General features: G+C 54.4%; 51 protein-coding genes and 1 riboswitch (2 of these 52 only partly in view). Of the genes, 21 read left to right on the forward strand and 30 right to left on the reverse strand.

Annotation, left to right across the window (positions count from 1 at the left end):
- The 3 genes from HP555_RS00990 to HP555_RS01000 all read right to left on the reverse strand — a co-directional run.
- On the reverse strand, nt 1-1,042 hold the 5' portion of the coding sequence (locus tag HP555_RS00990) for a nickel-dependent hydrogenase large subunit (protein WP_199263362.1). The gene continues 659 nt to the left of window position 1, outside the view; only the first 1,042 of its 1,701 coding nucleotides appear in the window; the start codon lies at nt 1,040-1,042; its stop codon lies off the left edge, out of view.
- A gap of 69 nt (nt 1,043-1,111) precedes the next feature.
- On the reverse strand, nt 1,112-2,140 hold the full coding sequence (gene hybA, locus HP555_RS00995; protein WP_199263363.1) for a hydrogenase 2 operon protein HybA: 1,029 nt from the start codon (nt 2,138-2,140) through the stop codon (nt 1,112-1,114).
- 4 nt (nt 2,141-2,144) lie between these two features.
- Nucleotides 2,145-3,260, reverse strand: coding sequence for a hydrogenase small subunit (locus tag HP555_RS01000; RefSeq protein ID WP_199263364.1), 1,116 nt, complete (start codon nt 3,258-3,260; stop codon nt 2,145-2,147).
- A gap of 425 nt (nt 3,261-3,685) precedes the next feature.
- Here HP555_RS01000 and pyrC point away from each other — a divergent pair, with 425 nt between their 5' ends.
- Both pyrC and nhaB read left to right on the forward strand, forming a co-directional pair.
- Nucleotides 3,686-4,690, forward strand: coding sequence for a dihydroorotase (gene pyrC, locus HP555_RS01005; protein WP_199263365.1), 1,005 nt, complete (start codon nt 3,686-3,688; stop codon nt 4,688-4,690).
- 359 nt (nt 4,691-5,049) lie between these two features.
- Nucleotides 5,050-6,672, forward strand: a complete 1,623-nt coding sequence (gene nhaB / locus HP555_RS01010) for a sodium/proton antiporter NhaB (RefSeq protein WP_199263366.1) — start codon at nt 5,050-5,052, stop codon at nt 6,670-6,672.
- A gap of 115 nt (nt 6,673-6,787) precedes the next feature.
- Here nhaB and mltB read toward each other — a convergent pair whose 3' ends face one another.
- The 4 genes from mltB to HP555_RS01030 form a co-directional block, all read right to left on the reverse strand.
- The gene (gene mltB / locus HP555_RS01015; protein WP_199263367.1) at nt 6,788-7,954 is read right to left on the reverse strand and encodes a lytic murein transglycosylase B; all 1,167 of its coding nucleotides are present in this window, start codon (nt 7,952-7,954) and stop codon (nt 6,788-6,790) included.
- A 148-nt stretch (nt 7,955-8,102) separates the two neighbouring features.
- Nucleotides 8,103-9,155, reverse strand: a complete 1,053-nt coding sequence (locus HP555_RS01020; RefSeq protein ID WP_199263368.1) for a 2-oxoacid:ferredoxin oxidoreductase subunit beta — start codon at nt 9,153-9,155, stop codon at nt 8,103-8,105.
- A complete protein-coding gene (locus HP555_RS01025; protein WP_199263369.1) occupies nt 9,152-11,005 on the reverse strand; it encodes a 2-oxoacid:acceptor oxidoreductase subunit alpha in 1,854 nt (617 codons plus the stop codon). Before HP555_RS01025 ends, HP555_RS01020 begins: the two co-directional genes overlap by 4 nt.
- A complete protein-coding gene (locus tag HP555_RS01030; RefSeq protein ID WP_199263370.1) occupies nt 11,002-12,783 on the reverse strand; it encodes an FAD-dependent oxidoreductase in 1,782 nt (593 codons plus the stop codon). The genes HP555_RS01025 and HP555_RS01030 overlap by 4 nt, the downstream gene beginning before the upstream one ends.
- Before the next feature lie 306 nt (nt 12,784-13,089).
- On the opposite strand from HP555_RS01030, the gene HP555_RS01035 reads away from it, so the two are divergent.
- Complete coding sequence (locus HP555_RS01035) at nt 13,090-13,770, forward strand: 3'-5' exonuclease (protein WP_199263371.1); 681 nt, start codon at nt 13,090-13,092, stop codon at nt 13,768-13,770.
- Here the strand turns inward: HP555_RS01035 and HP555_RS01040 are convergent.
- The 9 genes from HP555_RS01040 to HP555_RS01080 form a co-directional block, all read right to left on the reverse strand.
- Nucleotides 13,695-14,249, reverse strand: coding sequence for a YgjV family protein (locus HP555_RS01040; protein WP_199263372.1), 555 nt, complete (start codon nt 14,247-14,249; stop codon nt 13,695-13,697). The two genes, HP555_RS01035 and HP555_RS01040, sit on opposite strands and share 76 nt — an antisense overlap.
- 10 nt (nt 14,250-14,259) lie before the next feature.
- Nucleotides 14,260-15,330 (reverse strand): glucokinase, encoded by a 1,071-nt coding sequence (locus HP555_RS01045; protein ID WP_199263373.1) that lies wholly within the window; start codon nt 15,328-15,330, stop codon nt 14,260-14,262.
- Between the two features lie 4 nt (nt 15,331-15,334).
- Nucleotides 15,335-16,111, reverse strand: a complete 777-nt coding sequence (locus tag HP555_RS01050) for a LabA-like NYN domain-containing protein (protein ID WP_199263374.1) — start codon at nt 16,109-16,111, stop codon at nt 15,335-15,337.
- 154 nt (nt 16,112-16,265) lie between these two features.
- Entirely contained in the window at nt 16,266-18,308 is a 2,043-nt protein-coding gene (locus HP555_RS01055) for an acyltransferase family protein (protein ID WP_199263375.1), read from the reverse strand.
- Nucleotides 18,309-18,368: 60 nt separating this feature from the next.
- Nucleotides 18,369-18,620, reverse strand: coding sequence for a hypothetical protein (locus HP555_RS01060; RefSeq protein WP_199263376.1), 252 nt, complete (start codon nt 18,618-18,620; stop codon nt 18,369-18,371).
- A 352-nt stretch (nt 18,621-18,972) separates the two neighbouring features.
- Nucleotides 18,973-19,395, reverse strand: a complete 423-nt coding sequence (locus tag HP555_RS01065) for a hypothetical protein (protein WP_199263377.1) — start codon at nt 19,393-19,395, stop codon at nt 18,973-18,975.
- The gene (locus HP555_RS01070) at nt 19,364-20,137 is read right to left on the reverse strand and encodes a hypothetical protein (protein WP_199263378.1); all 774 of its coding nucleotides are present in this window, start codon (nt 20,135-20,137) and stop codon (nt 19,364-19,366) included. The genes HP555_RS01065 and HP555_RS01070 overlap by 32 nt, the downstream gene beginning before the upstream one ends.
- A gap of 174 nt (nt 20,138-20,311) precedes the next feature.
- Nucleotides 20,312-20,584, reverse strand: coding sequence for a zinc ribbon domain-containing protein (locus HP555_RS01075; RefSeq protein ID WP_199263379.1), 273 nt, complete (start codon nt 20,582-20,584; stop codon nt 20,312-20,314).
- Between the two features lie 423 nt (nt 20,585-21,007).
- Complete coding sequence (locus tag HP555_RS01080; protein ID WP_199263380.1) at nt 21,008-21,676, reverse strand: hypothetical protein; 669 nt, start codon at nt 21,674-21,676, stop codon at nt 21,008-21,010.
- Nucleotides 21,677-21,843: 167 nt separating this feature from the next.
- Between HP555_RS01080 and HP555_RS01085 the strand changes: the two genes are divergently transcribed.
- The gene (locus HP555_RS01085) at nt 21,844-23,199 is read left to right on the forward strand and encodes an IS5 family transposase (RefSeq protein WP_199261827.1); all 1,356 of its coding nucleotides are present in this window, start codon (nt 21,844-21,846) and stop codon (nt 23,197-23,199) included.
- Nucleotides 23,200-23,304: 105 nt separating this feature from the next.
- On the opposite strand, the gene HP555_RS14170 is transcribed toward HP555_RS01085, so the two are convergent.
- Nucleotides 23,305-23,736 (reverse strand): tyrosine-type recombinase/integrase, encoded by a 432-nt coding sequence (locus HP555_RS14170; RefSeq protein WP_199263381.1) that lies wholly within the window; start codon nt 23,734-23,736, stop codon nt 23,305-23,307.
- 343 nt (nt 23,737-24,079) lie between these two features.
- Between HP555_RS14170 and HP555_RS01095 the strand changes: the two genes are divergently transcribed.
- Complete coding sequence (locus tag HP555_RS01095; RefSeq protein ID WP_408639837.1) at nt 24,080-25,897, forward strand: SLC13 family permease; 1,818 nt, start codon at nt 24,080-24,082, stop codon at nt 25,895-25,897.
- A 606-nt stretch (nt 25,898-26,503) separates the two neighbouring features.
- On the opposite strand, the gene HP555_RS01100 is transcribed toward HP555_RS01095, so the two are convergent.
- Together HP555_RS01100 and HP555_RS01105 are read right to left on the reverse strand one after the other, a co-directional pair.
- Nucleotides 26,504-28,045: a P-loop ATPase, Sll1717 family gene (locus tag HP555_RS01100; protein ID WP_199263383.1), complete on the reverse strand. Its 1,542-nt coding sequence runs from the start codon at nt 28,043-28,045 to the stop codon at nt 26,504-26,506.
- 160 nt (nt 28,046-28,205) lie between these two features.
- A complete protein-coding gene (locus HP555_RS01105; RefSeq protein ID WP_199263384.1) occupies nt 28,206-28,511 on the reverse strand; it encodes a tyrosine-type recombinase/integrase in 306 nt (101 codons plus the stop codon).
- Nucleotides 28,512-28,589: 78 nt separating this feature from the next.
- Between HP555_RS01105 and HP555_RS01110 the strand changes: the two genes are divergently transcribed.
- Nucleotides 28,590-29,507 carry an IS630 family transposase gene (locus HP555_RS01110; RefSeq protein WP_332908655.1) on the forward strand — a complete coding sequence of 306 codons (918 nt, stop codon included), beginning with the start codon at nt 28,590-28,592 and terminating at the stop codon, nt 29,505-29,507.
- Nucleotides 29,508-29,663: 156 nt separating this feature from the next.
- Here HP555_RS01110 and HP555_RS01115 read toward each other — a convergent pair whose 3' ends face one another.
- The 5 genes from HP555_RS01115 to guaB all read right to left on the reverse strand — a co-directional run bounded on the left by HP555_RS01115 (nt 29,664) and on the right by guaB (nt 34,051).
- Nucleotides 29,664-30,173, reverse strand: a complete 510-nt coding sequence (locus HP555_RS01115; protein WP_199263386.1) for a hypothetical protein — start codon at nt 30,171-30,173, stop codon at nt 29,664-29,666.
- Nucleotides 30,174-30,333: 160 nt separating this feature from the next.
- A complete protein-coding gene (locus HP555_RS01120; RefSeq protein WP_199263387.1) occupies nt 30,334-30,561 on the reverse strand; it encodes a hypothetical protein in 228 nt (75 codons plus the stop codon).
- 153 nt (nt 30,562-30,714) lie between these two features.
- The gene (locus HP555_RS14330) at nt 30,715-30,948 is read right to left on the reverse strand and encodes a tyrosine-type recombinase/integrase (protein WP_199263388.1); all 234 of its coding nucleotides are present in this window, start codon (nt 30,946-30,948) and stop codon (nt 30,715-30,717) included.
- Nucleotides 30,949-31,008: 60 nt separating this feature from the next.
- On the reverse strand, nt 31,009-32,559 hold the full coding sequence (gene guaA, locus HP555_RS01130) for a glutamine-hydrolyzing GMP synthase (RefSeq protein WP_199263389.1): 1,551 nt from the start codon (nt 32,557-32,559) through the stop codon (nt 31,009-31,011).
- Nucleotides 32,560-32,590: 31 nt separating this feature from the next.
- Complete coding sequence (gene guaB / locus HP555_RS01135; protein WP_199263390.1) at nt 32,591-34,051, reverse strand: IMP dehydrogenase; 1,461 nt, start codon at nt 34,049-34,051, stop codon at nt 32,591-32,593.
- 413 nt (nt 34,052-34,464) lie between these two features.
- Here guaB and HP555_RS01140 point away from each other — a divergent pair, with 413 nt between their 5' ends.
- Nucleotides 34,465-35,082 carry an L-threonylcarbamoyladenylate synthase gene (locus HP555_RS01140; protein ID WP_199263391.1) on the forward strand — a complete coding sequence of 206 codons (618 nt, stop codon included), beginning with the start codon at nt 34,465-34,467 and terminating at the stop codon, nt 35,080-35,082.
- A 78-nt stretch (nt 35,083-35,160) separates the two neighbouring features.
- Here the strand turns inward: HP555_RS01140 and HP555_RS01145 are convergent, their stop codons facing one another.
- From HP555_RS01145 to HP555_RS01160, 4 genes are all read right to left on the reverse strand, one after another.
- Entirely contained in the window at nt 35,161-35,448 is a 288-nt protein-coding gene (locus tag HP555_RS01145) for an HU family DNA-binding protein (RefSeq protein WP_199263392.1), read from the reverse strand.
- Nucleotides 35,449-35,588: 140 nt separating this feature from the next.
- Nucleotides 35,589-37,325, reverse strand: a complete 1,737-nt coding sequence (locus HP555_RS01150) for a 30S ribosomal protein S1 (RefSeq protein WP_199263393.1) — start codon at nt 37,323-37,325, stop codon at nt 35,589-35,591.
- A 256-nt stretch (nt 37,326-37,581) separates the two neighbouring features.
- On the reverse strand, nt 37,582-38,292 hold the full coding sequence (locus HP555_RS01155; protein WP_199263394.1) for a zinc ribbon domain-containing protein: 711 nt from the start codon (nt 38,290-38,292) through the stop codon (nt 37,582-37,584).
- 73 nt (nt 38,293-38,365) lie between these two features.
- Nucleotides 38,366-39,541 carry a type IV pilus twitching motility protein PilT gene (locus tag HP555_RS01160; RefSeq protein ID WP_199263395.1) on the reverse strand — a complete coding sequence of 392 codons (1,176 nt, stop codon included), beginning with the start codon at nt 39,539-39,541 and terminating at the stop codon, nt 38,366-38,368.
- A gap of 102 nt (nt 39,542-39,643) precedes the next feature.
- Between HP555_RS01160 and ilvD the strand changes: the two genes are divergently transcribed.
- Nucleotides 39,644-41,473, forward strand: coding sequence for a dihydroxy-acid dehydratase (gene ilvD, locus HP555_RS01165; protein ID WP_199263396.1), 1,830 nt, complete (start codon nt 39,644-39,646; stop codon nt 41,471-41,473).
- Between the two features lie 153 nt (nt 41,474-41,626).
- Here the strand turns inward: ilvD and HP555_RS01170 are convergent, their stop codons facing one another.
- Together HP555_RS01170 and glyQ are read right to left on the reverse strand one after the other, a co-directional pair.
- Entirely contained in the window at nt 41,627-41,827 is a 201-nt protein-coding gene (locus HP555_RS01170) for a cold-shock protein (protein WP_199263397.1), read from the reverse strand.
- A 560-nt stretch (nt 41,828-42,387) separates the two neighbouring features.
- Nucleotides 42,388-43,263: a glycine--tRNA ligase subunit alpha gene (glyQ, locus tag HP555_RS01175; protein ID WP_233249221.1), complete on the reverse strand. Its 876-nt coding sequence runs from the start codon at nt 43,261-43,263 to the stop codon at nt 42,388-42,390.
- 141 nt (nt 43,264-43,404) lie between these two features.
- Here glyQ and uvrA point away from each other — a divergent pair, with 141 nt between their 5' ends.
- The 13 genes from uvrA to HP555_RS01240 all read left to right on the forward strand — a co-directional run.
- On the forward strand, nt 43,405-46,233 hold the full coding sequence (uvrA, locus tag HP555_RS01180; RefSeq protein WP_199263398.1) for an excinuclease ABC subunit UvrA: 2,829 nt from the start codon (nt 43,405-43,407) through the stop codon (nt 46,231-46,233).
- A gap of 119 nt (nt 46,234-46,352) precedes the next feature.
- Complete coding sequence (secB, locus tag HP555_RS01185) at nt 46,353-46,817, forward strand: protein-export chaperone SecB (RefSeq protein WP_199263399.1); 465 nt, start codon at nt 46,353-46,355, stop codon at nt 46,815-46,817.
- A 247-nt stretch (nt 46,818-47,064) separates the two neighbouring features.
- A complete protein-coding gene (locus HP555_RS01190) occupies nt 47,065-47,604 on the forward strand; it encodes a methylated-DNA--[protein]-cysteine S-methyltransferase (RefSeq protein ID WP_199263400.1) in 540 nt (179 codons plus the stop codon).
- A 5-nt stretch (nt 47,605-47,609) separates the two neighbouring features.
- Nucleotides 47,610-48,281 (forward strand): DNA-3-methyladenine glycosylase family protein, encoded by a 672-nt coding sequence (locus tag HP555_RS01195; RefSeq protein WP_199263401.1) that lies wholly within the window; start codon nt 47,610-47,612, stop codon nt 48,279-48,281.
- 21 nt (nt 48,282-48,302) lie between these two features.
- Complete coding sequence (locus HP555_RS01200) at nt 48,303-48,662, forward strand: antibiotic biosynthesis monooxygenase family protein (RefSeq protein WP_199263402.1); 360 nt, start codon at nt 48,303-48,305, stop codon at nt 48,660-48,662.
- An 88-nt stretch (nt 48,663-48,750) separates the two neighbouring features.
- On the forward strand, nt 48,751-49,941 hold the full coding sequence (locus HP555_RS01205) for a saccharopine dehydrogenase family protein (protein WP_199263403.1): 1,191 nt from the start codon (nt 48,751-48,753) through the stop codon (nt 49,939-49,941).
- A complete protein-coding gene (nspC, locus tag HP555_RS01210; protein WP_199263404.1) occupies nt 49,938-51,131 on the forward strand; it encodes a carboxynorspermidine decarboxylase in 1,194 nt (397 codons plus the stop codon). The genes HP555_RS01205 and nspC overlap by 4 nt, the downstream gene beginning before the upstream one ends.
- Nucleotides 51,132-51,271: 140 nt before the next feature.
- The gene (locus HP555_RS01215) at nt 51,272-52,465 is read left to right on the forward strand and encodes a M24 family metallopeptidase (RefSeq protein WP_199263405.1); all 1,194 of its coding nucleotides are present in this window, start codon (nt 51,272-51,274) and stop codon (nt 52,463-52,465) included.
- A gap of 213 nt (nt 52,466-52,678) precedes the next feature.
- Complete coding sequence (locus HP555_RS01220; protein ID WP_199263406.1) at nt 52,679-53,281, forward strand: DUF4388 domain-containing protein; 603 nt, start codon at nt 52,679-52,681, stop codon at nt 53,279-53,281.
- Nucleotides 53,282-53,579: 298 nt separating this feature from the next.
- Nucleotides 53,580-55,028 carry a pyridoxal phosphate-dependent decarboxylase family protein gene (locus tag HP555_RS01225; RefSeq protein WP_199263407.1) on the forward strand — a complete coding sequence of 483 codons (1,449 nt, stop codon included), beginning with the start codon at nt 53,580-53,582 and terminating at the stop codon, nt 55,026-55,028.
- A complete protein-coding gene (locus HP555_RS01230) occupies nt 55,025-55,801 on the forward strand; it encodes a helix-turn-helix domain-containing protein (protein ID WP_199263408.1) in 777 nt (258 codons plus the stop codon). The genes HP555_RS01225 and HP555_RS01230 overlap by 4 nt, the downstream gene beginning before the upstream one ends.
- 91 nt (nt 55,802-55,892) lie before the next feature.
- Nucleotides 55,893-56,079: riboswitch (cobalamin riboswitch) on the forward strand.
- Nucleotides 56,080-56,236: 157 nt separating this feature from the next.
- Nucleotides 56,237-57,139, forward strand: a complete 903-nt coding sequence (locus HP555_RS01235) for a sirohydrochlorin cobaltochelatase (RefSeq protein ID WP_199263409.1) — start codon at nt 56,237-56,239, stop codon at nt 57,137-57,139.
- Nucleotides 57,139-57,671, forward strand: the 5' portion of a protein-coding gene (locus tag HP555_RS01240) for a FecCD family ABC transporter permease (RefSeq protein ID WP_199263410.1). 508 nt of this gene lie beyond the right edge of the window; the window shows 533 of its 1,041 coding nt (coding positions 1-533); its start codon is at nt 57,139-57,141; its stop codon lies beyond the right edge, outside the window. The genes HP555_RS01235 and HP555_RS01240 overlap by 1 nt, the downstream gene beginning before the upstream one ends.

The raw sequence follows: 57,671 nt of genomic DNA on the forward strand, positions 1-57,671 counted from the left end.
CGCCCTCAAAAGGTGAACGATCCCAGTTGCCGTTGTACCAGGCATGTTTAATCGACTCTTTGACGCCGTCATACAGCGTCTTCTCATGCTGAGTGACCAGTGGGGTAAATCTGGATACATCTCCATCCGGGATATATCCTCCCGGCAGGGTATAGACAGTGCCCTTGGTGTCCATCGGCATATCGGGCACTGCCAGATAATTGGTTACTCCGGCACCATAGGTGGTCCAATCCGCATAAAAGGCACCTATCGCCGCCACATCGGTGAGCATGGCCTGTCTGATAAAATCACCGACCTCATCGATGACGGTCTTGATGTGAAAGAGCTTCTCAATGGTGAGATTGGCCGGACTGTCCGGGTTAAGGGGGTTGGTCACACCACCAACCACCAGGTTCTGAATATGCGGCGTCTTACTGCCGAGAATGGCCACAATCTGATTGACCTTACGCTGGCAGGTCAACGCCTGAAAGTAATGGGTAACAGCCAGCAGATTCACCTCCGGCGACAGTTTCATTGCCGGATGTCCCCAGTAACCGCTGGCAAAGATACCCAGCTGGCCGGAACTGATAAATTTTTTCAGGCGATCCTGTGTTGCCCTGATCTCCTGAACGCTGTTGCCTTTCCAGTCGGACAGCCGCTGCCCTAACGCAGCTGTTGCCTCGACATCAGCCGTGGTGGCTGACACGATATCAACCCAATCCAGAGCACTGAGCTGGTAGAAATGCACCATATGGTCAAAGATGTTGTGGGCACCGATGATCATATTCCTGATATACTGGGCATTGAGCGGGACCTCCATCTTCAGGGCATCCTCAACGGCGCGGACCGAGGCCACGGCGTGCACCGTGGTACAGACACCGCAGATACGCTGGGTGTACGCCCAGGCATCCCGGGGATCACGCCCCTGAAGGATGATCTCAATTCCCCGCCACATCTGACCGGAAGACCAGGCATTAGACACCTTGCCGTTATCGATTTCACAGTCAATCCGTAGATGCCCCTCGATTCTGGTAACCGGATCAATGGTTATTTTTTTGGTCATGTGCGTTCTCCTTTATACGCTCCTTGAGGGAGATTTCATCAAAATCATACCTGCCGTGAACAAGGCTTATCAGGATGCATCATCCCCCTGGTCGGCATCGTTCTTCTTCTTGTCCAACCTCTGGGTCACCAGTCGGGTCACCGTGCCGGCCACCAGCAAAGCGCCGATCAGTGCGGGAACATGAGAAACGTAATCCCACGTGAAATCAGGATACACCTGGTCTGTAATCCTGGGATTGAAGCCCAGCTTGTCAAAGCTGACTCCGGCCAGGAAGAGATACTGGGTGCCACCGGCTTCGTTAAGGCCGTAGATATGATTGACATAGGTATCAACAACCTTTTCGGTACGCTCGTCACCGTCGACCCGCTTCACCGGATACGCATACACGTCGCCGGGTTTCAGCGCCAGACGTCGCTGAGCCTCCGCCTGCAGATCCTTCACTTTGCCGAAAATCGAAGCACCGGTCGGACAGAACTCACAGCAGGCCGAATACCTGCCCTGGGCATAGAGATGGTTGCACAGCTGACACTTGACCACGGAAGGAGACGCCTTTTCCCACTCGTACATCGGTATGCCGAATGGGCAGGCAACCTGACAGTACCGACAACCAAAGCACCGGTTTTTGTTGTAGGTGACAATACCGGTCTCCGGATTCTTCTGCAGTGCCGCCACCGGACACACAGCAACACAGGCCGGTTCAAGACAGTGCAGACAGTGCATCTTGATGAAGCTCTTGCTCTGCTCACCGGGGTTGACCGGTGCAGCCGTCTCTTCGTTGTACAGAGCCTTTATGATGCACAGAGTTTTGGCGGACAGACTCTCGGGCGCATCGTAAATATGGTCTTCTTCAGTGTATTCGAAGGGAATTTTGCCTGCAGTGTTTTTATGGAAGAGCGCACCACCGGGCTCGGAGTTGGCCTTTTTGCAGTTGACCATGCACGACATACAGCCAATGCACAGCGTTGAGTCATAGAGGATACCGACCGCCTCAGGTGGTAGTTCCGGAGTCTTTGCCGCCCGGGCAGACTCGGCCCCGGCCGAGAGCATCAGCCCCGTTCCGGCGGAAAACTTAAGAAAGTCTCGTCTGTTGATCGTCATGCTGTCATCCTCCTGCCTGTGAGGAATCATCACCCTTGCCGCCTCTCTGGGAAAGAGCAACAGCCGCTGCGCCTACAGCCGCTCCGGCAACCCCATAGGCAAAATTCTTGGCACCCGAACCTTTCTCAGGGACTGTCGTAGGCTGCTGAGCAGGCGGGGTGGGAAAAACGACCTTGGCTTTGGTAAATAACGGGACGTGGAAGCCGACTTTCTCCTCAGAGCAGCCAAAACAGGGGGCTCCGGTTGCCACCGGCCAGCAGCCGGGCGTGTCGTTATAGTCCAGACTGGAGCAGTTATTATATGTCTCCGGTCCCTTACAGCCGAGTTTGTAGAGACAGTAGCCCTGACGATGACCGGCATCACCGAACTCCTCGGCAAAACGACCGGCATCAAAATGGGGTCGGCGCTCACAGTTCTCGTGGATAATACGACTGTAGGCAAACATGGGGCGGCCCTTGTCGTCCAGTGCGGGCAACTTGCCAAAGGTCAGAAAATGAATAACTGTTGAGAGAAAGTTGTACGGGTTGGGCGGACAGCCGGGAATGTTGACCACCGGTATGTTCTGCGGTTTGAGAATCTCGTACACCGGAGTCGCCCCTGTCGGGTTGGGATCTGCCGAAGGAACCCCGCCCCAGGCCGCACAGGAACCGATGGCAATAACCGCGGCGGCAAGAGGTGCCATCTCTTTTAAAATATCCACCACCGGCCTGCCGCCGATCATACAGTAGACTCCGCCGTCTTTGACCGGGATGGAGCCGTCCACCACGAGTATGAACTTGCCCTTGTTCTCTTCAATGGCCTTGGCCAGGTGTGCTTCCGCCTGATGCCCGGCTCCGGCATTGAGTGTTTCAGAGTACTCAAGGGAGATCAGATCAAGGATCAGAGTTTCCAACGTCGGGTGGCCGGTGCGGAGCAGGCTCTCCACACAGCCGGTGCACTGCTGGCCGGAAAGCCAGATCACAGAAGGTCTCTTCGGTGAGGTAACCGCTTCGGCAATCTGAGGAACCACCGTCATCGGCAATCCCATTGACGCAGCCACGGCCGTGCAGAATTTCATGAAATCTCTACGGTTCACGCTGTTCAGCAGATGAACGCTACCGTCAACGACCTTTGACTTCATTCGCCACCTCCTTAAAATTCTATTAACTGCCTACGTCTGCATATGGACAAACTTCTGTCGTTCTGTTGCGTAAAAAAACAAGATGTATCTATCCTGTCTATATAGGCAAAAAAATGCCTGTTCAAGATGTTTTTCATCTTGCCCATTTTGCACAACTCGAAGTGAAAATCCTGTATATTCCGCCAAAAACACCTGCCCACACACCTGCCGACCAGACAATAAACGCTCCAAAGGTCCATTTTTATAGCGTAAAACCACAAAACATGGAACCACCAGAGAGCAGTGCCCAGCAAGTCCGGACCGAACAGTCCGGTGTGCAGACCGAGGTCTGAGCATAACTTTGCACAAGCAGCACCCGGACGCACACATCTACATGCACAGGATTGATCATTGCCGGGCAATCTCTTTTTTACAGGAGTCAACTCATGGAAATTACGCTAGAAACCCCTCTTGACATGCATCTTCACCTGCGGGAACAGGAGATGCTGACCCTGGTCGCCCCGTTCAGTGCCGCCCAGTTCGCCGGTGGCGTCATCATGCCGAACCTGGTGGAACCCGTTGACAGCCTGCAGCGGCTGCGAGCGTACCGTTCAGCTATCCTGACAGCCTGCGATGGTGCCGTCTTTCACCCCTACATGACCCTCTTTTTCCGGGACTACTCACAACAGGAACTCATGGCCGCCAGAGATGCAATCATCGGCCTCAAGTTATATCCCGCCGGTATCACGACACAGAGCGAAGCCGGTGTCCGCAATTTCGACCAGATAGAAAAAACCGTCGCCCTTCTGGAAGAGCTGGACATTCCGCTGTTGATCCATGGTGAAAGCAGTGGCTTTGTCATGGACAGGGAACAAGAATTTTTACCTGTCTATGAACGGCTTGCCACAACCTTTCCCCGTCTGCGCATCGTCATGGAGCACATAACCACCGCTGACGCCCTCACATTGCTCGACCGATTTGATAACGTGGCCGCCACCATCACCCTCCATCACCTGCTGATCACCCTGGATGATGTGGCCGGGAACCTGCTGCAGCCCGATCTCTTCTGTAAACCCATAGCCAAAACCCCCCGTGACCGCGAGGCCCTGCGGCGGGCAGTCCTGGATGGGCATCCCCGCCTCATGTTCGGCTCTGATTCCGCCCCTCATCCCAGACACCGCAAGGAATGTCTCGGTTGCGCTGCCGGTATTTTTTCTGCGCCGGTGGCCCTGCCTGCCCTGGTACAGCTGTTTGAAGAGGCCGACTGCCTGGACAGACTCCCCATCTTTGTCAGCACCAATGCGCAACGTTTCTACCGGATCACGCCACCGGCAAAAACCGTGCATCTCGAACGTCTTCCCTGGCAGGTGCCGAAACACTATGAAACAGTTGCACCGTTTCTTGCCGAAAAAACAATAGCATGGCGCTTGAAACCGTCTGGTTCTGATTGAACCAAGCGGCTGAACATGGTATCGAACTGTGTCAGTCAACAGGCAAAAAAATGACGATGACCACCAATCGGCTGATTCAATTTGTTCACTTTCACCAATTGAACGAACTGCTGCACGAACATTGAAGACAGCCGGCGGTGCCATCGACAAGGCTGTTCTTGAAGTTCAGGGCAAGCAGTATGGCCAACGGATCCCCACCCTCACCTGCAGAACGGGTGGGTAACCAAACAACATACCGCTCTTCCCCGCCTTTCGGCCCGTCAACATCTGTACCGGCCGACTGTGATGTAACTTCCAGGTCGATCGTTGCGCCTCAGGCTCTTCGATCCTCATCATTTTTTTAACCGAGGAGAATGTACATGCCCCAGTCTTACCCCCGCGCCTTTACGCGCAACTTCCTTGGCAATTCGCCGCTCTGGTACAAACTGGTCATCCTGGCCTTTCTTATTGCCAACCCGTTCATACTCAAATACTACGGCTCATTCATTGCCGGCTGGGTGCTGATCGGTCAGTTTATCTTCACCCTAGCAATGGCGCTCAAGTGTTATCCTTTACCCGCAGGCGGGCTGCTGGCACTGGAGGCGGTTTTCATCGGCATGACCAATCCGAATACCGTCTACCAGGAGACGCTCAACAACTTTGAAGTCATCCTGCTGTTGATCTTCATGGTAGCCGGCATCTACTTCATGAAAGACTTCCTTCGCTTCACCTTCACCCGTATCCTGGTCCGGGTACAGTCTAAAATCGCCATCTCCCTGCTTTTCTGCTTTACCAGCGCCTTTCTTTCCGCCTTTCTTGATGCACTCACCGTGACCGCCGTTATCATTGCGGTAGCCTACGGATTTTATGACATCTACCACCGATTTGTTTCCGGAAAAGAAGGAACCGTCCCCCATGATCTGGCCAGCGACCTGGCCCTTAAGGAAAAAGAACGGGAAGACCTGCAGCAGTTCCGCCGTTTTCTCCGCAACCTGATGATGCACGGTGCCGTGGGCACAGCACTTGGTGGTGTGTGTACACTGGTGGGCGAGCCGCAGAACCTTCTTATCGGCAGTGAACTGGGCTGGAGCTTTGCGACCTTCTTCATCAATGTAGCACCGGTCTCCCTGCCTGTACTGATCGTTGGTATGGGCACCTGCTACCTGGTGGAGAAAAAAGGGTGGTTCGGTTACGGCCACAAACTGCCGGGTCATATCCGTTCGCACCTGCTGGAAACAGCCATCAAAATGGAAGAAAAACGTGGCACCAGGGGGAAGCTGCAGTTGGCGGTTCAGGCACTTGCCGGCCTCTGGCTCATCATAGCCCTGGCGTTCCATATGGCGGCAGTCGGTTTGATCGGTCTGTCGGTTATTGTTCTGCTCACCAGCTTAAACGGCATCACTGAAGAACATCAGATCGGCCATGCCTTTGAGGAGGCCCTGCCGTTTACCGCTCTCTTAGTGGTGTTCTTTGCCATTGTTGCTGTTATTCACGACCAGCACCTGTTTGCCCCGATAATCACCTATGTGTTAAGCCTTAAAGGACAGGTACAGCTGGTTGCCTACTATATTGCCAACGGCCTGCTCTCTGCTATTTCCGACAACGTGTTCGTGGGCACGGTCTATGTCTCGGAAACGAAGATTCATTTTATTGAGATGCTGGGCGCAATCGCAGATATCGGGATGAGCGGTGAAGAGTTGCTCAACAAGCTCACCGACCCGCACGTTGCCCGCAAAGAGATTCTGGGCAATCTGCCACAGGCTGCAGCAGATCAGGCGGCGGCCCTGATGCATCAGTACGACAAGCTCGCAGTGGCCATCAACACCGGCACCAACATTCCCAGTGTTGCCACCCCCAACGGTCAGGCCGCCTTCCTCTTCCTCCTGACCTCGGCACTTGCTCCGGTTATCCGGCTCTCCTATGGTCGCATGGTGTACCTTGCCCTTCCCTATACCATCACCATGTCGCTGAGCGGTCTGGCGGCTGTCTTTCTGTTTCTGTAACAACCAACTCAAACAAGTACAGGAATCAAACAAGAAGAGGCGTATCGATTGTTCGATACGCCTCTTTGTATTCTATCTGTCTATTATCTATCCAGACTATACGGATCGGTAAACCCTACAACATCTTTTTAAAGGTTACGGCCAGCTCATGCACTGCCATAGCATAGTAGGTACTGTTGTTGTAGCGGGTGATCGTGTAGAAGTTCGGGTGACCGATCAGGTACTGATCAGCCCGCTGATGCCGCAGCAGCAGGAGGCTCAGCGCGTTATCACTGCTGCAGGGACGGACCGGGGTCAGACCGGCCTGCCGCAACTCAGCTAAAGAGTATCTGCTGTCATACCCCGGCTTCAACAGAACCGGCCGGCCATCAGAGTGTAACGGTGTCACCACAGCCTGGCCGGGTTGCCAGCCGTGCTGCACAAAGTAGTTGGCAATACTGCCGATGGCATCTTCCGGATCCCACAGGTCCTTACGACCGTCACCGTTAAAGTCAACCGCCCACTTCAGAAAGCTGGTCGGCATAAACTGGCCAAGCCCCATGGCCCCGGCAAACGAGCCCACCGGCCTGGCCGGGTCCATCCTCTCTTTCCGGGTCATCAGCAGAAAACTCTCCAGCTCGCCGCGAAAGTACTCCCCGCGCCGTCTGTAATCAAAGCCTAAAGTGGTCAGGGCATCCAGTACCCGGTCTTTGCCGACAAAGGCACCAAAATTTGTTTCCACAGCCAGAATACCCAGGATGTACTCCTGCGGTACACCATACATCCTGGCAGCACGCTGCAGGGGTGCCTGGTGACGCCGGGCAAACGCCACTCCGGCATTGATATGACGCTCATGAAGAAATTTAGCCCGGTAACTGGTCCAGCCGCCGACCGTGGGCCCTCTTTTGGTTGCCTGGTCCGATTGAGCGTAATAGTTGAGTGTCCAGTCCTTTCGTCGGGCCTGGGAAAGGAGGCCGAACAGGTACTCACGTTCAAACCCGTGCTTTTGCACCATCAGCTCAACAAACTCTTCCAGATCGGGATAACCGGCAAAATCACCTGACAGCTGTCCGGCATGGTACGAACCGACACAGGCGGGTGGAGCCGGTGTCGGCGTCAAAGGTGGTTGGGCGATTTTCGGGGAGGCAACGTACACCGGCTGGTCAGCACAGGCGCTCAGACCAAAAAACGTCAATGCCAGGCAACAGAGCAGCAACTGTCGACGAAGAGCGGCAAAAGACAACAAGAAACACGGCACCTGCTGCCGGCCGGAAACAGCAAAAAAAGAAAGGGAAAAACGCATACACACCACCAGGAAGTTAAAAGTTGCGCCAACTGTCCACTGTGTACCCGGTTTGGCCGACAGGTGTCAATACAGGGGAATAGCGCCGTGCCGCTGCCGGCGGCACCTGTACCTGCCCGATCACAACAGACAAAAACCGCCCGCCCATCTACCGGTGCGCGGTATTCACAGCCTCCAGGGCCTGAGCTCCCGGACACAGGTCAGCCTCGGTCAGGCTGTTCAGGGGTCGTACACTTGTCTGCAGGATGTCGTGGGTGTCCTGGGAATCCGGGTTCACGTACAGCACACCGGTGAGGATCACGCCCTGCTCCTTATGATCTTCCAGGTTGTCAATGGCCTGCCGGCGATCGGTGATGTCCGGCCCATTGGGATGCTTATGCAGGTGGATCACCGAGCTGTCATGCAGCACCACCTCCTGCACTGTATCGTCGGCATAGTCGGCAGTGATGGTCTGGCGAAACGGGACAAAATCAAAGGTACCGGTCGCTTCACTGTGCTCGCGCACCCAGTGATAGCTCTTGGTTGACTCCGGATTGTTGTTAAAGGTCACACAGGGGGAGATCACATCGATAAACGACAGCCCGTGGTGGGAAAGCCCGGCCTTGATCAGCGGCACCAGCTGCGCCTTGTCACCTGAAAAGCTGCGGGCCACAAAACCGGCACCCAGCTGGATGGCCAGCTCGCACAGATCAATGGACTCAAGCAGGTTGACATTGCCCTGTTTACTTTTGGACCCCTTGTCGGCAGTGGCTGAGAACTGCCCCTTGGTAAGACCGTAACAGCCGTTGTTCATCACGATGTAGGTCATGTTCAGGTTGCGCCGGGCTGCGTGCACAAACTGCCCCATCCCGATGGAGGCGGTATCACCGTCGCCGGACACACCCAGGTAGATCAGATCGCGGTTGGCCATGTTGGCCCCGGTGGCAATGGAGGGCATGCGCCCGTGCACTGAGTTGAAGCCGTGCGATCTGCCGAGAAAGTAGGCCGGTGTTTTTGACGAACAGCCGATACCGGACAGTTTGGCAATGCGGTGTGGAGGCAGGGCCAGTTCAAAGCAGGCGTCGATGATGGCGTTGCAGATCGAATCATGTCCACAGCCGGCACAGAGTGTGGAGAGACCACCCTCGTAGTCACGGCGGTGAAAACCGGCGGCATTGGGCGGCAGGTCGGGATGACGAAAGGCTGGACGGAAAAAAGTCATGATACGCCTCCTGTTTCATTGGACATTGCAGCGACGACAAGACCATGGGCAGCCAGGGTCTCTTCCAGGGTAACGATGAGTTCACGGCCGGCGATCGGCAACCCGTTATAGTGCACCACAGAAAGAAGGGTCTGCGGCGGGACATCACCTTCATTAATAAGGAGTGTGCGCATCTGGCCGTCCCGGTTCTGCTCAATAACAATCACCAGTTCATGGGTACGGATAAAGTCCCACACCTCCTGCTGAAAGGGAAAGGCGCGGATACGCATGCTGTTTATCGGGCAACCGCGCCGGTGGAGCTGATCGATCACCTCGCGGGCAACCGGTGTGGTACTGCCGTAAAAGATCACTCCCACCCGGGCATCTTTCCGGGCAACGGTTATCTCCGGTTTGGGCAACACCTCCTTGGCCGTCTCCCACTTCTTCAAAAGACGCTGCATGTTGCGGGTATAGGCGCCGCTGTCCTCGGTGTAGGCTGAGTACTCATCACGGGAGGTGCCCCGGGTAAAGTAGACCCCCTTGTCGGGGTGGGTGCCGGGGTAGGTCCGAAAACAGATCCCATCGCCGTCAACATCCCGGTACCGCCCCCAGCGCTCGGTCAGGGCATCGAGCTGTTCAGCATCAAGCACCTTGCCCCGGTCATAGCGATGCTGCGGATCCCAGGCAAGCGGTGGACTGAAGTGGTCGTTCATACCCAGGTCAAGGTCGCTTAACACAATCACCGGGGTCTGCAGCCGGTCTGCGTAATCAAAGGCAGCAGCAGTCATCTCAAAGCATTCCCGCGGATCACCGGGAAAGAGCAGCGGGTGCTTTGTATCGCCGTGGGAGGCATAGGCACAGGCCAGAAGATCGGACTGCTGGGTTCGGGTCGGCATGCCTGTGGAGGGCCCGGCCCGCTGCACATCGATCACAACCGCCGGAATCTCGGCAAAATAGGCCAGCCCCAGAAACTCGGTCATCAGGGAGATGCCCGGCCCGGAGGTGGCGGTAAAGGCACGGGCACCGTTCCAGGTGGCGCCGATGACAATACCAATGGCGGCCAGCTCATCCTCTGCCTGCACAATGGCGGCCTTGCAACGCCCGTCCTCTTCCAGACGAAACTTCTGCACGTACCTGCCAAAGGCCTCGATGATCGAGGTTGAGGGGGTGATCGGATACCAGCCCACCACTGTGGCACCGCCATAGATCGCACCCAGTGCCATGGCAGTGTTGCCGTCCATCATGATGGCGTCACCGGTGCGGTCCCGGGGCTGCACCTTCAGCCGACAGGTATCGGGATAGTGCTGACGGACATAGGTGTATCCCAGTTGCAGGGCCTGGATGTTGGGTTCTGCAAGTTGTACATTTTTCCGGTACTGGCTGTTCAAGGCATCGACAAACGGATCAGGCTCCATATCGAGCAGAGCCGCCAGGCCGCCCACATAGACGATATTTCTCAACAGCGGCCGCATCTTGGGTTTGTCGATGGCCTCTGTGACCAGCCGGGTCATGGGAATACCAATGGTAACCACATCGTCTCGCTGAAAATCCTCGGGCAACGGTTTGGAGGAATCGTAGACAAAGTACCCGCCGCTGACAACGCTGTCGTAATCCCGGCGCAGAGTCTGGCCGTTCACCGCAACCATCAGATCAACATCGCCCCGCCGGCCGACGTACCCCTGCTCGCTGACGCGAACCTCGTACCAGGTCGGCAACCCCTGGATATTGGAGGGAAAGATGTTTTTGGGACTGACCGGAACCCCCAGACGAAAGACAACCTTGGCAAAGAGGTTGTTGGCGCTGGCCGATCCGGAACCGTTGATCGTGGCAAAAGAAACAACAAAATCATTTATCCTGTTCAGTGGCTTCATGGCTGCCCCGCTCGTGCTGATTGATAGAAAAACTTCTGCATCTCCCAGGCCGCGGTCGGACACCGTTCGGCACAGATCGAACAGTGCAGACAGACATTCTCGTCCTTGACCATGACCCTGCCGGTATCAAGCGGTGCAGAAACATACAGAGCCTGGCTGCGGTTGGCAGCCGGTGCCTTCAGCCGGGTGCGCAGATCCTCTTCAGTGCCGTTGTCGACAAAGTTAATGCAGCTCACCGGGCAGGCATCGGCACAGGCGTCACACTCGATGCACAGTTCGGCATGAAAGACGGTCTGGATATCGCAGTTGAGACAGCGCAGCGCCTCATCATGGCCCACCTCTGTATCAAAACCGAGCTCAACCTCCACCAGCCGGTCCTTCAGGGTCTTGGCCTTGGCAACCATGGGTACGGCCTGGCGCGCAGTGTCTGTCACCCGGTTATCATAAAGCCAGTCATGGGTCCCCATCTGCTGACCGGCCAGGTTCACCTGCGGTGCCGGCCGTTGATCCAGGGGCCGGTTTTGGCAGAAGAGATCAATGGAGATGGCGGCCTCATGGCCGTGGGCCACCGCAGTGATGATGTTACGCGGTCCAAAGGCGGCATCGCCGCCGAAAAAGACCTGTGGCAGTGACGACTGCAGTGTCAGGGGATCAAGCACCGGCAGCCCCTTCTCATTAAAGACAATGCCGGCATCCGACTCTATCCACGGAAAGGCGTTGAGCTGTCCCACCGCGAGAATAACCTCGTCACAGGGGAGAAACACCGGCTCTTCGCCGGTGGACAGCAGTCGGCGCTGCCCCTGATCGTTGTATACTGCACGCACCCGGTCAAATCGCATACCCGTAAGTTTTCCATCCTCAATCACAAAGGCCAGGGGCACATGATTGTCAATGATGGGAACATCCTCCTCCAGGGCCTCCTCAATCTCCCAGGGCGAGGCCTTCATCTCCTGCCGCGGACTGCGAACAACAACCCGCACATCCTCACCACCCAGACGGCGGGCGGTGCGGCAGCAGTCCATGGCCGTATTGCCGCCGCCCAGCACCAGCACCCGTTGACCAATGGTATTGATATGGCCGAAGATCACCCCGGCCAGCCAGTCAATCCCGATATGAATCCGGGCATCTCCCTCCTCACGGCCGGGCAGATCGGGCAGGTCACGACCACGCGGCGCACCTGTGCCGACAAAGACTGCATCATACCCTTTGCCAAGCATGGCCTGCATGCTCTCAACGCGGTGATTAAAACGGGTGGTTACCCCCATATCCAGGATGTAGTTCACCTCAGTGGCCAGGACTGTTTCCGGCAGACGAAACGAGGGCAGCTGGCTGCGCATAAAGCCGCCGCCCTTTTCCTGATCATCGTACAGATCAACCGTGTAGCCGAGGGGCATCAGATCACGGGCCACGGTCAACGAGGCCGGGCCGGCACCGATCAGCGCCACTTTCTTGCCGTTTTTCCGGTCCGGTATCCGGGGAAACCGCCGGGATACCTGCAGATCACGGTTATCGGCACAGAGTCGTTTTAACCGGCAGATCGCCACCGGCTCCTTTTCCACCCGCCCTCTTCGACAGGCCGGTTCACAGGGGCGATCACACACCCGGCCTAAAACACCGGGGAAAACATTGGACACCCAGTTCAGCATATAGGCATCGGTGTAGCGTTTTTCACTGATCAGGCGAATGTACTCCGGCACCGCAGTATGGGCCGGGCATGCGTACTGACAGTCGATCACACGGTGAAAATATTCAGGATTTTCAATGTCTGTCGGCTTCAAGGCGTTGTCCTCCGGTAACAGGGATAGAATGAAAGACAATAAGAATATCTGTCAAAAATTCAACAGGGAAAAACCTGCCAACAGCTGCCGGTTGTCTGGTCTTCCGCACCGGAATAGACAGTTTTTGTCGGCCTCTTCCTCTTCAGCCCAACCAGGCAACAGGAGCTGATTTTGACAAATCGGCATGACAACAGCGGCCACATGGTGTACACCACATCCAATGTTCGGCAAAAAACGTACTGCTGCATCGGTCACCCAGCATAAAAAACAGCACCCGTGCCTGATGCACACTTATAAAAGCGACCAATGATTTCAAAAGAGTTAACACGACATCCGATACAACGCATCAGCAAAGAGGCAATCAACGAACTTCCCCTGGCCAGATGGGAAGGGCCGATACGGTTGATTACAACACCGGAGGAGGCAAAACAGGTTGCCGCTGCACTGATCGATGCCGGCCCGCTTGGCTTTGATACGGAAACCCGGCCCGCCTTTCATAAGGGGCAGAAGTTTCCGCCCAGCCTGCTGCAGCTGGCCACAGCCGAGGAGGTACTGCTTTTTCAACTCCGCTCCACCGGGCTGCCCGCCCCTCTGCGTGATATTCTCAGCACCGACGGGATCGTGAAGGCCGGGGTGGCTGTTGCCTTTGATCTCCAGACGCTTCAGGCAATTCATCCCTTTGGTGCCGCCGGCTTTGTCGACCTGGCGCAGACAGCCAAACGTCGGGGAATCGGCAACCACGGCCTGCGCGGACTTGCAGCCGTGGTCTGCGGTATCCGCATCTCCAAAACCGCACGCACAACCAACTGGGCCAATCCTGATCTCAGCCCGCAGCAGATTCAGTATGCCGCCACCGATGCCTGGATAAGCCGGGAGATCTACCTGCGCCTCAAAAATCTCCCTGCCCGCGTTCAGTCACCAACCGATGGCGCCCCCTCTCCTGCCAATCCCTTCACCCCCACCTCCGGTTTACCGGCACGACGATAGTAAAAACGGTAGTATCCCAGCAGGTTGCTGCTGATAAACAGGGCTTCCATGAGCACTGCCGTCGGGGTTTGGGCCAGGATATTATGCACCAGCCAGAGACTGGTCCCGATCAACATGATCTGCCGCAACCGTTTATCGTCCTTGCAAAAGGAGCTGATGGTCCCGAAAACCGCACCAAGACAGCTCAGCACACTCAGCATTCCCTGAAAAGTAAACCCGGCAACCAGCAGTGTTGCGCCAATGAAAAAGAACATCACCGGCCTGGCAGTGGTGTAATAACTGGCCAGGAAACGAATCGCGGCAAGGGCGGCAAGCCCGGTGGCGGTCCAGTAACCAAGCAGGGCAAAATGCACGGCAATGAACAGACAGGAGACAATCAGACAGGCGATGATCTGCTGCCGCTGCTTAAACTGGAAGGACAGCAGATCAAAACAGATGGCAACACCAACAAGGATCTGGGAGATGGCAAAAGATGACATAAGGCCCCATTCAGGCAGAGGCGGAAAAGGTATCTTTGTCCGGAAGCCGGCCGGGATGTGCCGGATCGTCTGATGCAGCCTGAATCGCACAGGCTGCGGCTCCGACAAGGGCGGTCTGCGGATTGGTGATGAGGGCAACCGGGATATCCCCGAGCATTGCCTGATACCTGCCGCGGCAAAAGATGCGCATGAACCGTTGCGGCTCAAGAAACGGCTCAACTCTCGCGGCAAAACCGCCGCCGATGTACACCCCTCCCAAGGCCAGGGTTTTGAGGGCAAGGTTGGCCGCCTCATCGGCAAGGATGTCGGTGAGCAGCCGGAGAGTATGCACAGCAATGTCACAGACCGCCTCACCCCGACGGGCTGCCAGGGCCGCCTGCACGATCACCGGTGTCTTGTCGGCAGCTTCGGCCAACTCCTGCTGCAGCCACAGCGGTACCTGCATGCGCTCGGCCAGAAAGGTGAAGAGTTCGGGAACCGCCATGCCGGAGCAGACCATCTCCACGGAAACATGGGCATGGTGCTGCTGTAAAAAACTGAGCAGTTCCATCTGTTCGTCATTCCGGGGTCCGAAACTGGCATGCCCGCCTTCAGAGGCACAGGCAAACACTCGGCCTTCGGGAAAGACAAGAAAGGCTTCGCCCAGTCCGCTGCCCGGGGCCAGTACCGCCACTGCCGAACCTTTTCGGCGCTTGCCCTGGTTGATCACCCGCACATCGGTTGATGCCAGGTGCGGTACGCCCATGGCGGTTGCCACCAGATCATTGACAAGCACCACCCGCTGCCAGCCAAAACGGGTCTGCAGGCCCGGCCCGTCAACAACCCAGTTCAGGTTGGTCATGTGCACGGTGTTTTCGATCACCGGACCGGCCACCCCGAAACAGGCAGAAACCGGTTGCAACCCATTGCTATCTAAAAAACTGCGCAGCAGCTCATCAAAACAAGCCGCCTCTGCATTGCGGTAGGTCTGCTGTCGCAACGGCGGGCCCGGTACAGCGCCGGAGGGTGCAAAAAGGCCCAGGGTGGTTTTCGTGGCCCCGATGTCCCCGGCAAGCAGCACGCCGGCTGTCGAAAGATCCATGGGGTCAGGCCTCCTTCATGAAGCGTATATCCCAGGCTTCGGAGCGGTTGTTATTGGCCGGATTTTCAACCACCCGGAATTCAAAAATCCGGTACGGCTCCTGAAAGTAGTGATCCGAGGTTAAGGTTGACTTGGACAGATGAAAAAACACGGTCTCAGACTGCAGTACATTGTTGTCCAGCCGATAGTAGCGAAAGAAACCAAAACCGCGATCCTGGTTAAAGTTGATCACTGTACCCCGCTGCCACTGATCGGCCTGTTCGCCCTGGGCACCGGCAATGGGCAGCAGGCCCGGAATCAAAAACCCGGAGATGTAGGAGTCGGCCACCTCGCGCAGCTCCTTGTTCACGTTATGAAAGCCGATCACCTCCACCCGGCAGCCGGTATTCTGCAAGGCCACGATCAACCGTAAAAAGTCACCGTCACCGGTGAGCAGAATGATCCGGTCAAGATTGCGCGCCTGGAGCAGCGCATCAATGGCCAGATCCATATCCGCATTGGCCTTGGTGGTTATGTTGCCGTCTTCGTCTTTAAAACGGCGAACATACTTCTTGATGATCTTGAAGCCGCAGTTGCGCAGGATGTTGTGGTAGGCATGCACCTTCTGCCGGTACTCCGGATCAGCTTTAGTACGCTCCAGATCTTCAGCCAGGTAGCAGTTGGCCCGCACCATGACGGAGTGCATGCTGTTGGCTAAATCAACGAGCACATCGTAGCGCATACCGTAGCCGCCACTCATCTTGATATTTTCCGCATCAACGTAGATAGCTGTTTTAAGCATAAAAAATGTCTGTGGTTAAAAATTTCCGGGCAAAGTCTCGCCTGTGTGTTGGAGAAAAATGTACACCCCTGGTGAGTATACAGCAACCACTGCTCAAACGGCCCGACCTGTTGTGCAAAGAGCCGCCCGGACAGGTGCAGCCGGTCTTGCCGTATCAGCGATCGGTTGCCTCACCACGCACCACATCAGCCAGACCGATCAGGTTGTCTTTAAAAAATTGGGCGACCAGGTAGGTTGATCCCTCAGGGGTTAAATGGCCGTAGTCAAAGGCCAGGGGAACAATGGCGTCATTGGCAAGCGAAAGCATACACCCCTGACTGTTGCATAAAAAATCCAGCGGATTGATGAACTGCACCCCTTCCTGTCGGGCAATCCGGGCAATATCCGCATTGACGTCAATGGCTGTCTTTTTGAAATGCCTGTAGGTGCGGGTATTCACCGTGTCGCCCTGAAACCGTTTTCTCAGCATATCGGTCTGATTCACAGTGTAGGTGGGCAGATGACCCACAACGATGATTTTTTCGATACCGATCTCTTTGACAACAGCAAGGGTCTGCGCCAGCATACCCATATCCAACTGATCCCACTTGTCGGTACCGTCGTACAGGGACCAGTACCCGGCCATGATGAGGATATCGGGCCGCACCTCCTGTATCTTTTGCCGGGCATAGGCGTTCAACTCCGTACAGTGTTGGCTGTTCGTCACTGTGCAGTCAAAAATAGGTGGGCAGCCGCTGGCTGTCAACTGAGACAGGTTAAAAGCCAGCCGCTCGGCCTGCACGGCAAGCCCTTTGTATAAAGCGGCGGCATGTGAGTCCCCCCACAGCATGACCACCGGCCGCCCCGGTGTTGAGACCGAGGTACAGACGTCGGCATAGGCATCGCTTGTCTCAAGGGTTGCATCAAGAAAACAGGTGCCCCGACGGTAATCTTTGTTCCAGTTGTACTGCTGCACCTGACCGATTTCCTTGTTCAGGATATTGATCGAACGAAACGGCCAGCCGCTGTTTTGGGCGGTACTGATACCGATACAGCCAAAGAGCACCATCAGCACGACCAGAGCCGGCGTCTTTCCAGCAGCAGGTCGACCAAAGCGCACTCTCTGTTCAACAAACCGGTAGGTCAGCCAGCTCAGCACAACAGCAAGAACAACCATTGTCAGCCGCGTGCTCAGCCTGGGGATTTCGCCCTCAATAACCCTGGCAAAGGAAAGCAACGGCCAGTGCCACAGATACAGAGGAAAACTGATCAACCCCACCCAAACCGCAAGCGGATTGGCCAGGATGGTGCGGTTGACCCATGCCCCGGGCCCGGCTGCAATCAGCAACACCGCACCGGCCACCGGGATAACAGCCAACAGGCCGGGAAAGTTGTCGTCTTTATGTATACTTGTAAATCCATAGACCAGCAGCGCAAAACCAAGCAGCGAGAGCCAGTGGGCAACAACCCGGGAATCAGGCCGCATGGAAACAGCAGCCGAACCGGACACCTCCGTCGGGTACAGCGCTGTCTGCCCACCAGCAGGTGACTGTTTCACAAAAAGGGTGTACCAGGCGAGTACACCACCGGCCAGCAGCTCCCAGAAACGGGTGATCGGCGAGAAGAAGGCAAAGGACATGTCCCGATAAATCCCCAGCATGTTGGCTGTAAACGAGACAGCCACAACAACAGCTGTCAGAGCGACAACACTTTTTTTTCGTTTCCAGAACAACCGGAGCAACAGCGGCCAGATGATGTAAAACTGCTCCTCAATGGCCAGACTCCACAGATGGAGAAGCGGCTTGGTTTCTGCCGAGGTATCAAAGTAACCGGCCTCTTTCCACAGAACAAAGTTGGAAACAAACCCCGCACCGGCAGCCACATGTCTGCCCAACCGTTTGTACTCGTCGGCAAGCAGTACAAACCAGCCGATCAGGCAGCAAAACAGCAGGACAAGCAGCAGTGCTGGAAATATGCGCTTGATACGACGGGCATAAAATTCAGTAAAGCTGAAGGTACCCCTGGTCAAGTTTTCGAACAGGATGGTTGAGATAAGAAAACCGGAGATGACAAAAAATATATCAACGCCGATGAAGCCGCCTCTGAGGCAATCCGGAAAGGCATGAAAGAGAACCACCGGTATCACGGCAACCGCGCGCAACCCGTCGATGTCGGGGCGATATGTCGGGGATGACAGACGAACGGGCGAAGAGGACATGGGGCGCAATAACAGGAGCTGCTACCTGAGGACAGAAAATAGAATGCTCGGCAAAGACGGTCACGTACCGACAAAGGGGTCGATTATAGACGGTCTGCTGCGGATTATCAACACGACAATATTGCTTTTACACACAGCGCAGCAGGGCTGAACGCCAAGACACTCTGCTCTCAAGATGGTGATTTCCGGCGCACTCGTACCTGACAGACGCATCCGAAGTGACAGGCTGTCGTACAGCACAGGCGGGGTACACACAATTGACGGCTGTTCGAGTACCTGTGAGCCGATAGCGCAGGTGGTCAAAATACTCATGCCACCCCGGACATCTTCCTGCTCCGCGCTCAGCTGCAGTTCTGAAAAAGGCTGGTACCTACCCTATTTATGTTTCCTGTTGACCTTGAGCTGTGACTTGTGCTCGTCATACGTGCTGACAATACCGTCTTGTTTGAGACGTTGAAGCAGTGCGCGGTCAGCTGACGTGTTCGGTATCTGCAGTCTTGCACGACCAACTTCGATCAGATCTGGGTAATCACCATCAAGTGTGCGCAAAATCGTGAAAAGCTCATCTGTCCTTATCGATACCAAGTGAGGCTCAAGCAGCTTAACAGGATGTCCTTCAACAACGGGCAAGATCATTATGTAATTATTTTAATAGCAGTTTTCTTCAAAAAGTTGAAGGCTCTAGATCTTGTTCTTTCGTCCACTTTTGAGCTTTTATGATTGTTTTCAGAGCCTCGCATGTACTTCCACTGATGATGATTTTTCTTGCTTTCGAGACTCTGGTTTGACAGGCTTTTAATGAATACCCTTTTTCATCATGGATAATGTTTACTAAATCTGAGTACTCAATATTGTTGTCCTTGAATTTTTCGAAATATTCAACGAAACACATTTTACCAACTGAATTTAATAATCTTTCCATAATCTTTCCTATCAGTTTGGCCTTGTCATCTATGACACCATCATCTTCATTTACATAACGATTTAGCTCAACGGGCGGCGAAGCCGTCCGCTGGAGCGACCTGTTAAGCCGCAGCGTCACCGCACACGTATCTCTATAAGTACTTTTGATAAAATTTCTTAACATCTGGGTTCCTGATTCTCTGTGAGAACTCATCAATGTTTACCCCAAGTTGCTCGTATGACTTGCTAGGAATGAGAACTCGACCGTTGGGTTGAAGTGAAAAGTTCACGATTTCGTTCGGAATGGTGCGCGTACGGGTCATAAAGCAGTCAAACACAATGCCGTTCAAAACAACGGACTGCATGATAAAATGGTCTCCATATCTCCCACGACCCATCGGAAAGAGAATGCCGGGAAGAAATTTTCCGTCCAATGTTCCTTTTGATAGGAGGATTGGAAACTCTGTGCCCGCAGGGACTATATGCTGGTCTAGCAAGTTCCGAAAATCTTCTTCATACGGGCCAAGTTTATACAAGGAAAAAAGATTGTGCTGAGCTATGCTCATTCGCCAAAAGATCGAGAGCATCGCCATCTTCACGCTGCTGTAGTTCACTCCATTTACCACCGTGACGGTACCCACTTGGGTCGTGCTGCAGGTCGTGTAACTATCAGATATAACTTGAGCCACAAACCGACTCAGTTCCCCCTCCCATTTTGAGAGCTTTGTCTCGCAGACGGCGCAAAGTAAATTTTCACGGTATCCCTTTTGTTCAATGGCCAGTCGCTCTTCCTCGTCGAGTGCAATAGCGGTGAATTTGTGAGTTTTTGTGTATACGCGTTTGTAGAAAAATTCAGGGATGATGTGTGATTTAAGCAATATCGATGCGGGTGTTCGACAGAGTGCACACGTACCTACAGTTGTCACTGAATCTCCTTCTTGTGACCTAACGCCCCAGCTCACCGGCTGGCAGTATGCGGCGAATCCGCAGGATGGCGGTCAGGTGCAGCGCCTTGTTAGCCAATGGGTGATTGGAAGCGCTGATTTTTAATTGACATGACGGTTGCGATTTGCCCCATGATTCCTACAGCTAACTTTCAATTAACCCTCAATTGCTACATCTCGACCACAGTAACGGCACACTTTGGCATCGGGCTTAATGAGTTCTGCACAGTGCGGACATTTTTTCATACCTTCGGCGATTTGTTGCTGCTCGATAGCGGCGTTGTCGGCCTTCATGATGAGAGCGTGCGGCAATGCGACTATGAAGAGCGCGGCGCCGTATAGCCACCATAGACCCAAAAACTTGCCTTTGCCCTTCGCAATTGTGGCCGGAATGAGACCAATAAGAACTGCAATAATTAGAACCTCCATACTACCCTCTAAATTAACGATTGTATGTCTTGCCACCAGTGGAAATGCTATAGAGCCACGAACTATACGGAAGCCTGGCCAATATAGTTGCCCTATCAAGAACAGCGCTCATCACCATGCCCCTACACAATAGACTGACACCCCCCCTGTATCCTTTCGCACATCGCATCGGGACTGTCGATGAATTCGGTTTTGTTCAACCGAACGATGAGGACCGTCTTGCCTTCCGGTAACGCGCCAATGGGAGGGATGACAAAAAACGTCAATTGTGTGTAACTGATGATGGCTACTACGACAAAGATGACGAGAGCTACACTTTTCTTGTGTTTCACTTCTTACTTCTCCAAGGTAGCAGACTGATACCGATTAAGGGCTAACGTTTGAGCTCAGGCGCCGCCGAAGGCGGTCGCTTGCAGCGAAGGGTTAGGTTTCATCGCTCTTCTCGGCAGTGACCTTGAGCTTGCCATTTGCTTGCTGTTTGGCTAGCGGCTCAACACGACGATAAACAGACAACAAAATCTTGAGCTTCATCGCTGGGTTACTCTGGGTCTTGAGATCAAGGGCAGCAATTTGCTCGGCGGACAGCTTGAAGATGTTCTGGAGCTTCTCGGACTGAGTCTCGCAAAACGCGAGTTGACACTGCGTCAGTTCCAACTCCTTGTTGGATATGTCGATCTTGGTCAACTTCCTTTCGGCGCAGCCCTTCTGTATGTTTCGATAGGTTTCGTGCGCCATGTTGATTGACGAGCAAACTGCTTTGACGATGGCCGCAATTCCAACTGCGACGACCAGTAGCTCCTGGAGTTCTATGAAACCAGGCGATGCATAGCGAATGCGTTGAATCTCCGGCCGCAGCTTCGTCGGAATCTTGTGGAAGAGTTGATTGAAAAAATTGACCGTGCTATAGCCGCCGCGCCAAGGGAACTTGCCATAGATGTAGTCGACCTCTTCTCGCCGTGCTGCAGGCAGATTCGGAAGCAGCGAATAAATGAAGCCGTACATCTGGATGTAGTCCTTTGTGACATCTGATAGCTCCTCGAGGTGCCAGCGGCCATCAAGGCGAAGCTTGGTTTTTTCTGGTTCAAATGTCATGACGATCCCGAATTAAGCCTAACAAGGTATTAGCTGGGCGGAATCGTCCAGCTAGTCGGCCATGAAAAACTCTCAACGAGTTGGAATATATGGATAAAAATTGAAAAATATAGCACTGTAAATTGCAGGATATTGCACTTTTCCCCTTCAATTTCTGGTGATTTTCGATGCAGCCGAAGAAGCAGATTTCCAGCCCCCAGTTGGACATGTTCCGCAACCGTTTGGAGAGCATTCTCAATCATCGTCATGAGTTGTACCGGCTGAGTGGGCTGATCGACTGGGGAGTGTTTGAAAGCGAGTTTGGCAAGCTGTACTCTGAGGAAGGCCGGCCGGGGCTCCCGATTCGTTTGCTCGTAGGCCTGACCTATCTGAGCCATGCGTTCAACACGTCAGACGAAGAGACGGTACGGCGGTGGGTGGAGAACCCGTACCATCAATATTTCTGCGGGGAAGAGTACTTTTGTCATGAACTGCCGATCGATCCGTCTTCGTTGAGTCGCTGGCGAAAGAGGATAGGTGAGCAGGGATCGGAATTGATCCTGCAGCTCACGATAAAGGCGGGGTTGACAAGCGGAGCGGTTGCGCCGACCAGTTTGGAGCGAGTGATTGTTGATACGACTGTTCAGGAAAAGGCGGTGGCGTTTCCGACCGATTCACGATTGTACAACCGCAGTCGGGAACGACTGGTCAAGTTGGCTGCGGTTTGGGGCATTCGTCTTCGGCAGAGTTACTCCCGTCTTGGACGTCAGGCCTTGTTAAAGGCCGGCCGGTATTTTCACGCCCGCCAAACCCGAAGAGCCCGTCGGGAGGTAAAACGGCTGAAGACCTATCTGGGCAGGGTGTATCGGGACATTGTGCGCAAGATCGAAGGGCAGCAGGCGCTTGGCCCAGTGCTTCTTCCCGAGCTTGCCCTGGCTGAGCGGTTGTTGACGCAGCAGAAACAGGACAAGAACAAGCTCTACAGCCTGCATGCACCGGAAGTCGAATGCATTGCCAAGGGCAAGGCACACAAGAAGTACGAGTTCGGGGTCAAGGTGAGCGTGGCCACCACCAATCGAGACAACTTCGTGGTGGGCATGTTGGCTGAACCTGGCAATCCCTATGATGGCCACACCCTGGGCAGGGCCATTGAGCAGGTGCAGCGGATCACCGGCTGCACCGTTCAACGCAGTTTTGTCGACCGGGGCTACCGTGGTCACAAGATCAAAGAACCCCAGGTGTTGATCTCCGGTCGCAGGCGGGGAATGACACCGCAGATGAAGAAGGAACTCAAGAGACGCAGCGCCGTTGAGCCGGTGATCGGCCATATGAAGGCGGATGGCAAGCTTGGACGCAATTACCTGCTGGGTGAGTTGGGCGATAAAATCAATGCCCTGCTCTGTGGAGCAGGGCACAATATCCGTCTTATCCTCAAGAAGTTGAGGGAAAGGTTGTTTCTTCTTTTTACCGGATTGCTTTTGGTCCTCTGGTGCCGCTTCGATGGGCAAAAAAAGGGTGCCGGAGCGATCGCCCCGGCAATATGAAAAAAGGCTTTTTCAAGGACGACCAGCTAATACACTCAATGGTCTTGTTAACGATAATAGCACAAAAACATGTCAAATTTATTATATTTCAGAATGAAATGATGCTTAAAAATCCAATGGGCTTTTTGCCTCTTTTGCCGTCTTGCCTGGTATGCAGTGGGTATACATCATCGTTGTTCTCACATCGGTGTGTCCCAGCATCGTTTGGATTGTCCGTATATCGTAGTCAGCTTGTAAAAGATGGGTCGCGAAACTGTGGCGAAAAGTGTGCGATTTGACCCGCTTAGTAAGTTTTGCCATCCGGGCGGCTCTTTTCAACGCGCCCTGAACGTGCGATTCATGCAGGTGATATCGTCTCCATTCTTTTGTTCCTGGAATCGGGGTCAGTTCCTTTTTGTGGCAGCAACCATTGCGGATGAAATCTTTTACAACAAACGGATACTTCTTTTCGAATGAACCGACAAGAATTACTCCGGCATAGCCTGTTGCCACATCTTGTTCATGGAGTTCGCTCACCACCGCCAATTGGTTTTTCAACTATCTCCACCCATGTCATCAAAGAGATGCGCAGTTCGGTGGCGAGTCCGCTCGATGTGCCGGGCTGGCAGCGGGTGTTTGGGCGATTCCTGAAGGATGCAGAGATGTGCGGATGAGAGATGAGTGGCGCTCTGCGCGAGCGGGCTTGCGTCATCAGGGAATTATAGGTATGCTCGCACTTTTTTCCTTTCGTTTATTCGGGTGCCCCTCATGCATCTCCCTGCTAAAGATACATGCGGAGGAAATATGGCAGTTCTCTGCAGCACAACGACCGAAATTTTTCAAACACACCAGCCGTCCGCACTCCACAGCGTTGGCCGGCGTACATAGTGACAAGATCAACATGAATACCGAAATGCTCTGGGTCCTCGGCTTGCTGGCCGCCTGCGTCGTCGCCTTCATCGCCAATCGCCCGCGCATGGACGCGGTCGCCCTTCTTGCCCTGCTCGCCCTCGTGTTGAGCGGCACGCTTGATGTCAGTGAAGCGCTGGCCGGTTTCAGCGAGCCGAGCGTGATCCTGATCGCCTCCTTCTTTGTCATTGGCGAAAGCCTGGTGCGCACCGGTATCGCCTTTCGTGTGGGCGATTGGCTGGTCACAAAAGCCGGCAACAGCGAGACGCGGCTGCTGGTGCTGTTGATGCTGGCGGTCGCCGGCCTCGGTTCGGTGATGAGTTCCACCGGCGTGGTGGCCATTTTCATCCCGGTCACTTTGAGTGTCGCGACACGTATCGGAGTCTCCCCCAGCCGACTGATGATGCCGCTTTGCTTTGCCGGTCTGATGAGCGGCATGCTGACCCTGGTCGGGACGCCGCCCAACCTGGTGGTCAATGGCGAGCTCGCCCGTGCCGGATACCCGGGGTTCGCCTTCTTCGACTTCACTCCAACAGGCGTTGTCGTGCTCATGGCCAGCATCGGCTACATGCTACTGACGCGGCGCTGGCTGGCGAACAAACCGGAAAAGAGCGCGCCGTCGGGCAAGCGTCGTCGGCTACGTGATCTGGCGCAGGACTACCAGCTTCTCGGACGCTCCCGCCGCCTGCTGATTTCTCACGATTCGCCGATGGTCGGCCACACCCTGGGCGAGCTGGAACTGCGCACGCGTTACGGCGCGAACATCGTCTCCATTGAACGCCAGCGCCAGTTTCGCCGTGTCATGCTGACGCCTGCGGTCAACCGCGAAATACTCGCCGGCGATATCATCCTCGCCGATTTCGCCGACGGCGAGCCTGACATCGAGCGCTTCGTCGCCGACATGCAGTTGCAGGATTGCGGACTCAGAAACGATCTGTCGCACGAACTCGGTCTTGCCGAACTCCTCGTCCCCCCCGACTCCATCCTGATCGGCAAGTCGATCCTCGAGTCGCGCATACGCTCGCAGCACGGTCTTAACGTCATGGGCCTGCGCCGCAGCGGCCAGCCGCTGAGCGACAACCTGCTGCAAGAAAAATTGAAACCGGGTGATACGCTGCTGGTCGCCGGCACCTGGAAGGCGATCCGCCTGTTGCACACCCAGTCGCACGACTTTCTCGTGCTCAATCTGCCGGCAGAGATCGACGAAGCCGCTCCTGCCGCACAGCAGGCTCCATTCGCCCTGCTCAGTCTGGCGATAACCGTCGGGCTGATGATCAGCGGCATAGTGCCCAACGTCATCGCTGCGCTGGTCGGCTGCATGCTGATGGGTGCCTTCCGCTGCATCGACATGGAGAGCGCCTACCGCTCGATTCACTGGCAGAGCCTGATCCTGATCATCGGCATGCTCCCCTTTGCCCTGGCACTGCAAAAAACCGGCGGCATCGACTTTTTCGTGTCCGCCCTGCTCGGCTTCACCGGCGAGGCTTCGCCGCGAGTGGTGATGGCCTCCCTGTTCGTGCTCACCGCAGTGGTCGGACTTTTTGTCTCCAACACCGCCACCGCGGTGCTGATGGCGCCGATCGGCATCGGTGTGGCGCAGCAGCTTGGTGTATCCCCTTATCCGTTCGCAATGACGATCGCGCTCGCCGCCTCCGCCGCTTTCATGACGCCGATATCGTCACCAGTGAACACCCTGGTACTCGGTCCCGGCAACTACCGCTTCATTGATTTCATCCGCATCGGTGTGCCTTTCACCGTGATTGTACTGCTGATCTGCGTCAGTGTGCTGCCGTTACTGTTCCCGCTGTAAGGCCTATGCATCAGCAGCAACATTTTTTGCTGCCAGGCATTGTTGGATGATGCTACCCGCAAAGCACAAAAAAGCCCATGTACACATGGGCTTTTATACTCCTTGGACTGATGAGAAAAACTAGGGACACTTCCCTGTTTTTGTGCGTGGCCTCCCCGGTTCGGGTAGCCAAGCGGATGGCATTATCAGTTTCTTCATCTTCTTCTCTGACAAAAGCTGCATACGCGCTCCGCTGCTGAGGAGAGAACCACGGCGTTGCATCCGGCAGGGGCTCGTTTATTCCGATAATGTGGGCTTTGGCGCTGGACCAGCAATATGTCTCCGCACTCACCGCCAAACCGGCCTTCAATGGATTACGCTCGATGAGCGAGCCACTGCTAATACCTTCAAATACGTCTGTCGGTCCTCGTCATCGAAAAAGACGGTGACGCGATTATTACCGCGCTGTGTGATATGGATGCGGATAGCCAACCACTATAATGCGTGCAATTCCTGGCATGGTGCGGATAATGCTACAAAGCTGATAGCTCGCTATAGATAATATGGGAAGTGTCCCTGGTTTTCCTGGTTTTCTCCGTGTGGACTGCCGGGTTGGGCCTCACGTGCTTATCGCCTCTTGCGTATCTTGGGTGGTAGTCCAGTGCGAGCAGCATGTTCCTGTTGGAGACTGATTAAAAAGTCCCTGTAAGACGGCCCAATTTCCCATGCCGTAGCCTGCATATCATTCCATCGGGACTTTGAAACGTAGTTTGGGTCCTCCCGAGGATATACATGTCGGTAGCCGTCCCTCTCCCTAGTGTCAGCCACGCGCGCATTCAGGAAGCCAACGTCAAATAGGTACTTCCATAACTGAAAGGCGTCGTCCTCATCTCCTGGTTTTAGCGACCGACCGAACAGTTGAAGACCAAAGTTCGCGCCGTTGCGGAGCAAGTGATCCTTAATAGTCTCTGACTTGGCCTTGAACGAGCCGTGATCGTATTCAAGATCAGAGAAGGTTCGAATGACTTGTTCAATCTGAGGGCAATCAAACTCTGATTCTTGGGCAAGGAGCGATACTCGTTGCTTAGAGAACTCGATCATTTCTTTTGCAAAGAGATCATCAGGAATCTTCCCAAACCCGGCAGTATTCGCAACTTGAGCCAATGCATTCACAAGTTGGACTGCATCGCGTGGACGCTCTCTTGACCGAACTACTATGAGATCTGGCCAACTACTTCGCTGGTCTGTGGTCGGTATTAGAGGATTCTCAGGCTCGAAAAATAGTTTCCACGTCTCTGATGAATTAGGTGCAAGCTCACGAGCTGCCAACTCAATACGCCTTTCAATAATTTTGTGAATGTGGGTGCGTGTGGGACTAAGGAACCTGACGAGCCCGGCAAAGTGGTCTGTTTGATCTCTCTGGCCAGCGCGATCACTCGTAATGCGACGCCAAACCTCTTCGCGAAGCGAAATCACGCAACGAAGCTGCTCGATCTTCTGTGCAAGCTCTCTGGCGGCTAACAAGAATCCCCAAATTCGATTCAAGTGTCCCGGCCTATCGGGTGCGGCAACTTGGTCTGTGTCATCAATGAATAGATAGAAGCCAGATTGTGATTCTTCTAAGTTGCTCTTGATGGCCTTCAATAGCTGATTGCGGTTAGCAACAGATGTGGTCGGTAGGAGCGATGAAATATCGACCTCAGTCAATGGCTTTGCGAGCTTTGGCAGCAAATGGGCGAGCTTGTCCACTGTGTTGCGGTCACGAAGACCAGCAGTAACAGCTTCTTCATAGAGAACCTTATCTTGTTCCGACACTAGACCGGAAACCGACGAGCCGAGGGTTCTGGCAATTGTCCGAGACAACTCCTGGAATGCTATGCGGGTCACCTCACCAACGGAGGCCGTCTCAGGAATAGCGCCGAGTTCAAGATCGAGCGGTTTTAGTTGAACAGCAGGCACACTTGTTAACTTAAAGACCGCCATTGAGAAGTCGATGATTGCGCTCTTTCCACTACCCTTCTTGCCGATCAATACGCGCGGACTGAATGGCGGAGGTGAAATAATGTCAGCGTACTCATCAAGTTGAACGAAGGCTTTTCGCAGAATGTGCCGCTCTCCTTCTGTTGTTCCCGTTGGAAAGTACTTAAGCAACGTCTCTAGTGACTTCATCAGTGACTCCAGAACGGAAGGGGATTTCGATGCAAGGATTATTGAGGCCCAACAAGGTATTAGCTGGACGGGATCGTCCAGCTAATACACTCAATAGTGTTGTTAACGATAATAGCACAAAAACATGCTAAATCTATTATATTTCACGGTGAAATAATGCTTAAAAATCCAATGGGTTTTTTGCCTCTTTTGCCGTCCTGTCCGGTATGCAGTGGGTATACATCATCGTTGTTCTCATATCGGTGTGCCCCAGCATCGTTTGGATTGTCCGTATGTCGCAGTCAGCTTGTAAAAGATGGGTCGCGAAACTGTGGCGAAAAGTGTGCGATTTAACGCGCTTAGTGAGTTTTGCCATCCGTGCGGCTCTTTTCAACGCGCTCTGAACTTGCGATTCATGCAGGTGATATCGTCTACATTCTTTTGTTCCTGGAATTGCCGGTATGTCTTGTAATATTAACAAGTTCATAAATTAGCGGACACATGGTATATTCTGCTCACGAACGAATTCGATGGACGTAAAATAAATCGCAAGGCCCTTGAAGAGATCCGCATACGTGCTGTGAAGCGTGTTGAAGCGGGCGAGAGCCCCGAAGTTGTCATCAAGGCGTTGGGTCTTACTCGACCTCGCATCTACGAATGGATTGCCAAGTATCGAGAAGGAGGAATCGAGGCACTGAGGAGCAGCAAGGCGAGTGGCCGCCCTTCGAAGCTGGCCGGCAAGGATTTGCAGAAAATCTATCGCTTGGTTGTCGGCAAGGATCCTCGACAAGTGAAATTTCCCTTTGCGCTTTGGACAAGGAGTATGGTGCGAGAACTGATCAGCCGGGAGTTCAGTGTTCGATTGAGCGATGTCTCTGTTGGCCGATTGCTGCACAAACTGGGCCTGAGCCCGCAACGTCCGATCCATCGCGCCTATCAACAGGACCAGACGCTTGTCGTCGACTGGATGGCCAAGGATTTTCCTGCGATCAAAAAACTGGCCAAGCAGGAAGGTGCTGCTATCTATTTTGGAGACGAGGCCTCTGTTCGATCTGACTATCATTCCGGAACCACCTGGGCTCCTAAGGGGAAGACACCGGTGGTTGCAACGACCGGTGCCCGTTTCAAGGTGAATGTGCTCTCCGCGATCAGCCCCAAAGGGGAGCTGCGGTTTATGGCTACGGAGAAAACAGTGAACTCCGAAGTGTTTTGTGAATTCCTCGACCGATTGATTGCCAATGCCACGGCACCTGTCTTTTTGATTGTCGACAATCATTCCGTTCATCGCTCGGAGAAAGTTCGAGAGTTTGTCCGAAATACAAAAGGTAAATTGAGACTCTTCCACTTGCCGCCCTATTCCCCCGAGCTGAACCCCGATGAACTTGTATGGAACTATTTGAAAAACCATAACATAGGGCGCATGTCGCATGGCGGCAAAAAAGAATTCCAAGAACGAGTTGCCACCATCATGCAATCGCTTTAAAAGCTCACGGATAAGGTGAAGGGATTCTTTCGCCATCCTATCATCAAATACACCGAAATGTTCGGTGATTTATGTACTGATTAATACCAAAATACTTGATGCGTGACGGAGAGTACCCCAATCCCCGTATCTCTTTTTTTCCGGTGAAATGACTGGTTATGTTCTTTTAAGGTCTCGCTTTGCAACTTCAACAAGTTCTTTTAATGCTTTATCGTGTTCTTGATATTCTTGCTCATAGAATTCAAATCTGGGTTCATTAAAGTAATCAAACTGTTCCCTTCTTCTTAATTCTTGTAGAATATCAATAGCTTCTTGTGATATATAGAAAGCACCTATGTCAGTAGCTTTATTTAATGAAGATGAAGCTCTTATATATTTTTGAAGTAATTCCCGTTCTCGTTCATCAGATAATCCAGTACCTTGCCCATAGTCTTCTTTATGTATTCGGAAGTATTTAATCATGTCATATAGAGCTACAATAATCTCTTCATATGCTTTTTCACGTCTTGTGATTTGAGATTTGAAGCTCTCAAGTTTTATGTCATATTCATGCTTAACAGAAGCTTTTAGCCTTTCTAACAACCAATTACGGCCTAAATACATTATTAAAGCAGCCAAGCTAACACTACTGATCGAACTGAGTAGTGCTAATATGATATTTTCCATATATCTCATGAACATAACGACTTGAGTGAATTTCCGAATCTGGAGCTTGCAGATTCTAACTCTGCCCCATTCTCAAAGTTAGCTCTACCTGCTGATTATGCATAAATCCTTTTTGCTATTATGGACTGCTTTGTATGAAAATAAATTTCAGGATAAAAGCTCATTTCCATTTATTTCTTACAAAATCTTCCGCCTCTGATAGTCTCCTCCATCTTTCTTTGACTTCTCCTTTCCACATCGCTATACCAATCATAGCAAGTACAATGGCTATTAAAGGACGTTGTTTATTTAGGGCTACTATAGCCGAAATAATCCAAAACAAACTTGATGAGAGCCAAGTGAGTTTTTCAATTTTTAGTTTTAGCAATTTTACTGTTTTTTCTTTCATCTTGTTCTTTAAGTACCATTATTAATGCCCATTCTTTTTTTGGCATAACAAGGTATTAGCTGGACGGAATCGTCCAGCTAATACACTCAATAGTGTTGTTAACGATAAAAGCAAAAAACATACCAAATTTATTATTTCACAGTGAAATGATGCTTAAAAATCCAATGGGTTTTTTGCCTCTTTTGCCGTCTTGCTCGGTATGCAGTAGGTATACATCATCGTTGTTCTCACATCGGTATGCCCCAGCATCGTTTGGATTGTCCGTATGTCGCAGTCAGCTCGTAAAAGATGGGTCGCGAAACCTGCCTCGGAAATCTCAAGTTCAATGCTGCCAGGCATTGTTGGATGATGTTGGATGATGCTACCCACAAAAACAAAAAAGCCCATGTCAACATGGGCTTTTCTACTCCTGGGGCTGATGAGAGGTAATGAAGGCTTAGGGCGCAATCACTCCCACTCGATGGTGGCCGGCGGTTTGGACGAGATATCGTACACCACCCGGTTGACGCCGCGTACCTCGTTGATGATGCGGTTTGAGATACGGCCGAGCAGCTCGTAGGGCAGCTGCGACCAGTCTGCGGTCATGGCATCGCGGCTGTCCACCGCCCGAAGCGCAATCACATGCTCGTAGGTCCGGCTGTCGCCCATGACTCCCACGGTCTGAATGGGCAAAAGCACGGCAAAGGACTGCCACACCTTGCGGTACCAGCCGCTGTCCTTCATCTCTTCCAGCACAATGGCATCGGCCCGGCGGAGGATGTCCAGCCGCTGGGCAGTGACCGGCCCCATGATGCGGATACCCAGGCCCGGTCCGGGGAAGGGCTGGCGGTAGATCGCCTCCTCGGGCAGCCCCAGTTCCAGCCCCAGCTCACGCACCTCGTCTTTGAAGAGTTCGCGCAGGGGCTCGATCAGATCAAGCTGCATCCGCTCGGGCAGGCCGCCGACGTTGTGGTGCGATTTGATGGGTGCCTTGCCCCGGAAGGACACCGACTCGATCACATCCGGATAGAGGGTTCCCTGGGCAAGATAGCGCACGTTTGCCAGTTTTCTGGCCTCAGCCTCGAAAATTTCAATAAAGCCGTAGCCGATGCGTTTCCGCTTCTCCTCCGGATCGGCAATACCCTCCAGAGAGGAGAGGAAAAACTCGGTGCCGTTGACATCAATGACCTGCAGGCTCGTTTTTTCCCGGAAGAAGCGAAGCACACTTGCCGATTCGCCGGTGCGCATCAGCCCGGTATCAACATAAATACAGGTAAGCTGATCACCAATGGCACGATGCACCAGGGCCGCCACCACCGAAGAGTCCACACCGCCGGACAGGGCGCAGATCACCTGATCATCACCCACCCGGGCACGAATTTCCGCCACTGTGTCCTCGATAAAGGACTGCATGGTCCACTCCGGCCGACATCCGCAGAGACCGAAGATAAAGTTGCGCAGTACATCAGTGCCGATCAGGGTATGGACAACCTCAGGATGAAACTGGATGGCAACAAAGGGCTTTTCCAGATGCCGCAGGGCGGCACAGGGTGAGTCCGGGCTGGTGGCGGTGACGGCAAAACCCGGGGCAGGTTCCTTAATCCGGTCGCTGTGGCTCATCCATACCTGAAAACGGGCCGGGGCAATCTCCAGGCCGGCAAACAACCCGCCGGTGTACTCCACTGTGAGCCTGGCCTTGCCGAACTCCTGTTTATCAGCACGTTCCACCTGCCCGCCCAGTTGCACGGTCATCAGCTGGGCACCGTAGCAGATGCCGAGAACAGGCACCCCGAGCTCGTAGATACCCGCATCACTGAACGGCGCATCCTCGTCATGCACACTGGCCGGACTGCCGGAGAGGATGATACCGGTGGGCTGCATGGCCCTAAGCTCAGCAAGCGGCAGGGTATAGGGGTGAATTTCACTGTACACCTTCTGTTCGCGGATACGGCGGGCGATCAGCTGCGTGGTCTGCGAACCGAAATCAAGGATAATTATTTTCTGGGCATGAGTGGACATGGCTGTTGCTCAGTCTGTGGTTGACAAGATGTTAGAGACTTTCAGTTCGATAGTTGGGTGCTTCTTTGGTGATGATAACATCGTGCACGTGTGATTCGCGTAGTCCAGCGGTGGAGATCTGGACAAATTGGGCTTTCTGATGCAGCTCCTCAATGGTGGCTGCACCGGTATAGCCCATGCCGGAGCGCAAACCACCGAGCAACTGATAGACCATCTCTGAAATCGGCCCACGGTACGGCACCTTGCCCTCAATACCCTCCGGCACCAGCTTGCTGCTCTGATCCTGGAAATACCGGTCACCGGAACCATCTTTCATGGCACCGATCGAACCCATGCCCCGGTACCCCTTGTACTTACGCCCCTGATACAGAAACGTCTCGCCCGGGGTTTCGTCCGTACCGGCAAAGAGCGAGCCGACCATGACCGAGTGGGCACCTATACCAATGGCCTTGCAGATATCACCGGAAAACTTGATACCACCGTCTGCTATCACCGGAATGCCCTTTTTGGAGGCAGCCTGCACACAGTCGTGCAAGGCACTGAGCTGCGGCACACCGACACCGGCCACGATGCGGGTGGTGCAGATTGATCCCGGCCCGACACCGACCTTGACACCGTTGGCACCGGCCTTGATCAGCGCTTCGGCCGCCTCGCCGGTGGCAATGTTGCCGGCGATCACCGACAGGGAAGGAAAACTCGACTTCAGTTTGCGAAGTGCCTCAAGAATACCGGCAGAATGACCGTGCGCCGAGTCGAGCACAACCACATCCACCTTGGCCCTGACCAGCGCCTCGGCCCGCACGAGCAGATCCGGCCCGATGCCGAGGGCGGCACCGGCCAGCAGACGGCCCATGGTGTCTTTGGCGGCATTGGGATACTGTCTGATCTTTTCAATATCTTTAATGGTGATCAGCCCTTTGAGCCGGCCGTCATCATCAACGATCAGCAGTTTTTCAATACGGTGCTCATGGAGCAGGGCCTTGCTGTGCGGCAGATCTATGCCCACTGGTGCGGTGACCAGTTTTTTACTGGTCATCACATCGCTGACCCTGAGGCCGTCATCTGAAACAAAACGAAGGTCACGGTTGGTGACAATGCCCACCAGTTTGTCACCGTCAATGACCGGCAGGCCGGAAATACGGTAGGTGCGCATGATCTGCTGTACTTCAGCAACGCTTTGGTGAGGAGTAACCGTGATGGGGTCATCGATCATACCGGATTCTGATTTCTTGACCCGTTCAACCTCCCTGGCCTGTTGTTCGATACTCATGTTCTTATGGATAATGCCGATGCCGCCTTCCCTGGCCATGGCAATGGCGGTCTGGTGTTCGGTCACTGTATCCATGGCTGCACTGAGCAGTGGAGCCTGCAAATCAATGGTATCGGTTAAACGGGTTTTGAGCGACACCTCCGATGGTAAAACCTCGGAGGCTCCCGGCACAAGGAGAACATCGTCAAAGGTGAGCGCAAAGGGAATGGAATGTTGCAACATGAGTTTTTACTTTCTCCTGCAGTGGAAACAAATAGTCTGCCCGTTCACCTGCATCAGGCGGCTGGTTGCCATTGTGGTGAACGGGTTTGCTGAGCCGGGTTCCGGCTGACTGACCGGCCCGGGATCTTTACAGTTTAATCTCGTCTTTTGTCTGGAAGAATGACCGGATACGGTATTGCCTGCTAAAGTAATAACGGAACAGATTCCGGTCAAAAAAAAAATCGGCCGGGCGCCAAAAGCCTGTGTTTTTACGGCTCATTTACAGCGGCATCCCGGGTAGATAAAAGAAATCACTGGATTTTAACGGTCTTTCCTGCTTAAATATGCAGTTCATTGAGATCAGCACCGCAACGGTTGCTTTTTTGTGTATCATTTTTTCTGACCGCCTCCACCCTGACCAGACCTTTGTACCTATGGCTAAGATCGTATCAATAAATCCGTCCAACCCTCAGCCGCGCCTCATTGCGCAGGCGGTTGAAATCCTGCAGCAGGGCGGTGTCATCTGCTATCCGACCGATACCATGTACGGCATCGGCTGCGACATCTTTAATCAGAAGGCTGTCAAGCGTGTGTATCAGATAAAAAGACGCCCGAAAAATAAACCCTTTACCTTTATGTGTGCCTCACTGACAAACATCAGCCACTATGGCCATGTGGGGAACACCGCCTATCGGCTGATGCGGAAAAATCTGCCGGGCCCGTACACCTTTGTTCTGTCCGGTACCAAACTCGTGCCAAAGATCATGTTAACCAAGCAGAAGACCGTGGGTATCCGTGTGCCTGACCACCCGGTCTGCCTGGCCATCATCGAGGCCCTGGAAAACCCCTTACTCAACACCAGTGCAACCATTGAGGACGAAGAACAGTCCATCACCAACAGCTACGATGTTGATGAACTCTTCGGCAAACAGGTTGATCTCATCATCGACAGTGGTGAAATTGTTCCACAGCCCTCCACAGTGATCTCTCTGCTGACCGACCAGCCGGAGATCCTGCGTGTCGGCAAGGGTGACACCGAACCCTTCCTCTGATCACCACTGTCCCGACCCCGCAAAACAAAAAAGACCGAACCCCCTGGGATCCGGTCTTCAACTCACCGACAAAAACCATTATTCAGCTTCGTCGATCAACATTTCCTTCAACGACTTACTCATGGTGAAATGCAGCGTCTTGCGCGCTGGAATATCCATCATCTTGCCGGTTTTCGGATTTTTAGTGGTGCGTGGTTTACGAGTGCGCACCGAAAAACTTCCAAACCCTCTGATTTCAACACGCCGTCCCTCTGTCAATGCCTGGGATATTTCCTCAAGTATTATTTCAACCGCCTGTGTAATGTCTTGTTTATAATAGTCGCCGAGTTGCTCGGAAACCTGGTTAATTAATTCACGCTTAAGCATGATTCGTATCCTTATAGTAAACTAACCGCATGCTGATAGGATGAATACATCACCGTCCACGGATAAAAGTAACAGGTTCACACCCGCTCTAGCAGCAGGTATGAACCTTGATGGATGATTCGAACTCTATACAGCCCGATTTATTTATTGGATTCTTCGTTGGCAGCCGCCTTCAGCAAGTCACCAAAAGTTGATGGTGCAGCACTTTGTGACTTCTGCAGGTACTCTTCAGGAACAGCACCCTGATTGTCTTCCTTCTCCTGCAGGGCCTTTACAGAGAGTCCGATCTTGCGGTCGTCTGCAGAGACATTGATGACCATGGCCTTCAATATATCATTGATGTTGAACATGCCCACCGGCGTCTTGACCTTGTCTTTTGAGATCTCAGACACATGCACCAACCCCTCAATGCCCTCTTCCAGCTGCACAAAGACACCGAAGTCGGTTACGTTGGTAATGGTGCCCTCGACAGTTGAGCCGATGGGATAGTTGCTTGCCGCCGCCTGCCATGGATCTGGCTCCAGCTGCTTGATACCAAGAGAGAATCGTTCGTTTTCCTTGTCAATCTTAAGGACCACCGCGTGGATGGTTTCACCCTTGGCGTACTTTTCGGACGGATGCTTGATCCGTTCGGTCCAGGACAGGTCGGACACGTGGATCAGGCCGTCAATACCTTCCTCAATGCCGATGAAAATACCAAAGTCAGTGATATTTTTGATTTTCCCCTCGATAACGGAGCCGACAGGATAGCTCTCCTCAACCACATCCCACGGGTTGGGCTGCAGCTGTTTCATGCCGAGGGAAATACGCTTGGTCTCAGCCTCGACCTTGAGCACCTGCACTTCGATCTCATCGCCGACACCGACGATTTTGGAAGGATGCCGTGGTTTTTTCGACCAGCTCATCTCCGAGATATGCACCAGACCTTCCACACCCTCTTCCAGCTCAACGAACACACCGTAATCCGTGATGGAAACGACCTTACCCATAACCCTTGATCCGGGGGCATACTGTTCGGGAACACGCTCCCAGGGATCGGTTTTCAGTTGCTTGACACCCAGGGAAACCCGGTCGGAATCTTTGTCGTACTTGAGAATTTTAACCTCGATCTCCTCACCGACGTTATACAGCTTGGAGGGATGCGAAACCCGTCCCCAGGAGAGATCGGTGATGTGGCAGAGGCCGTCCATACCGCCAAGGTCAATGAACAGACCGTAGTCCGTGATATTGGTGATGGCGCCGCGAATGATCTGCCCCTCTTCCAGGGTGTTGCGCATCTGCTCGCGCAGGGCGACACGCTGACTTTCAAGAATGGCCCGACGGCTGATCACAACGTTGTTGCGCTTGCGGTTGAACTTGAGGATCTTAAACTCAAAGGTCTCACCAATAAGGGCATCCAGATCCTTAACCGGCCGCAGATCGATCTGCGAATACGGAAGAAAGGCCGGCACACCGATATCAACAGACATACCGCCCTTAACCCGGTTATCGATACGGCCCTCAATTGTCCCGTCTTCTTCCTGAATTTCGGCAATCTGTTCCCAAACTTTGATGGCAATAGCTTTTTCGCGGGAGAGGAGCAGACCGCCCTCATCCTTCCGTTTTTCGATGAAGACTTCAAACTGGTCGCCGATGCTGACCACGCAGTCAGGGTCTTCATGACGAAATTCAGAAAGAGGAATGTAGCTTTCCGCCTTATCGCCGACATCGATCAGCGCGGCATCGCTCGTCAAGCCGACAACGGTACCGATGGCAACCTCACCGACATTGATAACGGTGCTGTTGTCTCCCTGTTCAAACAATTCCGCAAAACTGATTTCCTCATCAAAGTTCGTGTCATCTGCCGCAAAAGCGGGTTGAGTTCCGTTTTTTGTCATGGAGTTTCCTGTGATCGCCAATACTGGTCTTAAAAAGAATAATGGATCGGACGAAAAGACTAGCCTTGTCCCTGTTAGTAAAGATAAATTGTTTACCAGAGATTTTTTCAAAAAACAACTGTTTCCTCTTGAAAGAAGGTATTTCTTTCAATCGGAAAAACAGGATGAACGGACACGTTGTGCCCGGTAGCAGTCCGATAAAACAGTGGTACAGACCGGAAGGCGATCCGGAAAAGGCGGCCGGCAGGCAGCAGATTTACTGTTTGCCGTAGACGCTCAACTCCTCGAGCACAGGGCCGAACAACTCCTCGTACATGGGGATTGCCTTGCGCAAAATAACATCGAAATGACGAAGATCCGCCGTATTGACGGTGAGATTGGCACTGTAGGCCAGGGCCTGCAGGTTGTACAGGGTGTGGAGTGTCTTGCCGATGAGAATATAGTAGATGTAGCGTCGGCGATCCATGGACAGCCGGCACATGTGCCTGTGAAACACCGACTGTTCAAGAGGGCCCTCAAGCTCAATATCAAAGACAACACAGGCAAAGTTGACAAAACGCATCCGCTCAATGGCATCGGCAACCGTTTCCACCATGAACACCTGATACCCCACAGCTTCCAGCGCCTCACCGATCTGCTGCCGCTGCCCATCATGCTGATGCAGCACAAGCGCCATGGGGATATCTTCCACCTTCTCCTCAGTGTCAAAGAGGCCGGCGGCAAGCCAGTCCAGATTTGGTGGTGGCGGCGGCTGCACGCGGCCGACGGCCGATGGTGGCGATGGTGCAGCTCCAGCCGCAGATGGTACAGTTCCGGCCGCATCCAGATTGATGGTACCCCGGCAGTGAGGACATTTCAAAGCCAGCTGTTTCCCGGGTGTCAGTTGAGCCAGGGCCTGCTCCAGACGGGCTACCTGCTCACTGGTAAAGGAAAGTGCCTGCCGGCAGTTCGGACAATGGGTCAGCATGAAGTACGTTCCTTAAAAAAAATTATGTTCAAAATGAAACCGGATTGCAAACAATGGCCCCTTGCTGCGCTGCTCACCACCGCTGGTAAGGATCGACCTCTTCCTCCTCCATGCGCAGGTTATCGATATCTGAGGTACGCTCACCGCGTGCAGCCTTCACCGTGTCCATGCCCCGTTTAATTTCACTGCGGTGAGAGGCGTAGAGGATCGCGGACTCTTCGGTGATGAGTCCGGTTTCAAACAACTCGAGCAGGTGCTGGTCAAAGGTGCGCATATCTTTGGTGGAACCATCCCGGATGACATTGTAAAATGTCTTCTCCTCGGTTTCACCGTTGATGATCAGGTCTTTGATACGCAGACTGGTGCAGAGAATCTCCAGTGCTGCGACCCGTCCACCGCTGATACGCGGTAAAAGCCGCTGGCTGACAACCCAGCGGATGGCATCGGCCAGCCGATTGCGGATCTGCGGCTGTTCATCGGTCTCAAACATGCCCAGGATACGGTTGATGGTCTGACCGGCATCAATGGTATGCAGGGTGGAAAACACCACATGCCCGGTTTCCGAGGCTGTCAGAGCAATCTCCAGGGTCTCCCGGTCCCGGATCTCACCAACCAGGATGACCTTGGGAGCCTGACGCAGAGCCGCCCGGAGGCCGTTGGCAAAGGTGTCGAAGTCGTCACCCATCTCCCGCTGGTTAAAGGTGGCCTTCTTGTGCGGGTGGATATACTCAATCGGATCTTCCAGGGTAACGATATGCACCGGCCGTTCTTCATTGATCTTATTAAGAATTGCGGCCATGGATGTTGTCTTTCCCGTGCCGGTGGCACCGGTGAACAGGATCAGTCCGTTTACCTCCCGGGCCATCTTGCCAAAGGCATCAGGAAAATTAAAGGCCTGAATTGACGGGATTTTTGTTTCCAGTTTTCGTAAAACCGAGGAATAACATCCTTTCTGAGAAAAGATATTGACCCGGAAACGGACCTTGTCATCCAGGGAATAGGAGAGGTCGCAGGAGCCTTTGGTGACCAGATCCCGGAGCAGCCGGCGATTACCGCCGATGAGGTTGAGCGCAAAAACTTCAGATTGAAATGGCGTCAGCTCTGTGACCGGCGGGGTGACATCCACCGGGACAAGCACACCGTCACTTTCCACCTGAAGAGATTTGCCGACAGTGATGTTCAGATCAGACACCCGCGCATGCCTGTTGAGCATGGCGGTAATCCAATAGTTAATCTCCTGTTGCTTCATAGCGTATCCTGGTATTGAATTGACAAAAGCATTTTATTACGTTTTATCGCTTCACAGTGATGAAAGACAAGAAAAAAATAGTTTTGCCTTGAGGTGACGATTATGGCGAACCCATTACGGAGTGCGGTGACAACAGAGGGAAGAAGGATGGCCGGAGCCCGGGCACTCTGGCGGGCCAACGGCAGGCGGGAAGAACAGATGAACCGACCGGTGATTGCCGTGGTCAACTCCTTTACCCAGTTTGTTCCCGGGCACGTGCACCTTCACGACATCGGCCAGAGGGTCAAACAACAGATCGAAGCCCTAGGATGCTTTGCCGCTGAGTTCAACACCATCGCCATTGACGACGGTATCGCCATGGGACACGACGGCATGCTCTACTCCCTGCCGTCCCGAGAGCTGATTGCCGATTCGGTTGAGTACATGTGCAATGCCCACAAGGCCGACGCCATGGTCTGTATCTCCAACTGTGACAAGATCACCCCGGGCATGCTCATGGCGGCGATGCGCCTCAACATACCGGCGATCTTTGTCTCCGGAGGACCGATGGAGGCCGGACGCGCCGGCAACAAACCCATCGACCTGATCGACGCGATGATCCTGGCCGGTGACGAAACAGTAAGCGAGGCCGAGGTCGCCGAGGTCGAACGTTCTGCCTGTCCGACCTGCGGCTCCTGTTCCGGCATGTTTACCGCCAACTCGATGAACTGTCTTAACGAGGCACTGGGTTTGGCATTACCCGGAAACGGCACCGTGGTTGCCACCCACGCGACCCGGCTCACTCTTTTCGAACAGGCGGCACAACGGATCGTTGCCATGTGTGAAGCCTGGTACGACTGCGGTGACGACCGGGTTCTCCCCCGATCCATCGCCACCAAAGCCGCCTTCCGCAATGCCATGGCCCTTGACATCGCCATGGGTGGCTCGACCAACACCGTCCTGCACATCCTCGCCATTGCTCATGAGGCTGAGGTTGACTTCACCATGCAGGATATTGATGAGCTGTCCCGCCGGGTACCCAACCTGTGCAAAGTTGCACCAAGCTCCCACTATCACGTCGAAGATGTCAACCGTGCCGGCGGCGTACTGGGCATTCTGGCTGAACTGGATCGCGGCGGTCTGCTTGACACCTCGGTACACCGGGTCGACGGCATGACCCTGGACCAGGCACTGGCCCATTATGACATCATGCGTCCCGATGTTCAGGAGGCGGCACGTACGCTTTATCGCAGTGCTCCTGCCGGCAGACGCAACCTGGTGATGGGTTCGCAAAACACCTTCTACGACGAACTGGATACCGACCGGGTACATGGTTGTCTTCGCGATATTGACCACGCTTACTCGCAAGACGGCGGCCTGGCTGTTCTGTACGGCAACATTGCGGAAAAGGGCTGCATTGTCAAGACAGCCGGAGTGGACACCTCAATCCTCCACTTCATGGGGGCAGCCAAAATGTATCACTCTCAGGACGAGGCCTGTGACGCCATCCTCGGCGGCGATGTTCAGGCCGGCGATGTGGTGTTCATTCTCTACGAAGGCCCGAAGGGAGGCCCCGGCATGCAGGAGATGCTCTACCCCACCTCGTATCTTAAATCCCGGCACCTGGGCGCGGCCTGTGCGCTTGTCACCGACGGTCGATTCTCGGGCGGAACCTCAGGGCTGTCGATCGGCCATGTTTCACCCGAAGCAGCCGCCGGCGGCGCCATCGGCCTGGTTCGTAACGGTGATCGTATCGATATTAATATTCCCGAACGCTCTATCTCGCTGCTGATCAGCGAGGAGGAGATGCTTGCACGCCGTCGGGAAGAAGAGGCGCGGGGGAATCTGGCCTTCACCCCGGATAGAACTCGAACGGTTTCCACCGCTCTTCAGGCCTATGCACGCTTTGCCGCCTCTGCAGACAGGGGGGCGGTCCGCATTCTCACCCCGTAAGGTGCAGGGCAGCGACGGCCTGCAAAGACACGGACAGAAAAATCACTGCACCCGGCGTAGCCCACGCCGGGTTTTTTTGCTTGCGCACTGCAAACAAAAACCCCGCGAACACGCTCTATAAACGTATTTGCGGGGTAACAAGACGGCCAACGACTATAGCTTGTTTACATTTTCTGCAGCCGGTCCCTTGGCTCCACTGACAACCTCAAAAGTAACCCGATCACCTTCTTTCAGGGACTTGAAACCCTGGCCCTGAATCGCAGAGTAGTGCACAAACACGTCTTTGCCACCGTCCTGCTGAATAAAGCCAAATCCCTTAGAATCATTGAACCACTTCACTGTTCCCTCTGCCATAGCCGTTCCTCCTTGTGTGACGACCTAACTCAGGCCCGTATCCGGACCATTTTACGAATAAGGGTTCATCGTACAGCTGCCATCCCGGTGCTGCTCCAACAGCACTTCAGACGATGGAAGCATACGGCATGCCCCCTAAAAAAACCTGGATGATGCAGCGCGCGCTGCAAAGCATGATACACACACCGCAATAACCGGCTGTGCTCTATTGCCACCATTAGTATGTACCTGAAATGCACGATATGGGGCCTGAGCAAAAACGAAAAAGGGCCCATGAAAAAGACAGCGGTGAGTGAGAGAGGGACTTTCATTCAGCAAAACGATGTGCGAACATAACGGTACAGCAGGCAGAGGAAAATGTTCTCAACGGGGAACAACATGAGTGGAAATGAAAAGTAACTGTAAAACACAGGTATTTTAACTGTCCTGCCTGAGTAAGTGGGGCTGCCTTTCGGCACTGATATACTGTGGAGGTTCTACCGTAAAACACAGTGGAATGCCAGCTGTTTTTCACTGTCTGCAGTATTTCTTTTAACAGGCGGGCTGTGGTTCCCGCCTCTTCAGGCTGTCTGTTTGAGGAGCGGATGTCCCATATCCTCCCGCAACTTGACATATCGCTGGGCAACCAAACGGACGATATGGCGTATTCTGCCGATATACCGTGTGCGCTCGGAAACGCTGATCGCCTGCCGGGCATCGAGCAGATTGAAGGTATGTGAACACTTGAGGCAGTAATCGTAACTGGGAAGAATCAGGTTTTTTTCAGCCAGCCTCAGGGCCTCACGCTCATAGGTGTCAAAGGCGATCATCAGATCAGGAACGCTGGCCTCTTCAAAGTTAAAAACAGAGTACTCTTTTTCCGCCTGGTGGAAGATCTCCCCATAGGTGACATCCCGGTTCCAGGCGATATCGTAGACGGAATCCACCTTCTGCAGGTACATGGCAATCCGTTCAAGCCCGTAGGTGATCTCAACAGTGACGGGTTTCAGGTCAATGGAACCGGCCTGTTGGAAATAGGTGAACTGAGTGATCTCCATCCCGTCCAACCAGACTTCCCAGCCCAATCCCCAGGCACCAAGGGTTGGTGATTCCCAGTCATCCTCAACAAAGCGGATATCGTGCTCAAGAAGGTTGAGGCCGAATCTCTCAAGACTTTCCAGAAACATCTCCTGAATATTGGCCGGAGATGGCTTGATCACCACCTGATACTGGTAGTAGTGCTGCAACCGGTTAGGATTTTCGCCGTACCGTCCGTCGGTCGGGCGCCGCGACGGTTGAACATAGGCGGCCTTCCAGGGCTCCGGTCCCAGGGCGCGGAGTGTTGTGGCGGGATGAAAGGTACCGGCCCCCACTTCCATATCATAGGGCTGCATGACAACACAGCCCGCGGTTGCCCAGTAGCTGTTCAAGGTGGCAATGATATCCTGAAAATACATGATAAATTCTTTCCAGTATTGATTGTTGGTAGATCATGGCTACAAGTGTGCAGCAATCTACCACAGCCTGAAGCACGGGTAAATGAAATTATCGGCATCGGGCCGCAGGGATACAGGGCAGCGCCTTGACAGGAGTATTGCATGGAACCACAATTTTTACGCATTCGCGGGGCGCGGATGCACAATCTGAAGAACATCTCTGCCGACTTGCCGCGTAACAAGCTGATCGTCTTTACCGGCCTGTCCGGTTCAGGCAAATCGACACTGGCCTTTGACACCCTTTATGCCGAAGGGCAAAGACGCTATGTTGAATCACTCTCCACCTATGCCAGGCAGTTTCTCGGCCAGATGGACAAACCCGATGTTGACCTGCTTGAAGGGTTGTCACCGGCCGTATCCATCGAACAGAAGACCACCAGCAAAAATCCGCGTTCCACCGTTGGTACAGTGACCGAGATCTATGATCACCTTCGCCTGCTCTTTGCCCGGGCGGGACAACCGCACTGCCCCCAGTGCGGCCAACCGATCCGATCACAGTCGGTGCACGATATCCTGGAGGCCCTGCTCAACCGGCCGGAAGGAGAAAAACTGCTGCTCCTGGCTCCGGTTATCAAACACAAAAAAGGGCAACATGAGCAGGTGTTGCAGCGGCTGCGCAAGGAGGGCTTTGTTCGGGCAAGGGTGGACGGTGAGATCCGCTCTTTAAGCGAGGAGATTGTTCTTGATAAAAACAAGTACCACTACATCGAGGCGGTGGTGGACCGGCTGGTTATCAAATCTTCCATTCGCCGGCGATTGGACGAATCAGTAAGTACCGCCCTCACACTCAGTGGCGGCACCCTGCTGGCGTTTTTCCCGGACAGCGACGAAGAGGTACTCTTCAGCGAGTCCGCCGCCTGTCACCAGTGCTCCATCTCGGTGCCTGAACTTTCCACGCAGCTGTTTTCCTTTAACAATCCCCAGGGCGCCTGTCCGGTCTGCAGCGGTCTCGGAGTCAACCAGTTCATCGATGAGCGGCTGATTGTTCCGGACCCGACCCTTTCTCTGCTCGATGGTGCCATTGCCCCCTGGACCCGTCGTCGACTCTCCACACAGTCACACCACTGGATAGAAGCATTCTCCCGGCACTACGGTTTTGCACCGGACACCCCTTTTGCCGACCTGCCGGCCAAGGCCCGGAAGGCGTTACTGCAGGGGACCGGTCGGGAAAAGCTGGAGTTCATCCATACCCGTGGCCGCCGCACCCTGGTGTCGCAGATCGCCTTTGAAGGAATCGTTCCCCGGCTCAACCGGTTGTTTCGCGAAACCACCTCCAACCGTTTACGCGATGAGATCGAGGAGTTCATGACGGAACAGAACTGTCCGGCCTGCCGGGGAGCACGCCTCAAACCGGAAGCCCTGGCAGTACGGGTCGGCCGCTGGTCCATCATTGAACTGTGCCGCCTGGCCATTGAACAGCTGGTGGTGGAACTAGAGACACTTACCTTTGAGCCCCGTCAGACGGTCATTGCCACCCCGATCCTTAAGGAGATCCGTGAACGGCTCTCCTTTCTCCAGGGCGTGGGGCTTGGTTACCTGTCGCTGGACAGAAAGGCCGGTACTCTGTCCGGGGGAGAGGCGCAACGTATCCGGCTTGCCTCACAGATCGGCTCCGGCCTGGCCGGCGTCCTCTATATCCTTGATGAACCCAGTATCGGGCTGCATCAGCGCGATAACAACAAGCTCATCAAAACGCTGATCAACCTCCGGAACCTGGGGAACACGGTGATTGTGGTCGAACACGATTCCGACACCATCGCCAATGCCGACCATGTTCTCGACATCGGTCCCGGTGCCGGTGTTCACGGCGGCGAAATCCTCTACTCCGGGCCGGTACCGGGCCTGCTCGACTGCGAGCTCTCCCAGACCGGCGGTTATCTTTCCGGCCGTTTAAAAATCGACGTACCGGCAAAACGGCGGCCGGCAACCAAACGGGCCATTGAAGTGCGCGGCGCCACCATCAACAACCTGCAGAAGCTGTCTGTCAGCTTCCCGTTGGGACTGATGACCTGCGTCACCGGCGTCTCCGGTTCCGGCAAGAGTTCTCTGGTGATCGAAACCGTCTTTCGTGAGGCTGAACGGTATTTTGCCGATAAAAAGGGGTACCTGCGCGGCCCCCATGTTCTGCACGGTCTGGAGCAGCTCGACAAGGTGATCGACATCGACCAGAGCCCCATCGGTCGTACCCCGCGCTCCAACCCGGCCACCTATACCGGGGTGATGACACCGATCCGTGAACTCCTGGCCCGTCTTCCCGAATCCCGTGCCCGCGGTTACAAGCCCGGTCGCTTCAGCTTTAACCTCAAGGGTGGACGCTGCGAGGCATGCGAGGGTGACGGCGTCCTCCGCATTGCCATGCACTTTCTCCCTGATATCTATGTAACCTGTGAACGCTGTCAAGGGAAACGCTACAACCAGGAAACGCTTGATATTCGCTACAAGGAGAAGAACATAGCTGAAATCCTGCAGATGACCGTGGAAGAAGCGCTGGAGTTCTTTCAAAACGTACCGCCCATTGCCGGCCGCCTGCAGACCATTGTTGATGTGGGTCTGGGGTACCTTTCTTTAGGCCAGAGCTCGGTGACACTGTCCGGCGGTGAGGCACAGCGGGTCAAACTGGCAAAAGAACTGAGTCGCCGCTCCACCGGCCAGACCCTCTACATCCTCGATGAACCAACAACCGGTCTGCATCCCGCCGATATCCAGCACCTGCTGCGCGTGCTCGATCGGCTGGTCAGCAGCGGCAATACAGTGGTTGTGATTGAACACAACCTGGATGTGATTAAAACAGCCGACCATGTGATCGATATCGGCCCTGAAGGCGGCAGCGGCGGCGGGCAGGTCATTGCCACCGGCACTCCGGAGGCGGTTGCCCGCATCCCCGATTCCTACACCGGCATGTTTCTGAAACAATTTCTGAACAACGACTAACGATTTTTCATTGTCTTTCCAAACTGTCGCCTGTTAGGATGCCCGGCAGAGCATCAACCCGAACCGGCGGCCGTCTCACCAACGCCTGTTTTTATTGACTTTTACCACAAGGACATACCATGTCAGACCAGATCCCTGAACAGCAGGAAATTCCGATTTTCCGCATGCAGAAGATGTACATTAAAGATTTTTCCTTTGAGAGTCCCAACAGTCCCAAGATCTTCCTGGTCCGCGATCAGAATCCCAAGGTGGACTTCAACCTGCAGTTGAAAAATCAGAAACTCGACGACGACCACAGTGAAGTTTCCATTGCCATCACTGCCAAAGTACTGGATAAAAAGAATGATGACTCGGTCATGTTCATCGTTGAAATCGAACATGCTGCCGTTTTCCTGATGAAGAACATTCCCGAGGAACACCACGACCGGGTACTGGCGGTCGACTGTCCGCTCATGCTCTTTCCCTTTACCCGGCAGATCGTCTGTCAGGCGGCGGTGGACGGCGGTTTCATGCCGTTTTTAATGGAGCCCATCAACTTCATTGCCCTGTACGACAATGCCCAGCAACAGGAAAAGGATGCATAACGAACAGACAACCATTTTCAGGAAAAGCACATAAAAAAAGCAGCGGAACCCATGGCCCTTTTTACTGTTCAACACAATAAAGAAGGCGATAACAGATATCTCTTACCCGTCTTCCGGTGTCACCGCCGGTAACAGAAAACAGGCAGCGCCTGCACAACTTCTTTTGAAAAAGTGCAGGCCCGGCCTTTCCTGAGCATACAGACAACAATCAACCGCTGCGGTTGATGACAGACCCGGGGAGATCATCATGCTGTATTCAACAGAACACAAAACTTCACTTGGAACAGTCACTCTGGTCAGCGACGGCGACAGCCTTGTCGGCCTCTGGGCCGACGGCCAGAAATACTTTGCCGCCACCGTGCAGAACAAGGTCCTGACGCCGTCAGACCTGCCTGTCTTTACCCTGGTCAAGCAGTGGCTGGACAGGTACTTTGCCGGAGAAAAACCGGCGATCTCGGAACTGCCGCTGTCTCCCCGGGGAAGTGCCTTCAGAACAGCGGTCTGGGATATGCTGTGTGCCATTCCCTACGGACAGGTGACCACCTATGGTGCCATTGCCAGGGCAATGGCGGCCAAGCTGCACAAGGAAAGGATGTCCAGCCAGGCAGTGGGCGGAGCAGTGGGGCACAACCCCATCTCCATCATTATCCCCTGCCACAGGGTTGTCGGCTCGAACGGCAGCCTGACGGGTTATGCCGGGGGTATCGATAAAAAAATACAGCTTCTGGAACTTGAAGGGGTGGATACTTCGCAGTTTTTCATTCCGAAAAAAGGCACGGCTCTGTAACACCGATGTTTTTTGAATACGGAGAACAGGAAACAGCCTATCTCAAGAAAAAAGATCAGGCCCTGGCCGGGGTCATTGACGAAGTCGGGCACATCCACCGGGAGGTCATACCCGATCTGTTCGCAGCGCTTATCCATGCGATCATCGGCCAGCAGATCTCCACCAAGGCGCATACAACCGTCTGGCAACGCGCCCAGACCATGTTTGCGCCAATAACACCGGAACACATCGTCTCTCTTCCGGTGGACAGGCTGCAAACCTGCGGCATCTCCATGAGAAAGGCCGTGTACATCCATGAAATGGCCGCAACCGTCTTAAACGGCAGCCTTGACCTGGACGAACTGCACGCTCTGGATGATGACGCCGTGTGCAAACGCCTGTGCACAATCCGCGGTATCGGCGTGTGGACGGCGGAGATGCTGATGACCTTTTCCATGCAGCGCCCGGATATCTTAAGCTGGGGCGATCTGGCTATCCAGCGTGGCCTCAGGATGCTCTATCGACATCGGGCCATCACCCCGGCCCTGTTTACAAAGTACAGAAGGCGATACTCCCCGTACTCCACCGTGGCCAGCCTCTATCTCTGGGCTCTGGCCGGGGGCGCCTGCAGCGGATATACTGATCCGGCGCCCGGAAAGAACGCTCTCAAAAAAACCGGATCAACACCGGACAGATAAAAAAAACTGCAGCGAGATGCCATGATTTTTGTTCTGCTTGAAGTGATCATTAAAAAAGAGGGGATGCAACAGTACCTTGCCCTGGCGGCGGCTCTGAGAGACGAACTTGCACAGGCCGAGGGGTTTATCCGCTCAGAACGATTCCAAAGCCTGACCGATGAGCGCAAGCTGCTCAGCCTGTCGGTCTGGGAAAGTGAACAGGCTGTGGAACAGTGGCGGAACACCGCAAAACACCGCTTGAGTCAACAGCAGGGCCGTGCAGCTCTGTTCGACAGCTATACGCTGACCGTTGCCGCAAAGATCAGATCGTACACCAAAGACGATCGCACAGAAACACCCGGAGACTCAAAAGAGTTCTTTGCCGGACCCTCTTCAGACTGAAGCGGAAGAAAGGCTGCGAACAGATCCGGCTACAGACGGGCATCGACTGTGTTTTCTTTGACCTTAACCCTTTTTCAAGGAGTTTCCCATGTCGCACGTTCTCATCATTGGTGCCGGCGGTGTCGGCAGCGTTGTTGCCCATAAGTGCGCCCAGGTGCCGGAGGTCTTCTCCCGTATCACCCTGGCCAGCCGAACCCTGTCCAAATGCGAAGACATCGCCCGATCCGTCAAACAGCGTACCGGCATACGCATTGCCGTGGAACAGGTGAATGCCGACGATGTGACCGCAACCAGCGCTCTCATCAGACAGCTCAGCCCCGACCTGGTTCTCAACGTTGCCCTGCCCTATCAGGACCTGCCGCTGATGGACGCCTGCCTGGCAACCGGCGTTGACTACCTTGATACCGCCAATTACGAACCACCGGACGTGGCCAGGTTCGAGTATAAGTGGCAGTGGGCCTATCAGGACAGCTTTACCGAAAAAGGCATCATGGCTCTGCTTGGTTCCGGTTTTGACCCGGGCGTGACCAACGTGTTCACCGCCTGGGCGGCAAAACATCACTTTGACGAGATCCACCAGCTCGACATCATCGACTGCAACGCCGGAGACCATGGGCAAGCCTTTGCCACCAACTTCAATCCGGAAATCAACATCCGGGAAATCACCCAGCGCGGGCGATACTTTGAACACGGAGAGTGGGTGGAAACCGACCCCCTGTCCTGGTCCATGACCTTTGATTTTCCCGAGGGGATCGGCCCGAAAAAATGCTACCTCATGTTTCACGAAGAGCTGGAATCTCTGGTGCGAAATATTAAAGGGCTTAAACGGGCACGTTTCTGGATGACGTTTTCCGACCAGTACCTCACCCACCTGCGGGTACTGGAAAACGTCGGCATGACCCGGATCGACCCGGTGCTGTATCAGGGGCAGGAGATCGTGCCCATTCGATTTTTAAAAGCGGTTCTGCCCGAACCGGCCTCGCTCGGCCCCCTGACCAAAGGACGAACCTGTATCGGGTGTCTCATGAAAGGGATAAAAGACGGTAAAGAAAAACAGCTCTACATCTACAACATCTGCAGCCATGAAGAGGCCTATCGTGAGGTCGGTTCCCAGGCAATCAGCTACACCACCGGGGTACCGGCAATGATCGGCGCCAAGATGATGTTGCAGGGGTTGTGGAAACGACCCGGTGTCTGGAATATGGAAGAGTTCGATCCAGACCCCTTTATGCATGACCTCAATACCTATGGTCTGCCCTGGACCGTGGTTGAACTGTGAGCACAACCGAAAACAACCGCTATAACGGTCGGCTCGCCTGCCGTTTTAATCCTGCCGAAGTGGCAACCCCGGCCTTTGTGGTTGATGAGGGATTGCTTGCCGACAATCTCACCATCCTGGCCCGGGTCAAAGAGCAGACCGGCTGCAGGATCCTGCTGGCCCTGAAATGTTTCGCCATGTTCAGTGTCTTTCCTCTGCTGCGGCAGGTACTGGACGGGGTGTGCTGCAGTTCACCGCACGAGGCCCGGCTGGGAAGAGAAGAGTTCGGCCGGGAGGTGCACAGTTTTGCCGCGGCCTACTCGGAAGAAGATATCAAACAGCTGGCCGTGACCTCCGATCACCTGATCTTCAACTCCTTTGCCCAGTGGCAACGATTCCGCCGGCCGGCTGAAGCCTCAGCCGGGGCTGCCGGTCGGCATCCGGCATTCGGCCTGCGGATCAACCCGGAACATTCCGAAGGCGCCATTCCGCTGTACGATCCCTGTGCGCCGGGGTCACGGCTCGGCATCCGTCGGGCCGACTTCCGCACCGACCTGCTGGACGGTATCAGCAGTCTGCACTGGCACAACCTCTGTGAACAGGATGCCGACTGCCTGCAACGAACTGTTGATGCGGTTGAACAGCGTTTCGGCGATATCATCCCCCGCATGCGCCACGTCAACTTCGGCGGCGGCCACCATATCACCCGGCCCGGCTATCGGCTTGACCTGCTCATCAATACGATCAATCGTTTTCAAAGGCACTGGAATGTGCAGGTCTATCTTGAACCCGGCGAGGCGGTTGCCCTTAATGCCGGTTACCTGGTGACCACAGTGCTTGATGTGGTGCAGGCTGACCTGCCGATCGTCATCATCGACGCATCCGTACCGGCACACATGCCGGATGTGCTGGAGATGCCGTACCGGCCGCACATCGTCGGATCCGACGAGCCCGGCAAAAAGGCATGGACCTGCCGGATCGGCGGCCTCTCGTGCCTGGCAGGCGATGTTGCCGGGGAATACTCCTTTGACCGGCCCCTGACTTTGGGATCAAAACTGGTGTTCACCGACATGGCCATTTACACCATGGTCAAGACCAACACCTTCAACGGTGTGCAGCTGCCCTCCATAGTGCGCTATCATCCGGACAGTGATCAGCTCAGCCTGGTTCGCCGGTTCGGCTACGAAGACTTCAAGAACCGGCTCAGTTAACCTGCCCTGTGCAGCCTGCCGCACGTGCCCCAAACCACCAGACAAAATATTGACAGATTGCGGCAGGTTGAATAGGGTAGCCTGCACCTTTACAGGCAGATCAGCCGCATTGGATCAACACACACTGAAGGAGCCCAGCCATGGTCGATATGCTCTACACCCCCAGAAGTGAAGTTGACGCCCGCATCGCAGCCTTTCAGGCTACCCTGGACCAGCTGCATCTTGACGGTGCCCTGATCATTCATCACACCAACCTCTTCTACCTCAGCGGCACCTCACAGGCAGCCCACCTGTTTATACCCCGCTCCGGCAAACCGCTGCTCATGGTGCGCAAGAGCTTTGAGCGTGCCTGCCGGGAATCTCCCCTTGAAGATATTGTAGCGGTCAAAAGCCTGAAGATGATCCCGGGGATCCTGAAAGAGCGGGGCTATACCGCTGCTAACATCGGCCTTGAGCTGGATGTTATCCCCTATACCACCTGGCAGTTTTACACAAAGATTTTCAATCACAGCACCTTTACCGACATTGCCGACTCCCTGAAACGTATACGGACCATCAAGTCTGCATACGAGATCGATCTTTTGCAGAGGTCCTGCACTGCTCTTGACGAGGTCTTTGCGGAGGTGCCGGCCTGGCTGCGGGAAGAAATGACTGAAATCGAACTGGCCAGCCTGTTTGAGGCGGGTATACGTCGACGCGGTTACGGCGGCTGCTCCAAGATGCGGGCCTTTAATCAGGATTTTTTCATGGGCCATGTGGTGAGCGGTGCCAGTGGTGCCGTGCCGACCTACTTCGACGGCCCGGTGGGCGGCCACGGCCTGACCCCGGCCAACAACCCCCATGGCGCGGGCTGGCAGGTTATCCGCCGCAATGAAGTTGTGTACATCGACTACACCTGCGTTATCAACGGCTATACCGCTGACGAGACACGAGTATTTGTCATCGGTGATGTTGCCGATCATCTGCGCCGGGCACATGTCGCCAGCCTTGCCATCCAGGCTGAACTGGTGAACATGATCAAACCGGGCGTACCGTGTGAAGCAGTGTACAACAGATCGCTTGAACTGGCTGAACAGGCGGGGCTGGCGGATCACTTCATGGGGATCGGCAGCAGCCGGGTTCGCTTTATCGGCCATGGCCTGGGGCTGGAACTTGACGAATACCCGATCTTTGCCAACGGTATTCAGATGCCGCTGGCCGAAGGCATGACCTTTGCGCTCGAACCGAAATTCGTCTTTGCCGATGGTGCCATCGGCACTGAAAACACCTATGTTCTCAGACACAACGGCCCCCAGGTGTTAACACATGCCGTGGAAACGATCACCCGGGTCTGAACAGAGACGACTGAAAAAAGCTGACCGTAACCGGATCTTTGACACAACAGAAAGAGAGCACAATGCCGGAAGCCATATCGTCTGCCTGTGCACGGTTGCCATCGCAGCAATAGCAAGCTTTTTTTCTTGACTCCCCAGGGGATTTCCGGCAGCCTGTCTATAGAGCTGAACTTTTTTTAACGACCTATCTTCCCGTGTACAATGGTCACTTTTGTGAACAACTTTTTCAGATTACAGTCAAAAAAAGACGCGGCATCCCAACCGGGATCGCACAGAAGCAACGAGACCGTCAGCTCACCTCCTCCTCCGGCAATGCAGGGTGATATCGGTATTATTGCCCTGGAAAACGTCTTTCAACTCTTTGACCTCGCCGCCCTGACAGGCAAGCTTGAAATCGAATCACCCACTGACTGCGGTATCTTTTACTTTCGCAACGGTGCCCTCATTCACGGTCTGCTTCGTATCAACCAGCGAAAAATCGGCCAACTGCTGCTGGAAGCCCAGGTCATTACCCAGGAACAGCTCGACGAATGTCTGCACCTGCACGAGCAGTCCAGCAACCGGCAGCGCTTTGGGCAGCTGCTTATTGAAAAAGGGTATGTCAAACCCGGGTGGCTGGATAAATCTCTGCTGACCCAGGTCAAGGAAGCCTTTTTTGCGACCCTGTCCTGGCAGGAGGGCAGCTTTCGTTTCTATCCCAACCAGCTGCCGGAAAAGGGTGCCACCCAGTTTTATACCCGCATCGATCATCTTCTTCTCGAAGGCATGATGGCCATCGACGAACATGGTGCTCCGGACGGCGGCGATGACGAATAAGTGCAACTTTAAAACCTGCGCCCCCGGACTGTCTTACAGGCGTCGAACACCCGCCTATCTCGCGTTTTTCATCACTTTCTGTTCGATTATCTGATGTTCCTGTAGTATAGAGCTATCACTTTTCCTGTCTGCTCCGGCAACGGCTCATCTGGAAGCATCCCCACCGATCGCAACGCCGACAACCGGTGCATACACGCGCAGTAACCACACCGCGCCGACAATGGCCCAGGGTACCACACGCATATTGCGTTGTTTTGATTCGAATCTTGTACTGATGACGGGAGGATGCACAGATCCAATGGAACAAGACGCCATCTTTGAGCGACTGCTGCAAATCATCACCAATTACCGGCAACAACGAACCACCGACTGCTTTGTCGACTACCTGGAGCCCGACGAACTTCGGCAACGACTCCGACTTGAGGAGGATCGCGGTCGTGGAGACTGGGACGCTCTGTTTTCCTGGGTTGAGGCCTATCTGGCGTATGCTGTAAAAACCACGCATCCCGGCTATGTCAACCGTATGTGGGCCGGCGCCAACCTCCCTTCAGTCATCGGGGAGATCATTGTCGCCTGCACGAACACCTCGGCCTGCACGTACGAAACTGCGCCGGTGTCCACCCTGATGGAAAAGTACATGCTTACCACCATGCTCAGACTGGTCGGCTTTGAGCAGGGGTGCGGCCAGATGACCACCGGTTCGAGCAATGCCAATATGATTGCCATGATGGCCGCCCGCAATACCGCTCTGCCGGACATCAAAAACAAGGGACTGTCCGGCGGACCGCCGCTGTTTGCCTTTGTCAATGCAGATGCGCACTACTCCATGGACCGGGCCGCCAACATTCTCGGAATCGGCACTGATCAGCTGCGTAAAGTCGCTGTGGATGAGCACGGCCGCATGGATACAGTCTCCCTGGAAAGGCAGCTTGCCGATGTTCAGGCTCGGGGCGGCCTGCCGTTTTTCGTGGCCGCCACCGCCGGAACCACGGTCCGCGGTGCGTACGATCGTGTTGAACCTCTGCTGGCGTTACGCCGGAAGTACGGTTTCTGGCTGCATGTTGACGGTGCCTGGGGCGGAGCGGTGATCTTCAGTGACGAACTTCGCCGCCGATTCCTGCCGGATCTTGAACAGGCGGACTCCTTCACCCTCGACTTTCACAAGATGCTGGGCACGGCGCTGATGTGCAATGTACTGCTGTTTAATCGGCATCAGGATGTCTTGCGCAGGGTGTGCAGTGCCGGTGACGAAAGTTACATCTTCCACGGCGGGGAAAACGGCGAAATCAGAGATCTCGGTACCCTGTCCCTGCAGTGCGGTCGCCGTGTTGACAGTCTGAAGTGGTTCCTTGACTGGAAATTTTATGGTCAGGCCGGATTTGCAGAACGCGTCGAGCACTACCTCGATCTCTGCCGGTATGCGGAACAGCAGATTAAACGCTTGCCGGAACTTGAGATGGCGGTCCCCAGAGAATCGTTTAACGTCTGTTTTCGATTCCGCACCCCGAACGGCACTCCGGCAGCCCTGTTCAATCAGAATTTGCGCGAGCAGATGCATCACAGCAAACGCGCCCTGATCGGTACCGGCTTTGTCAACGGTGAACTCGTGCTCCGGCTGTTGATCACAAACGTCAATGTCGACAAGCCTGAAATCGACCGGTTCCTCACCGCTGTGATCGAAACCGGACGAGAACTGCTCCAGCAAAAAAACAGTCTCCAGCACAACAATACAGCGAGGCGGCCATGAGCGACAACGAGTATGCGATGACCCAGAAAGAGGCTGCTGATTTCCTTGATGTTTCTATTAAGTCCATCACTCGCTACCGCAAGCGCGGTCTTCCCTTTAAGATGATACTCAACCCGGCCACCGGCAAACAGGAGGTCCGTTTTCGCCGACCGGATCTGGAAAAATGGAGCGACGGCCGCCGACTGATGGCCACCTATGCCCGGGACGCAGAGCCAACCGCTCCACCGCCCCCTGCCCCTGTTGCCTCACCAGCCGCCGCAGACGACAGCTACCTTGATGAACTGCTGCAGTCCTATAAAAATCAGATCGGCCTGCTTCGTGACCAGCTCGAAGACATGCGCGAACAACTGGCACGGCGTGACCGGCAGATTGACGATCTGATGCGAATGATGGTGGGTTTACAGTTAGAGTATAAACCAATGCCGCTCGCCCCGGATGAGCAACCTCAGGACGACCGCCTGTCCGCAGACCGTCCGTCTGATCTGTACGAAGCCATCGTGCTGCCTGCCGATTTCACATCTCTGCACACAGCTACCCCAGCGTCTCCCCCGCCGGATCGACAGGAAGTATGGCATCCCAAAAAAACGTTCAGCCGTGAACAGCTGGCTGCTTCGGTGCAACGACTCCGGCAAAAGGGGAAAAGCTATGAAGAGATCGCCCGGGCCCTTGATCAGATCCAGGCGGCCCCCCCTTCGGGCCGGCTCGAATGGAGCGCCTCCGAAGTACAGTCCCTCTTACCCCCCCTGGTGGACAACACGCTCGCCATGGACTGATCCGCACAACAGCGGGCACCAATGCCGGGCTCCCGTTTTTCTGCACAACCTTTATTCACGGCTTGACTTCACCGGAAGCGACGGGTACGATGGCTCGCACTGACATTCAGGTGTCCAGATCAACGGATGAAAAGGGAATCCGGTGCAAAACCGGAACGGGCCCGCCGCTGTAACCGGGGACAGATCCCGCACGAACGTCACTGCTCCGTCAGGAATGGGAAGACGCGGGACGAGGTCGATCCGGAAGTCAGAAGACCTGCCTGAATTATGGATCCCGCGTCTGCAGGCACAGGAACGGGACAGGCTCCAGCGGTAAGCACGGGATATCCTGGATCATAAAGAATGATCCGGGATTTTTTTATTTCAGCCTCCCGGTTCAGCCCGGCATGCACCAGTACTGCTGCTCTGGTATGCCTCCAACCGAGAAAACCCATCATGCATGAGAACAAAGCGATTGTCCTGGCCACGTTCGGCACAACAGTGGAAACAGCCCTTTCCGGACTGCTGTCCATTCGTCGGGCCATGACTGAGGCGTTTCCACAGATTCCGGTCAGGATGGCCTTTACAGCCAATCAGATCCGGCAGATCTGGCAGCGTCGTGCCCAGGACCCCATCTATCTGAACACGCATCCGGAAGTTCCCGACGAGATCCTTAAAGTCCAGGGTGTCCTGGCGGCCATAGCCAATCTCCAGGACCGGGGTGTCGACACTTTGATCGTCCAGTCGACCCACATTGTCCCGGCTGAGGAGTTCCACGACCTCGGCGCCTATGTTCGCGGACTGACCTCGATCAGTACCATGAAGCCGAGATGGCGACCTTTTAAAACCATTGCCCTGGGCCGACCGCTTTTGGGCAGCTATCACCTCCAACGCCCCTACGCCGACGACATCCGCCGGGCTGCTGAAGCATTATCCGACGACGCTGCCCTGGCTCGTGACAAAAAAGCCGCCCTCGTCTACATGGGCCACGGCAACCACTTCTTTCCCTCCGGTGGCCTGTATCTTGAATTTGCCGCCCGCATGCGTCAGCTGTATCCCGATGTGCTGACCCTGATTGCCACAGCGGAAGGTTTTCCCGATCTTGACGACATCCTCACCGATCTGTGCCACCATGGGGTTCAGCGGGTGATACTCAAGCCCTTTTTACTGGTTGCCGGTGAACACGCCGCCAACGATCTCGCCGGACCGGAAGAGGACTCCTGGCTGTCAAGGCTTACAGCACAGGGGTTTGAAGTCACGCCTGTGCTTACAGGGTTGAGCCAGTGTCCGGCTCTGGTACAGATATTTATAGACCATGCGGCAGAAGCCGCTGCCGATGCGGGAGTCGAGTTGCACTGATGACCAGACCAACCATGACAGCGTGGCTGCTGCCACTGGTCATAGCCGTGATGGCGGCAATTGCCTTCTCGGCAACCCTCGGTTTTCTCCAGGTCTCAGTTTCAGATGTGGTGGCTGTTCTCTTTGCCAGGCTGAGCGGTCAGGCACCGCCTGCAGATATCGACCCGGTTGCCGCCACGGTGATCACTGATGTCCGTCTGCCCCGCATACTGGCCTCCGTCCTGGTCGGCGGCCTGCTCGGTGTCAGCGGGGCCGTCTTTCAGGCCATTCTGCTCAACCCGCTTGCAGACTCGTACACCCTGGGCATCTCCACAGGAGCAGCCTTTGGAGCCTCGCTCGTCATTGTCTTGCAGATCTTCGGCCTTTCTCTACCCACCAGCGTGACTGTTCCGATCTTTGCCTTCGGCGGCGCCGTGGGCACCCTGGCCGTGGTTCTGTTTTTAGCATCCGGGGATCGACGACTCTCCTCCACAAGTCTTATTCTGGCCGGAGTCATTGTGGCGGCTATCTTGTCGGCAGCCATCGGTTTTCT

It is taken from the genome of Desulfobulbus oligotrophicus (assembly GCF_016446285.1).
In the GTDB taxonomy this organism is placed as follows: Bacteria; Desulfobacterota; Desulfobulbia; order Desulfobulbales; family Desulfobulbaceae; genus Desulfobulbus; species Desulfobulbus oligotrophicus.

Bases quoted from the DNA above. Each gene is read 5' to 3' on its own strand.
- HP555_RS01040 (WP_199263372.1), bottom strand. From the start codon at position 14,249: ATGTCATCTTTTGCCATCTCCCAGATCCTTGTTGGTGTTGCCATCTGT.
- HP555_RS14330 (WP_199263388.1), bottom strand. From the start codon at position 30,948: ATGGGCTTTTTTGTTTTTGTGGGTAGCATCATCCAACATCATCCAACA.
- HP555_RS01145 (WP_199263392.1), bottom strand. From the start codon at position 35,448: ATGCTTAAGCGTGAATTAATTAACCAGGTTTCCGAGCAACTCGGCGAC.
- HP555_RS01035 (WP_199263371.1), top strand. From the start codon at position 13,090: ATGATTTCAAAAGAGTTAACACGACATCCGATACAACGCATCAGCAAA.
- glyQ (WP_233249221.1), bottom strand. From the start codon at position 43,263: ATGTATTTTCAGGATATCATTGCCACCTTGAACAGCTACTGGGCAACC.
- pyrC (WP_199263365.1), top strand. From the start codon at position 3,686: ATGGAAATTACGCTAGAAACCCCTCTTGACATGCATCTTCACCTGCGG.
- HP555_RS01095 (WP_408639837.1), top strand. From the start codon at position 24,080: ATGAATACCGAAATGCTCTGGGTCCTCGGCTTGCTGGCCGCCTGCGTC.
- HP555_RS01205 (WP_199263403.1), top strand. From the start codon at position 48,751: ATGTCGCACGTTCTCATCATTGGTGCCGGCGGTGTCGGCAGCGTTGTT.
- HP555_RS01100 (WP_199263383.1), bottom strand. From the start codon at position 28,045: ATGAAGTCACTAGAGACGTTGCTTAAGTACTTTCCAACGGGAACAACA.
- HP555_RS01025 (WP_199263369.1), bottom strand. From the start codon at position 11,005: ATGAAGCCACTGAACAGGATAAATGATTTTGTTGTTTCTTTTGCCACG.
- HP555_RS01105 (WP_199263384.1), bottom strand. From the start codon at position 28,511: ATGAACTTGTTAATATTACAAGACATACCGGCAATTCCAGGAACAAAA.
- mltB (WP_199263367.1), bottom strand. From the start codon at position 7,954: ATGCGTTTTTCCCTTTCTTTTTTTGCTGTTTCCGGCCGGCAGCAGGTG.
- HP555_RS01045 (WP_199263373.1), bottom strand. From the start codon at position 15,330: ATGGATCTTTCGACAGCCGGCGTGCTGCTTGCCGGGGACATCGGGGCC.
- uvrA (WP_199263398.1), top strand. From the start codon at position 43,405: ATGGAACCACAATTTTTACGCATTCGCGGGGCGCGGATGCACAATCTG.
- guaB (WP_199263390.1), bottom strand. From the start codon at position 34,051: ATGTTGCAACATTCCATTCCCTTTGCGCTCACCTTTGACGATGTTCTC.
- nhaB (WP_199263366.1), top strand. From the start codon at position 5,050: ATGCCCCAGTCTTACCCCCGCGCCTTTACGCGCAACTTCCTTGGCAAT.
- secB (WP_199263399.1), top strand. From the start codon at position 46,353: ATGTCAGACCAGATCCCTGAACAGCAGGAAATTCCGATTTTCCGCATG.
- HP555_RS01155 (WP_199263394.1), bottom strand. From the start codon at position 38,292: ATGCTGACCCATTGTCCGAACTGCCGGCAGGCACTTTCCTTTACCAGT.
- guaA (WP_199263389.1), bottom strand. From the start codon at position 32,559: ATGTCCACTCATGCCCAGAAAATAATTATCCTTGATTTCGGTTCGCAG.
- HP555_RS01055 (WP_199263375.1), bottom strand. From the start codon at position 18,308: ATGTCCTCTTCGCCCGTTCGTCTGTCATCCCCGACATATCGCCCCGAC.
- HP555_RS01215 (WP_199263405.1), top strand. From the start codon at position 51,272: ATGGTCGATATGCTCTACACCCCCAGAAGTGAAGTTGACGCCCGCATC.
- HP555_RS01195 (WP_199263401.1), top strand. From the start codon at position 47,610: ATGTTTTTTGAATACGGAGAACAGGAAACAGCCTATCTCAAGAAAAAA.
- HP555_RS01000 (WP_199263364.1), bottom strand. From the start codon at position 3,260: ATGAAGTCAAAGGTCGTTGACGGTAGCGTTCATCTGCTGAACAGCGTG.
- HP555_RS01140 (WP_199263391.1), top strand. From the start codon at position 34,465: ATGGCTAAGATCGTATCAATAAATCCGTCCAACCCTCAGCCGCGCCTC.
- hybA (WP_199263363.1), bottom strand. From the start codon at position 2,140: ATGACGATCAACAGACGAGACTTTCTTAAGTTTTCCGCCGGAACGGGG.
- HP555_RS01230 (WP_199263408.1), top strand. From the start codon at position 55,025: ATGAGCGACAACGAGTATGCGATGACCCAGAAAGAGGCTGCTGATTTC.
- HP555_RS01080 (WP_199263380.1), bottom strand. From the start codon at position 21,676: ATGACATTTGAACCAGAAAAAACCAAGCTTCGCCTTGATGGCCGCTGG.
- HP555_RS01075 (WP_199263379.1), bottom strand. From the start codon at position 20,584: ATGGAGGTTCTAATTATTGCAGTTCTTATTGGTCTCATTCCGGCCACA.
- HP555_RS01225 (WP_199263407.1), top strand. From the start codon at position 53,580: ATGGAACAAGACGCCATCTTTGAGCGACTGCTGCAAATCATCACCAAT.
- HP555_RS01065 (WP_199263377.1), bottom strand. From the start codon at position 19,395: ATGTTAAGAAATTTTATCAAAAGTACTTATAGAGATACGTGTGCGGTG.
- HP555_RS01160 (WP_199263395.1), bottom strand. From the start codon at position 39,541: ATGAAGCAACAGGAGATTAACTATTGGATTACCGCCATGCTCAACAGG.
- HP555_RS01085 (WP_199261827.1), top strand. From the start codon at position 21,844: ATGCAGCCGAAGAAGCAGATTTCCAGCCCCCAGTTGGACATGTTCCGC.
- HP555_RS01150 (WP_199263393.1), bottom strand. From the start codon at position 37,325: ATGACAAAAAACGGAACTCAACCCGCTTTTGCGGCAGATGACACGAAC.
- HP555_RS01050 (WP_199263374.1), bottom strand. From the start codon at position 16,111: ATGCTTAAAACAGCTATCTACGTTGATGCGGAAAATATCAAGATGAGT.
- HP555_RS01235 (WP_199263409.1), top strand. From the start codon at position 56,237: ATGCATGAGAACAAAGCGATTGTCCTGGCCACGTTCGGCACAACAGTG.
- ilvD (WP_199263396.1), top strand. From the start codon at position 39,644: ATGGCGAACCCATTACGGAGTGCGGTGACAACAGAGGGAAGAAGGATG.
- HP555_RS01020 (WP_199263368.1), bottom strand. From the start codon at position 9,155: ATGACTTTTTTCCGTCCAGCCTTTCGTCATCCCGACCTGCCGCCCAAT.
- HP555_RS01115 (WP_199263386.1), bottom strand. From the start codon at position 30,173: ATGGAAAATATCATATTAGCACTACTCAGTTCGATCAGTAGTGTTAGC.
- HP555_RS01120 (WP_199263387.1), bottom strand. From the start codon at position 30,561: ATGAAAGAAAAAACAGTAAAATTGCTAAAACTAAAAATTGAAAAACTC.
- HP555_RS01190 (WP_199263400.1), top strand. From the start codon at position 47,065: ATGCTGTATTCAACAGAACACAAAACTTCACTTGGAACAGTCACTCTG.
- HP555_RS01200 (WP_199263402.1), top strand. From the start codon at position 48,303: ATGATTTTTGTTCTGCTTGAAGTGATCATTAAAAAAGAGGGGATGCAA.
- HP555_RS01170 (WP_199263397.1), bottom strand. From the start codon at position 41,827: ATGGCAGAGGGAACAGTGAAGTGGTTCAATGATTCTAAGGGATTTGGC.
- HP555_RS01060 (WP_199263376.1), bottom strand. From the start codon at position 18,620: ATGAGTATTTTGACCACCTGCGCTATCGGCTCACAGGTACTCGAACAG.